General features: G+C 72.7%; 49 protein-coding genes (1 of these 49 running past the window's edge). 17 read left to right on the forward strand and 32 right to left on the reverse strand.

The window, feature by feature from the left end; translation table 11 throughout:
- Nucleotides 1–203: 203 nt before the first annotated feature.
- On the forward strand, nt 204–1,535 hold the full coding sequence (locus IE180_RS22695) for a UDP-glucose dehydrogenase family protein (protein ID WP_190158781.1): 1,332 nt from the start codon (nt 204–206) through the stop codon (nt 1,533–1,535).
- A 63-nt stretch (nt 1,536–1,598) separates the two neighbouring features.
- Here IE180_RS22695 and IE180_RS22700 read toward each other — a convergent pair whose 3' ends face one another.
- The 4 genes from IE180_RS22700 to IE180_RS22715 form a co-directional block, all read right to left on the reverse strand.
- Nucleotides 1,599–2,594: a membrane dipeptidase gene (locus IE180_RS22700; protein WP_190158782.1), complete on the reverse strand. Its 996-nt coding sequence runs from the start codon at nt 2,592–2,594 to the stop codon at nt 1,599–1,601.
- Between the two features lie 157 nt (nt 2,595–2,751).
- Complete coding sequence (locus IE180_RS22705; protein WP_190158783.1) at nt 2,752–3,948, reverse strand: dipeptidase; 1,197 nt, start codon at nt 3,946–3,948, stop codon at nt 2,752–2,754.
- Complete coding sequence (gene purE / locus IE180_RS22710; protein ID WP_190158784.1) at nt 3,945–4,442, reverse strand: 5-(carboxyamino)imidazole ribonucleotide mutase; 498 nt, start codon at nt 4,440–4,442, stop codon at nt 3,945–3,947. The genes IE180_RS22705 and purE overlap by 4 nt, the downstream gene beginning before the upstream one ends.
- 19 nt (nt 4,443–4,461) lie before the next feature.
- A complete protein-coding gene (locus IE180_RS22715) occupies nt 4,462–5,601 on the reverse strand; it encodes a 5-(carboxyamino)imidazole ribonucleotide synthase (RefSeq protein WP_190158785.1) in 1,140 nt (379 codons plus the stop codon).
- A gap of 198 nt (nt 5,602–5,799) precedes the next feature.
- On the opposite strand from IE180_RS22715, the gene IE180_RS22720 reads away from it, so the two are divergent.
- A complete protein-coding gene (locus tag IE180_RS22720; protein ID WP_190158786.1) occupies nt 5,800–6,315 on the forward strand; it encodes a GtrA family protein in 516 nt (171 codons plus the stop codon).
- Between the two features lie 20 nt (nt 6,316–6,335).
- On the opposite strand, the gene IE180_RS22725 is transcribed toward IE180_RS22720, so the two are convergent.
- Together IE180_RS22725 and IE180_RS22730 are read right to left on the reverse strand one after the other, a co-directional pair.
- Nucleotides 6,336–7,607 (reverse strand): sensor histidine kinase, encoded by a 1,272-nt coding sequence (locus IE180_RS22725; protein WP_190158787.1) that lies wholly within the window; start codon nt 7,605–7,607, stop codon nt 6,336–6,338.
- A gap of 184 nt (nt 7,608–7,791) precedes the next feature.
- Nucleotides 7,792–8,469: a response regulator transcription factor gene (locus tag IE180_RS22730; RefSeq protein ID WP_041129540.1), complete on the reverse strand. Its 678-nt coding sequence runs from the start codon at nt 8,467–8,469 to the stop codon at nt 7,792–7,794.
- A gap of 425 nt (nt 8,470–8,894) precedes the next feature.
- On the opposite strand from IE180_RS22730, the gene IE180_RS22735 reads away from it, so the two are divergent.
- Nucleotides 8,895–10,415 carry a peptide MFS transporter gene (locus IE180_RS22735; protein WP_190158788.1) on the forward strand — a complete coding sequence of 507 codons (1,521 nt, stop codon included), beginning with the start codon at nt 8,895–8,897 and terminating at the stop codon, nt 10,413–10,415.
- Between the two features lie 63 nt (nt 10,416–10,478).
- Here the strand turns inward: IE180_RS22735 and IE180_RS22740 are convergent, their stop codons facing one another.
- The 6 genes from IE180_RS22740 to IE180_RS22765 all read right to left on the reverse strand — a co-directional run bounded on the left by IE180_RS22740 (nt 10,479) and on the right by IE180_RS22765 (nt 15,551).
- Nucleotides 10,479–11,936, reverse strand: coding sequence for a hypothetical protein (locus IE180_RS22740; protein WP_190158789.1), 1,458 nt, complete (start codon nt 11,934–11,936; stop codon nt 10,479–10,481).
- A gap of 14 nt (nt 11,937–11,950) precedes the next feature.
- Nucleotides 11,951–13,009, reverse strand: coding sequence for a hypothetical protein (locus tag IE180_RS22745; RefSeq protein WP_190158790.1), 1,059 nt, complete (start codon nt 13,007–13,009; stop codon nt 11,951–11,953).
- Entirely contained in the window at nt 13,006–13,851 is an 846-nt protein-coding gene (locus IE180_RS22750) for a COG1470 family protein (RefSeq protein ID WP_190158791.1), read from the reverse strand. The genes IE180_RS22745 and IE180_RS22750 overlap by 4 nt, the downstream gene beginning before the upstream one ends.
- On the reverse strand, nt 13,851–14,555 hold the full coding sequence (locus IE180_RS22755) for a peptidase (protein WP_190158985.1): 705 nt from the start codon (nt 14,553–14,555) through the stop codon (nt 13,851–13,853). The genes IE180_RS22750 and IE180_RS22755 overlap by 1 nt, the downstream gene beginning before the upstream one ends.
- Nucleotides 14,556–14,674: 119 nt before the next feature.
- Entirely contained in the window at nt 14,675–15,094 is a 420-nt protein-coding gene (locus IE180_RS22760; protein WP_190158792.1) for an ATP-binding protein, read from the reverse strand.
- Between the two features lie 88 nt (nt 15,095–15,182).
- On the reverse strand, nt 15,183–15,551 hold the full coding sequence (locus IE180_RS22765) for an STAS domain-containing protein (RefSeq protein ID WP_190158793.1): 369 nt from the start codon (nt 15,549–15,551) through the stop codon (nt 15,183–15,185).
- Nucleotides 15,552–15,772: 221 nt separating this feature from the next.
- Between IE180_RS22765 and IE180_RS22770 the strand changes: the two genes are divergently transcribed.
- The gene (locus IE180_RS22770) at nt 15,773–16,660 is read left to right on the forward strand and encodes an RNA polymerase sigma factor SigF (protein WP_190158794.1); all 888 of its coding nucleotides are present in this window, start codon (nt 15,773–15,775) and stop codon (nt 16,658–16,660) included.
- A gap of 375 nt (nt 16,661–17,035) precedes the next feature.
- Complete coding sequence (locus tag IE180_RS22775; protein ID WP_190158795.1) at nt 17,036–17,392, forward strand: hypothetical protein; 357 nt, start codon at nt 17,036–17,038, stop codon at nt 17,390–17,392.
- A 238-nt stretch (nt 17,393–17,630) separates the two neighbouring features.
- Here IE180_RS22775 and hutI read toward each other — a convergent pair whose 3' ends face one another.
- The 4 genes from hutI to hutU form a co-directional block, all read right to left on the reverse strand.
- Nucleotides 17,631–18,800: an imidazolonepropionase gene (gene hutI, locus IE180_RS22780; protein ID WP_190158796.1), complete on the reverse strand. Its 1,170-nt coding sequence runs from the start codon at nt 18,798–18,800 to the stop codon at nt 17,631–17,633.
- A 97-nt stretch (nt 18,801–18,897) separates the two neighbouring features.
- Complete coding sequence (locus tag IE180_RS22785; RefSeq protein WP_190158797.1) at nt 18,898–20,238, reverse strand: formimidoylglutamate deiminase; 1,341 nt, start codon at nt 20,236–20,238, stop codon at nt 18,898–18,900.
- Nucleotides 20,229–21,425, reverse strand: coding sequence for an allantoate amidohydrolase (locus tag IE180_RS22790; RefSeq protein WP_190158986.1), 1,197 nt, complete (start codon nt 21,423–21,425; stop codon nt 20,229–20,231). Before IE180_RS22790 ends, IE180_RS22785 begins: the two co-directional genes overlap by 10 nt.
- 119 nt (nt 21,426–21,544) lie before the next feature.
- Nucleotides 21,545–23,209 (reverse strand): urocanate hydratase, encoded by a 1,665-nt coding sequence (gene hutU, locus IE180_RS22795; protein WP_190158798.1) that lies wholly within the window; start codon nt 23,207–23,209, stop codon nt 21,545–21,547.
- Nucleotides 23,210–23,305: 96 nt separating this feature from the next.
- On the opposite strand from hutU, the gene IE180_RS22800 reads away from it, so the two are divergent.
- The 5 genes from IE180_RS22800 (at nt 23,306) to IE180_RS22820 (ending at nt 26,877) form a co-directional block, all read left to right on the forward strand.
- Nucleotides 23,306–24,643, forward strand: coding sequence for a type III PLP-dependent enzyme domain-containing protein (locus IE180_RS22800; protein WP_190158799.1), 1,338 nt, complete (start codon nt 23,306–23,308; stop codon nt 24,641–24,643).
- A 227-nt stretch (nt 24,644–24,870) separates the two neighbouring features.
- The gene (locus IE180_RS22805; protein ID WP_190158800.1) at nt 24,871–25,263 is read left to right on the forward strand and encodes a hypothetical protein; all 393 of its coding nucleotides are present in this window, start codon (nt 24,871–24,873) and stop codon (nt 25,261–25,263) included.
- Complete coding sequence (locus IE180_RS22810) at nt 25,260–26,024, forward strand: transcriptional regulator (protein WP_190158801.1); 765 nt, start codon at nt 25,260–25,262, stop codon at nt 26,022–26,024. The genes IE180_RS22805 and IE180_RS22810 overlap by 4 nt, the downstream gene beginning before the upstream one ends.
- A gap of 41 nt (nt 26,025–26,065) precedes the next feature.
- A complete protein-coding gene (locus tag IE180_RS22815; RefSeq protein WP_229860768.1) occupies nt 26,066–26,458 on the forward strand; it encodes a roadblock/LC7 domain-containing protein in 393 nt (130 codons plus the stop codon).
- A 47-nt stretch (nt 26,459–26,505) separates the two neighbouring features.
- Nucleotides 26,506–26,877: a hypothetical protein gene (locus tag IE180_RS22820; RefSeq protein WP_190158803.1), complete on the forward strand. Its 372-nt coding sequence runs from the start codon at nt 26,506–26,508 to the stop codon at nt 26,875–26,877.
- 33 nt (nt 26,878–26,910) lie between these two features.
- Here the strand turns inward: IE180_RS22820 and IE180_RS22825 are convergent, their stop codons facing one another.
- The 4 genes from IE180_RS22825 to IE180_RS22840 all read right to left on the reverse strand — a co-directional run bounded on the left by IE180_RS22825 (nt 26,911) and on the right by IE180_RS22840 (nt 32,329).
- On the reverse strand, nt 26,911–27,744 hold the full coding sequence (locus IE180_RS22825; protein ID WP_190158804.1) for a MurR/RpiR family transcriptional regulator: 834 nt from the start codon (nt 27,742–27,744) through the stop codon (nt 26,911–26,913).
- A 214-nt stretch (nt 27,745–27,958) separates the two neighbouring features.
- Nucleotides 27,959–29,524 carry an APC family permease gene (locus IE180_RS22830; RefSeq protein WP_229860770.1) on the reverse strand — a complete coding sequence of 522 codons (1,566 nt, stop codon included), beginning with the start codon at nt 29,522–29,524 and terminating at the stop codon, nt 27,959–27,961.
- 125 nt (nt 29,525–29,649) lie between these two features.
- Nucleotides 29,650–30,996 (reverse strand): aminotransferase-like domain-containing protein, encoded by a 1,347-nt coding sequence (locus tag IE180_RS22835; RefSeq protein WP_190158806.1) that lies wholly within the window; start codon nt 30,994–30,996, stop codon nt 29,650–29,652.
- Between the two features lie 67 nt (nt 30,997–31,063).
- On the reverse strand, nt 31,064–32,329 hold the full coding sequence (locus IE180_RS22840; protein WP_190158807.1) for an ATP-grasp domain-containing protein: 1,266 nt from the start codon (nt 32,327–32,329) through the stop codon (nt 31,064–31,066).
- A gap of 532 nt (nt 32,330–32,861) precedes the next feature.
- Between IE180_RS22840 and IE180_RS22845 the strand changes: the two genes are divergently transcribed.
- Complete coding sequence (locus tag IE180_RS22845) at nt 32,862–33,704, forward strand: 2-hydroxyacid dehydrogenase (protein ID WP_229860772.1); 843 nt, start codon at nt 32,862–32,864, stop codon at nt 33,702–33,704.
- A gap of 48 nt (nt 33,705–33,752) precedes the next feature.
- Here IE180_RS22845 and IE180_RS22850 read toward each other — a convergent pair whose 3' ends face one another.
- From IE180_RS22850 to IE180_RS22890, 9 genes are all read right to left on the reverse strand, one after another.
- A complete protein-coding gene (locus tag IE180_RS22850; RefSeq protein WP_229860773.1) occupies nt 33,753–34,316 on the reverse strand; it encodes a hypothetical protein in 564 nt (187 codons plus the stop codon).
- Between the two features lie 135 nt (nt 34,317–34,451).
- Nucleotides 34,452–35,720, reverse strand: coding sequence for an MFS transporter (locus IE180_RS22855; RefSeq protein WP_268255486.1), 1,269 nt, complete (start codon nt 35,718–35,720; stop codon nt 34,452–34,454).
- 70 nt (nt 35,721–35,790) lie between these two features.
- The gene (cpt, locus tag IE180_RS22860; protein ID WP_190158810.1) at nt 35,791–36,324 is read right to left on the reverse strand and encodes a chloramphenicol phosphotransferase CPT; all 534 of its coding nucleotides are present in this window, start codon (nt 36,322–36,324) and stop codon (nt 35,791–35,793) included.
- A complete protein-coding gene (locus IE180_RS22865) occupies nt 36,321–37,172 on the reverse strand; it encodes a TauD/TfdA dioxygenase family protein (RefSeq protein ID WP_190158811.1) in 852 nt (283 codons plus the stop codon). The genes cpt and IE180_RS22865 overlap by 4 nt, the downstream gene beginning before the upstream one ends.
- Nucleotides 37,172–38,443 carry an ATP-grasp domain-containing protein gene (locus tag IE180_RS22870; protein WP_190158812.1) on the reverse strand — a complete coding sequence of 424 codons (1,272 nt, stop codon included), beginning with the start codon at nt 38,441–38,443 and terminating at the stop codon, nt 37,172–37,174. The genes IE180_RS22865 and IE180_RS22870 overlap by 1 nt, the downstream gene beginning before the upstream one ends.
- A complete protein-coding gene (locus IE180_RS22875; RefSeq protein ID WP_190158813.1) occupies nt 38,440–40,044 on the reverse strand; it encodes an MBL fold metallo-hydrolase in 1,605 nt (534 codons plus the stop codon). Before IE180_RS22875 ends, IE180_RS22870 begins: the two co-directional genes overlap by 4 nt.
- 1 nt (nt 40,045) lies before the next feature.
- Nucleotides 40,046–41,038, reverse strand: coding sequence for a class I SAM-dependent methyltransferase (locus IE180_RS22880; protein ID WP_190158814.1), 993 nt, complete (start codon nt 41,036–41,038; stop codon nt 40,046–40,048).
- Nucleotides 41,039–41,059: 21 nt separating this feature from the next.
- A complete protein-coding gene (locus IE180_RS22885) occupies nt 41,060–43,774 on the reverse strand; it encodes an AMP-binding protein (protein WP_190158815.1) in 2,715 nt (904 codons plus the stop codon).
- 143 nt (nt 43,775–43,917) lie between these two features.
- Nucleotides 43,918–47,028 carry a non-ribosomal peptide synthetase gene (locus IE180_RS22890; protein WP_190158816.1) on the reverse strand — a complete coding sequence of 1,037 codons (3,111 nt, stop codon included), beginning with the start codon at nt 47,026–47,028 and terminating at the stop codon, nt 43,918–43,920.
- Between the two features lie 1,028 nt (nt 47,029–48,056).
- Between IE180_RS22890 and IE180_RS22895 the strand changes: the two genes are divergently transcribed.
- From IE180_RS22895 to gntD, 4 genes are read left to right on the forward strand one after another with little or no spacing between them, the layout of a single operon-like run.
- Nucleotides 48,057–49,178 carry a Fe(II)-2OG oxygenase family protein gene (locus tag IE180_RS22895; protein ID WP_190158817.1) on the forward strand — a complete coding sequence of 374 codons (1,122 nt, stop codon included), beginning with the start codon at nt 48,057–48,059 and terminating at the stop codon, nt 49,176–49,178.
- The gene (locus IE180_RS22900) at nt 49,163–50,380 is read left to right on the forward strand and encodes an argininosuccinate synthase domain-containing protein (RefSeq protein ID WP_190158818.1); all 1,218 of its coding nucleotides are present in this window, start codon (nt 49,163–49,165) and stop codon (nt 50,378–50,380) included. The genes IE180_RS22895 and IE180_RS22900 overlap by 16 nt, the downstream gene beginning before the upstream one ends.
- Nucleotides 50,377–51,060, forward strand: coding sequence for a cyclase family protein (locus tag IE180_RS22905; RefSeq protein ID WP_190158819.1), 684 nt, complete (start codon nt 50,377–50,379; stop codon nt 51,058–51,060). The genes IE180_RS22900 and IE180_RS22905 overlap by 4 nt, the downstream gene beginning before the upstream one ends.
- A gap of 53 nt (nt 51,061–51,113) precedes the next feature.
- Nucleotides 51,114–52,139: a guanitoxin biosynthesis L-enduracididine beta-hydroxylase GntD gene (gene gntD / locus IE180_RS22910; RefSeq protein WP_190158820.1), complete on the forward strand. Its 1,026-nt coding sequence runs from the start codon at nt 51,114–51,116 to the stop codon at nt 52,137–52,139.
- A 65-nt stretch (nt 52,140–52,204) separates the two neighbouring features.
- Here gntD and IE180_RS22915 read toward each other — a convergent pair whose 3' ends face one another.
- The 3 genes from IE180_RS22915 to IE180_RS22925 form a co-directional block, all read right to left on the reverse strand.
- On the reverse strand, nt 52,205–52,849 hold the full coding sequence (locus IE180_RS22915; protein WP_190158821.1) for an HAD family hydrolase: 645 nt from the start codon (nt 52,847–52,849) through the stop codon (nt 52,205–52,207).
- A 49-nt stretch (nt 52,850–52,898) separates the two neighbouring features.
- Complete coding sequence (locus IE180_RS22920) at nt 52,899–53,846, reverse strand: aldo/keto reductase (protein WP_190158822.1); 948 nt, start codon at nt 53,844–53,846, stop codon at nt 52,899–52,901.
- 522 nt (nt 53,847–54,368) lie between these two features.
- A complete protein-coding gene (locus IE180_RS22925) occupies nt 54,369–55,757 on the reverse strand; it encodes a cystathionine beta-synthase (protein ID WP_190158823.1) in 1,389 nt (462 codons plus the stop codon).
- 118 nt (nt 55,758–55,875) lie between these two features.
- On the opposite strand from IE180_RS22925, the gene IE180_RS22930 reads away from it, so the two are divergent.
- Complete coding sequence (locus IE180_RS22930; protein ID WP_190158987.1) at nt 55,876–56,856, forward strand: SGNH/GDSL hydrolase family protein; 981 nt, start codon at nt 55,876–55,878, stop codon at nt 56,854–56,856.
- A 284-nt stretch (nt 56,857–57,140) separates the two neighbouring features.
- Nucleotides 57,141–57,671 carry the start of an acetyl-CoA C-acetyltransferase gene (locus tag IE180_RS22935; RefSeq protein WP_190158824.1) on the forward strand. 690 nt of this gene lie beyond the right edge of the window, so only the first 531 of its 1,221 coding nucleotides appear in the window; the start codon lies at nt 57,141–57,143; the stop codon falls past the right edge of the window.

Genomic DNA, 57,671 nt, shown 5'->3' on the forward strand with positions numbered 1-57,671 from the left:
AGGGCACGCACCGACTCCCGGAGCATGTCGTGCTCCTCCGAGGGCCGATAGAGGTCGAAATCAGTCGAACCCGCCACGCTCATTCACTCCCACGCTTGCTAACTACCGTTAAGTAACCCAAATGGTAGGGCGTGACCGGGCCCCGTACCAGGGCCCGACTATGCTCGGGCAGGCATTCCGCCCGACGTTCCCTGGAGTCCCGCATGGCCCTCAAGATCACCGTGATCGGCACCGGCTACCTCGGCGCCACCCACGCCGCGGCCATGGCGGAGCTGGGCTTCGAGGTGCTCGGCCTGGACGTCGTCCCCGAGAAGATCGAGACGCTGTCCGCCGGACGCGTCCCGATGTACGAGCCGGGCCTGGAGGATCTCCTCGCGAAGCACGTGGCCGGCATCGAGGGGTCGAGCGGCCGGCTGCGCTTCACCACCTCCTGGGAGGAGGTCGGCGCCTTCGGCGACGTGCACTTCGTCTGCGTGAACACCCCGCAGAAGCACGGCGAGTACGCCTGCGACATGAGCTACGTGGACGCCGCCTTCGCCTCCCTCGCCGGGGTCGTCCGCGCCGGGGCCCTGGTCGTCGGCAAGTCGACCGTGCCGGTCGGCTCGGCCGAACGCCTCGCCGCCCTGCTGCCCGAAGGCGTCGACCTCGCCTGGAACCCGGAGTTCCTGCGGGAGGGCTTCGCCGTCCAGGACACCCTGCGCCCGGACCGGATCGTGGTCGGCGTGCGCGGCTCCGGCGAGCGGGCCGAGAAGACGCTCCGCGAGGTGTACGCGGGCCCCGTCGGCGAGGGCACGCCGTTCGTGGTGACCGACTTCCCCACGGCCGAACTGGTGAAGACGGCCGCCAACTCCTTCCTCGCCACCAAGATCTCCTTCATCAACGCGATGGCCGAGGTCTGCGAGGCCGCCGGCGGCGACGTCGCCAAGCTCGCGGAGGCCATCGGCCACGACGACCGGATCGGCGCCAAGTTCCTGCGCGCCGGCATCGGCTTCGGCGGCGGCTGCCTCCCGAAGGACATCCGGGCCTTCATGGCCCGCGCGGGCGAGCTGGGCGCCGACCAGGCCCTGACCTTCCTCCGCGAGATCGACTCGATCAACATGCGGCGGCGCGGCCAGATGGTCGAGATGGCCCGCGAGGCCCTCGGCGGCACCACCTTCCTGGGCCGCCGGGTCGCCGTGCTCGGCGCCACCTTCAAGCCGGACTCGGACGACGTCCGCGACTCCCCCGCCCTGAACGTGGCCGGCCAGATACACCTCCAGGGCGGCCAGGTGACCGTCTACGACCCGAAGGGCATGGAGAACGCCCGCCGGGTCTTCCCCACCCTCGGCTACGCCTCCTCCGCCCTGGAGGCGGTGCGCGGGGCGGACGTGGTGCTGCACCTGACCGAGTGGCGCGAGTTCCGCGAGCTCGACCCGGCGGAGCTGGCCGGGGTCGCCGCGGCGCGGGTGCTCCTCGACGGCCGCAACGCCCTCGACGGCGAGCGGTGGCGGGCGGCCGGCTGGACGTACCGGGCGATGGGCCGCCCGACCGCCTGACGCACGGGAGAACGCGAGAGGGGCGCGCCGCCCGGCGGTGCGCCCCTCTCCCGTACGCACGGTTCAGGCCGCGGCCCGCCGGATCCGGTTCGTCCGGGACAGGAACTCCGTCTCCCGCAGCGCCCGGGTGGCGTTGGCGTGGGCGAGGCCGACCAGTTCCTGCGCGGTCCAGCCCCGGCGGAACAGCTCGGCGAAGAGCGGCACGTAGCCGACGGCCGGGGCGGTGGCGCGGGAGACGCCGACGCACTGCGGGCCCGCCGCCTCCCGTACCCGGTCGAGGGCGTCGGCGGCGGCCGCCGGGTCCTCGGTGACGGTGACCATGAGGACGGCGCCGTTCCCGCCGAGGAGCCGCAGGACGTCGTCCGGCAGGGCCTCCGGGGCCGCCCTGGTCAGCAGGGCGGGGGCGCGGGTGACCGCGAGGGCGCTGCGGACCGTGTCCGGGTCGGCGCCGGAGAGGTCCACGGCCAGTCCGATGCGGTTCATCTCCCGTACGGCGCCGCGGGCGAAGCGGTCGAAGCGGGTGAGGTTCACGGCCCGTACGCCCAGGGCGTGGTAGGCCCGCAGCGTGGCGGCCGAGCCGCCGAGGGCCGACCAGCCGACCGGACCGAGCAGGGCGGCGACGCGGCCGCAGTTGCGGGCGTCGGCCAGCTCGGAGGAGGTGTGCGCGAGGCGCAGGTCCTCGGGGCAGGTGGCGACGAGGGTGCGGACCGAGTCGATCCGCCGCAGGGTCCCGACGACGCCCTCGTCCTCCTCGACGTGCAGGGACCAGAGCTGGGCCCCGGCCTCCGGGGCGCGGACGGGCGGCAGGTCCTCGGGGTCGAGGGACTCGGGAAGCTCGGTGTGCCCCTCGGTGACGGGCTGGGCGGCCAGCAGGGCGCGGGCCCGGGCCGTCTCGTCGAGCGGCGGGGAAGCCGTCCCGTCGAGCGATGGGGAAGCCGTCCCGTCGAGCGGCGGGGAAGCCGTCCCGTCGAGCGGCGGGGACGGGTCCCGGGGCGTGGTCACGCCTGCGGCGGGAGGGACGGTGGAGAGGGTGGGATGGTCGTCTAGCAGTTCCGCCATGGTGCGACTCCGGACTCGGCGATGCGCTACCGCCCCGCCGAGCGCGGCGGGGCGGCACCGTCCACCGTGCCACCGGCCCCCTCGGGGGGCTCGGCGGGCTGGACCGTCCGGGTGAGGACCGCCGGGGCCCGCCGGGCCCCGGTCCGCCGGACGGGCCCTACGGAGCGTCGAGCGCGTCGATCGTCGCGTTCGACGGGGCCGTGCGGGCCTTCAGGTCGCGGGAGACCGCTTCCGCGTCCCTCAGGACGCGGACCGCGTTGGACCAGGTCAGCTTGGTCAGGTCCGGGCGGGACCAGCCGCGGTGCAGGAGCTCCGCGATCAGGTTCGGGTAGCCGGCGACGTCGTCGAGACCGGCCGGCGTGAAGGCCGTGCCGTCGTAGTCGCCGCCGATGCCGATGTGGTCGACGCCGGCGACCTCGCGCATGTGGTCGAGGTGGTCGGCGACCGTCGCGGCGGTGGCGATCGGGCGGGGGTTCGCCTCCTCGAAGGCGCGGTGCAGCCGCATCGCCTCGGGGGTGGTGTCGAGGTGGTCGAAGCCGTGCGCCCGGAGGTTGTCGTCGGCCCGGGCCGTCCACTCGACCGCCGCGGGGAGGATGAACTTGGGCACGAAGGTGGCCATCGCGACGCCGCCGTTCCCGGGCAGCCGCTCCAGGACGTCGTCCGGGACGTTCCGCGGGTGGTCGCAGACCGCGCGGGACGAGGAGTGCGAGAAGATCACCGGCGCCGCCGTGGCGTCGAGCGCGTCCCGCATCGTCGTCGCGGCGACGTGCGAGAGGTCGACCAGCATGCCGGAGCGGTTCATCTCGCGGACGACCTGCCGGCCGAAGGCGGAGAGTCCGCCGACGCCGGGCTCGTCGGTCGCCGAGTCCGCCCAGTCGGTGTTGTCGTTGTGCGTGAGCGTCATGTAGCGCACGCCGAGGGCGTGCAGCGCGCGCAGGGTGGCGAGGGAGTTGTTGATCGAGTGGCCGCCCTCGGCGCCCTTGAGGGAGGCGATGCGGCCCTGCTTCCGGGCCGCCTCCATGTCGTCCGCCGTGAGGGCGGGGGCGAGGTCGGCGGCGTACCGGTCGAGGAGCTGGTCGACGACGTCGATCTGCTCCAGGGTCGCGCTGACCGCGTCGTCCCCGGCCAGCCGGCAGGACACGTACACCGACCAGAACTGGGCGCCGACGCCGCCGGCCCGGAGCCGGGCGAGGTCGGTGTGGAGCGCGCCGGTCTGGTCCGCGCCGATGTCCATCCGGTCCAGGTCGTAGCGCACGTGCTCGCGCAGCGCCCACGGGAGGTCGTTGTGGCCGTCGACGACGGGGTGGCCCGCGAGCAGCTCGCGGGCCTCCTCCAGACGGTCGGCCGCGCTCACCTGGCGAAGCCGAAGGACTCCGCGCCCTCGACCTTGGCCCGCAGGCGCTTGCCCTTCTCGGTGGCCTGGTCGTTGAGCTCCCGCTGGAACTCGGTCATCCGGGCGAGCAGCCCGGGGTCGTGGGCGGCGAGCATCCGGGCCGCGAGCAGGCCCGCGTTGCGCGCGCCGGCGACGGAGACCGTGGCGACGGGGACGCCGGCCGGCATCTGCACGATGGAGAGCAGCGAGTCCATGCCGTCGAGGTACTTCAGCGGCACCGGCACGCCGATGACGGGCAGCGGGGTGACGGAGGCGAGCATGCCCGGGAGGTGGGCGGCGCCGCCGGCGCCCGCGATGATCGCCTTGAGGCCGCGGCCCGCGGCCTCCTCGCCGTACGCGATCATCTCGCGCGGCATCCGGTGCGCGGAGACGACGTCGACCTCGTACGGGATCTCGAACTCGTCCAGGGCCTGCGCCGCGGCCTCCATCACGGGCCAGTCGGAGTCGGATCCCATGACGATGCCAATGAGCGGATTACTCAACGATCGTTCCTCGCAGATAGCCGGCGGCGTGACGGGCGCGCTCCAGCACGTCGTCGAGGTCGTCGCCGTAGGTGTTGACGTGGCCCACCTTGCGACCGGGCTTCACGTCCTTGCCGTACATGTGGATCTTGAGCTGCGGGTCCCTGGCCATGCAGTGCAGGTACGCGGAGTACATGTCCGGGTAGTCGCCGCCCAGGACATTGCACATCACGGTCCACGGCGCGCGCGGACGCGGATCGCCGAGGGGCAGGTCGAGAACCGCCCGGACGTGGTTGGCGAACTGCGAGGTGACCGCCCCGTCCTGGGTCCAGTGGCCGGAGTTGTGCGGGCGCATCGCCAGTTCGTTGACGAGGATGCGGCCGTCCTTCGTCTGGAACAGCTCGACGGCGAGGTGGCCGACGACGCCCAGCTCCTTGGCGATCCGCAGGGCCAGCTCCTGCGCCTGCCCCGCGAGCTCCTCGTCGAGGCCGGGCGCGGGCGCGATGACCGTGTCGCAGACGCCGTCGACCTGGCGGGACTCGACGACGGGGTAGGCGACGGCCTGGCCGTGCGGGGAGCGGACGATGTTCGCCGCGAGCTCGCGGACGAAGTCGACCTTCTCCTCGGCGAGGACCGGGACCCCGGCGCGGAAGGGGTCGTGGGCGTCCTCGGGCGTGCGGACGAACCAGACGCCCTTGCCGTCGTAGCCGCCGCGCACGGTCTTCAGGATGATCGGGAAACCGCCGACCTCGGCCGCGAAGGCCGCGGCGTCGGCCGGGTCGGCCACGATGCGGTGCCGGGGGCTGGGCGCGCCGATCTCGTCGAGCCGCGCGCGCATCACCCCCTTGTCCTGCGCGTGCACGAGGGCCTCGCGGCCGGGGCGGATGACGACGCCGTCCGCCTCCAGGGCCGCCAGGTGCTCCGCGGGCACGTGCTCGTGATCGAAGGTGATCACGTCGCAGCCGCGCGCGAAGTCACGCAGCGTGTCCAGGTCGCGGTAGTCGCCCAGGACGACCTCGCTCACCACCTGGGCCGCGGAGTCCTGCGGGGTGTCGCTGAGGAGCTTGAACTTGATGCCGAGGGGGATACCCGCCTCGTGGGTCATACGGGCGAGCTGCCCGCCTCCGACCATGCCTACTACGGGGAACGTCACCCTCTTAGGGTATCCGCACCATCGGGGAACACTCGTCCGGCTGTGCTTTGGCACAAGCTCCGAGTGGGTAGGACATGCCCGGGAAACGGGTTGTCCACAGGTTTTCGAGCTACACGGGCGGGTGACAGGGGCCCTGGTTAGCATGGATGGGTTGACGTCGCCCGGACGTCATCCGGACGGACGGACACAGCGATCACCATGAGCGAACCCGGCGCACTGCGTACGCGACTCGAGGGGCTCGTCCGCGAGGTCGCCAAGTTCGGTGCCGTGGGGGCCGTCGGCGTCCTGGTCGACCTCGGCGTGTTCAACCTCGTCCGTCACTTCACGGAGCTGCCGGTCGTGCGGGCGAGCATCGTCGCCACCGTGGTGGCGATCGTGTTCAACTACCTCGGCTTCCGGTACTTCACCTACCGGGACCGGGACAAGAGCAGCCGCACCAAGGAACTGGTGCTCTTCCTCCTCTTCAGCCTGGTCGGCCTGGTGATCCAGAACGGCCTGCTGTACGCGGCGACGTACGGCTTCGGCTGGGACACCCCGCTGCAGAGCAACTTCTTCAAGTTCTTCGGCATCGGCGTCGCGACCCTGTTCCGCTTCTGGTCGTACCGCACGTGGGTGTTCCGCGCACTGCCGGCGAAGGAGGCCGTGCAGACCGCCGAATCGTTCCTGGAGAAGACCCCCCGGCAGGCGGTCCGCCGCCAGCCGGACCACGTCTGACCCGCCCTTCCGGCGAGGTCCTACCGCACGGGGCGCTCCTGCGGCTCCGTCGTGACGCTCCTGACCTCGCGGCTCAGGAAGAGAGCGAAGACCGGCGGCTGCTGCTGGAGCAGTTCGAGACGGCCGCCGTCCGCCTCCGCCAGGTCCCGGGCCACCGCGAGGCCGATCCCCGTCGAGCTGCGCCCGCTCACCGCCCGCTCGAAGATCCTCGCGCCGAGGTCGGCGGGGACGCCCGGGCCCTCGTCGGTGACCTCGATCACCGACTGGTTGCCGGTGACGCGGGTGCGCAGGGCGACCGTGCCGCCGCCGTGCATGAGCGAGTTCTCGATCAGGGCGGCGAGGACCTGGGCGACCGCGCCCGGGGTGCCGACCGCCCGCATGCCCTGCTTGCCGGAGTGCACGATGGCCCGCCCCGCGCTGCGGTAGGCCGGGCGCCACTCCTCGATCTGCTGCTTGATGACCTCGTCGAGGTCGAAGGCGACGGCGGAGCCGGTGCGGGGGTCCCGGGCGTTGGTGAGGAGCCGCTCGACGACGTCCGTGAGCCGCTCGACCTGGGTGAGCGCGATCGTCGCCTCCTCCCTGACCGTGCCGAGGTCGTCGGCCATGGAGACCTCCTCCAGGCGCATGGAGAGCGCGGTGAGGGGCGTACGGAGCTGGTGGGAGGCGTCGGCGGCGAGCCGGCGCTCGGCGGTGAGCATCCGGGCGATGCGCTCGGCGGAGGCGTCGAGGACGTCCGCGACCCGGTCCAGCTCGGGCACCCCGTACCGCTTGTGCCGGGGCCGCGGGTCGCCGGAGCCGAGCCGCTCGGCGGTCTCGGCGAGGTCCGTGAGCGGGGACGCCAGCTTGTCGGCCTGCCGTACGGCGAGGAGGACGGCGGCGACGACCGCGAGCAGGGCCACCGCGCCGATGATCAGCAGGGTGCGGCCGACCTCGGCGGTCACCGCGGAGCGGGACTCCTCGACGACCACGGTCTCGCCGCGCTCGCCGTGGGCGGTGCCCCGGATGACCTCGCCGTCGGGGCGGACGCCGATCTCGATGGTGTCGCGGCCGGGGATGCCGATCCGGGCGTACCGCTTGGCGCCGCCCTGCTCGGCGAGGATGTCCGGATTGACCGGCTCGCCGCCGATGAGCCGGCTGTCGACGATGGAGACGAGCCTCAGCGCCTCCGAGTCCACGCTCTCCTGGGCGCTGCTGGAGATCGTGCGGGTCTCGACGGCGACCAGGGAGACGCCGAAGACCGCGATGACGACGAGGACGACGGCGAGCGTGGAGTTGATCAGGCGGCGGCGCACGGGCCCTCCGGGGGGTGCTGGGGGAATGCGGCGCCCCTGCGGTGCGGGTCCGGGCGCGGGAGGCGTCCCCGCGGTGCGGGTCCGGGCGCGGAGGCGCAGGCCCGGCAGGGGGCGCCGTCCCGTGCGCCCGCCCGTTCCGCCCTGCGGAACGATGGCCCACACGGGCGGGGGCGGGGGCGGCGGGCTAGCTCTTCTCGAAGCGGAAGCCGACTCCTCGGACCGTGGCGATGTAGCGGGGGTTCGCCGCGTCGTCGCCGAGCTTCTTGCGCAGCCAGGAGATGTGCATGTCGAGGGTCTTGGTGGAGGACCACCAGGTGGTGTCCCAGACCTCGCGCATCAGCTGGTCGCGGGTGACGACCCGGCCGGCGTCCCGGACCAGGACGCGGAGGAGGTCGAACTCCTTCGCGGTGAGCTGGAGCTCCTCGTCGCCCATCCAGGCGCGGTGCGACTCGACGTCGATCCGGACGCCGTGGGTCGCGGGGGCGGCGGCGGGCTCGGTGGAGCCGCGCCGGAGCAGGGCCCGGACGCGGGCGAGGAGCTCGGCGAGCCGGAAGGGCTTGGTGACGTAGTCGTCGGCGCCCGCGTCGAGCCCGACGACGGTGTCGACCTCGTCCGCGCGGGCGGTGAGGACCAGGATCGGGACCGTGTGGCCCTCGGCGCGCAGCCGGCGGGCGACCTCCAGGCCGTCCATGCCGGGCAGGCCCAGGTCGAGCACGACCAGGTCGACCCCGCCCTGGAGGCCGGCGTCGAGGGCGGTGGGGCCGTCCTCGCGGACCTCGACCTCGTACCCCTCTCTCCGCAGGGCGCGGGCCAGCGGTTCCGAGATGGATGCGTCGTCCTCGGCGAGCAGTACACGGGTCATGGGGTGATGGTAGTCCGCACGGCGCCCGGGCCGGGGCGGGATCCACCGGGCCCGAACGACCCCTGGGGATCTTGTGGGCATCCTACGGATGACCTTCGAAAGATCGCGTACGGTTCCCTCGTCACCTGTGATCCATCTCTCAAGTCCTTCCATATCCGACCCTGTCGTGTCGTATGGTGGCGATACGTCAGTAGCGGTAATCGGGGACCTTTGGCCAGCTTCGCGGCCCAGGGTCCTCTTTCTGCGTAGGGTCGGCCCGGCCGAGCCTGGAGACGGTGAAGACCTGTGGGCCGGGTCCCGGAGCGCGCACACGCGCCTGCCGGGGCGTGGATCCCGGCGGAGTCCCTCGACCCCGCCGGTGCCGGCCTCCCCCACCGGGCGCATCACGCTCACAAGGCGTGCGTCCCGACAGAGCAAGGATCGACATGGCGTCCAGCCTGACGACGACTTCGACCGGAACCTCTGGTTCCGAGAAGACGTTCTTCGGCCACCCCCGTGGTCTGGCCACCCTCTTCATGACCGAGATGTGGGAGCGCTTCTCCTACTACGGCATGCGGGCCCTTCTCGTTCTGTACCTGGTCTCGGGCGGCGCGGACGCGGCGACCGGCAGCCAGGGTGGCGGCCTCGCCATGACGGCGGCCACGTCGACGGCCATCTACTCGGTGTACGTCTCGATGGTCTACCTGATGGCCATGCCCGGCGGCTGGTTCGGCGACCGCGTCTGGGGCGCCCGCAAGACCGTCACCATCGCCGGTTTCGTGATCATGGCCGGTCACGCCTCGCTGGCCCTCCCCGGTCAGGCGATGTTCTTCGTCGGCCTGGCGCTGGTCGCCGTCGGCTCCGGTCTGCTCAAGGCCAACATCTCCACGATGGTCGGCCACCTCTACGACGGCCCGGACGACCCGCGCCGCGACGGCGGCTTCACGCTCTTCTACGTCGGCATCAACCTCGGTGCCTTCGTGGCGCCGTTCGTGGTCGGCACCGTCGGCGAGAAGGTCAACTGGCACCTCGGCTTCGCGCTCGCCGCGCTGGGCATGGGCGTCGGCCTGGTCCAGTTCCTCTTCGGCACGAAGCACCTCAGCGCGAAGAGCACCATCGTCCCGAACCCGCTCTCCCCGGCCGAGCGCAAGGGCATCCTCGTCAAGGTCGCGCTCGTCGTCGTGCTCGCCGCCGCCTTCTACGGCGTCGTCGTCGCCCTCGGCATGTACACCCTGAACTGGGCGCTCGTCCCGATCACCCTCGCCGGTCTGATCATCCCGATCGCCGTCCTCGTCCGCATCAAGCGCGACAAGGACCTGGACCGCACCGAGCAGTCGAAGATGACCGGCTACATCTGGTTCTTCGTCGCCGCCGCCGTCTTCTGGATGATCTACGACCAGGGCGGCTCGACCCTGTCGCTGTTCGCGGACGACAAGACCGCCGACACCGTCTTCGGCTTCGGCTTCCCGGCCACCTGGTACCAGTCGCTGAACCCGCTGTTCGTCATGGCGCTGGCCCCGGTCTTCGCCTGGCTGTGGCTGTGGCTGGCCCGCAAGAACCAGGAGCCGAACACCATCGTGAAGTTCACGATGGGCCTGGTCCTGGTCGGCGCGTCCTTCTTCGTCTTCATCGTCCCGATGAACATGGCGGGCGACGGCACCAAGGTCTCCCCGATGTGGCTGGTCACGATCTACATGATCCAGACCATCGGTGAGCTGTGCCTCTCCCCCGTCGGCCTCTCCGTCACGACGAAGATGGCGCCGCAGAAGTACGCCTCCCAGATGATGGGCGTCTGGTTCCTCGCCGTCACCGCCGGTGACTGCGCCACGGGCCTGCTCTCGCTGGCCGGCGTCGACCTGAACGGCACCGGGATCATCGCGCTGGAGGCCGCGCTGGCCGTCCTCGCGGGCTTCGCGATCTACATGTACCGCAAGAAGGTCCAGAGCCTCATGGGCAGCGTCCACTGACGTCACCCGCCCGCACGGAGGGCCCGTCGCACCGCACCGGTGCGACGGGCCCTCCGTCGTTCCTCACCGCCTGAGGCGCGCCCAGGGGGTGAAGGTGAAGACCGCGCCGCCGACCAGGACGACCGTGCCCGCGACGAGGGCGAGGGCGCGCAGGGCCCCGTCGTCGTCCGCGCCGGTGTGGGCGAGGTTCCCGCCGTCGGAGCCGCCGGAGCCGGACCCGGAGGAGCCCGAGGCGGCGCTCGTGTCCGTCCCGCCGTCGGAGCCTCCGGAGGCGCCGCCGGCCTGCTTGCTGGTGTCCAGCGTCAGGGAGGCCTGTACGGCGCCCTTGACCTGGCAGGGGATGACGATCGGCGAACCGCCGAGCGAGACGCTGATGGTGAGCGCGCCGGGTCCGAGGGTGGACCTGCCCGTCGCCCCCGGGACGTAGGTGCCCTTCATGTCGGGCAGGTCGACCGGCTTGCCCGCTTCGAGGGGGGCCGCGTTGGCGGGGCCGGTGACCTTCACCGTTCCGCTGTCGGCACCGCCGAGCCTGACCTCCATGGACGGCTTGAGGGCGCCGGCGGGCAGGGCCGCCGGGCTGTCCATGACGCCCTTGGCGGTCTTGACCGTGAGGTCGTAGCCGTTGCCGCTCCTCCTGGCGTCGATCGTCACCTTGGAGGCGATCGAGGCGGGGCCGGGGGGCCGGCAGGAGAACTGGACCGCGACCTGCTTGCCGGGGAAGTCGGTCCGCCCGCCGGAGCCGCCGGAGCTTCCACCGGTGTCGCCTCCGGTGGCGGTGGTGCCACCCGCCGTCGCACTCGTACCGCCGGACGTGGTGGTCGAGCCGCCGGACGCCGTCGTACCGCCCGACGCGGTCGTCGTGCCGCCGGACGCCGTCGTACCGCCCGACGCGGTCGTCGTGCCGCCCGAGGTCGAGGAGCCGCCCGACGCCGTCGCACCACCGGACGCGGTGGAGCCGCCCGACGTCGTCGCACCGCCGCCGGAGGTCGAGGAGCCGTCCGTGACCTTGATCGTCGCGCCGACCGGCACCGTCTCCTTCGGGGAGCACTTGGTGTCCGTCGACAGGGGCTTGGAGACGTTGATCGTGTACTTGCCGGGCGTCAGCGTGATCTCGCCCGCCTTCTCCAGCTTCAGCCTTCCCTTCATGTCGGGCAGGACCATCGGGGAGTTCTTGGGGATCGGCGGGTTCTGCCGAGGTCCCTCCATCGTGACGGTCCCGCTCCCCGCGCCGCCGACGGTGAGGACGCCGGTCGGCTTCACCGTGTCCTTGTCGAGGTCGAGCACGTCGGGGTTCTTCGAGGCGGCCTGGACCGTCTTCCAGACGATCTCGACCTCGTCGCCGACCTCGGCCTCCGCCGGTGCGGTGATCAGCACCTTCGTCGTGCCCCGCACGGGCGGAAGGCCCGAGATCGACGGCGGGACGCACTCCGTCGCGTAACCCACCTCGGCGGCCCGGGCGGGGCCGGCGGCACCCAGGATCCCCGCGCCGCCGAGCATCAGCGCGACTCCGGCCGCGCTCATCCTCCGTTGCGTACTCACACCTGTCCCTTCGTCGTCGGGCTGCTGCTCTCTGGCGCTGACGGTGCGGAGTCAGGGCTGAACCACGGCAGGGCCGCGGTCGTCTCCCCGTCCCCCGGAGCGGGGGCGGAAGCGGGTGTACGGGCCGGGGCGCGACGGCGTCCGCGCGGCCCCGTCCGGGTCCTGGGGGCCGGGGCCCGGCCGGCCCCGGAAGCGGGCCGCGCGCGGTCGACCACGGCCATGCCGATCCGGAACAGCGCGGCGGGCACCACGACGGCGAGGAGCGCCCAGAAGAGGATCACGCCCCAGGGCCTGCCGACGCCCCACGGCTGCTCGACGAGGACCTTGCCCGCGTACCTCACGGAGACCTGGTAGTCACCGTGCGCGCCGGCCGTGAGCTCGACGGGGAGGCGGATCAGGGCCTTCTCGCCGGGGGCGATCGTGCCGCGCCACTGGCGTTCCTCGTACTGGGGGGCGAAGACGCCGTGGCTGGTGCCGACCTGGAAGACCGGGTCCTTGACGGGGGCCGGGCCGAGGTTGCCGACGGTGAAGACGACCTCACGGTGCGGGGGCGCCCCGAACCGGACGAGGAGCCCGCTGGAACCGTCGAGCCGGACGGCGGCGAGGACGGCGAGGCGGCCGTCGCCGGAGGCCTCGGGGAGCGGGGCCGTGGGGTGGCCGGCGACCGTGAACTCCTTGTCGACGGCGTCCTGTTGTCCGGTGACCCCGGCGACGTGCACCACGCAGGGACAGGGCTTGGGCGGTTCGGCGACGGGGAGCTTCGCGCTGAACGCGCCCCTGGCGTCGACGGTGGCGGCCCGGCCCTCGGCGTTGGCGCAGGAGTTGGTGCCGCCGATGACGCCCTTGCCGGGGGCGCCCTGGCCGCAGATCAGGAGCATGAGCAGCGCGCCGGGCTTCCAGCCGCTGCCGCTGACGGTGATCTCGCCGCCCTTGCCGCCCTCCGTCTCGGAGAGCTCGACCACCGGCCCCGGGGCCGCCGTCGCCGCGGGGGCGGCGGGCAGCAGGACGAGGGCGAGGGCGGCGAGGAGGGCGGCGGCCGTACGGATCGTCCTCATGGTGCCTCCGGCGCCGGCTGGGTACGGGTCTTTCCGCGCCGTCGTACCGCGTACCCGGCTCCGGCCGCCGCCGCCGCGACGAGCAGTCCGGCCGCTCCCGCCGGCGCGGGGCCCGGGACGAAGGCGGCTTCGGCGCGGGCGGTGGCGGGGGCGGCGCCCGGTGCGGTGGCCGTCAGCCGCACGGTGACGGAGTCGAGGGCGGGCGGGTCGGGCCAGGGTTCGGTCCGGGCGGCCCGCTCGCCGGGGCGCAGGGTGAGCGGCAGGGGGCGGTCCGGTCGGTCGAGGAGGGTGCCGAGGAGTCCCTCGGCGTGGACCGCGAGGCGCGGGGCGAGGACCGTGGTGCCGCGGTTGACCAGGGTGTAGCGGAGGTCGCCGGTGGCCTCGTCGACGTGGACGTCCTCGACGGTGAGGGCGGCGAGGCGCGGTCCGCTGACCCGTAGCCGCAGGTCGACGCGGACCTCCCGGCCGGCGGCCGAGGCCCGGACGGTGCCGCGGTGTTCGCCGGGCGGGGTGTCCGCGGTGACGGTCACGGCGAAGGGCACGTCGGCCCGGGTCCCGGCGGGCACGCGCACGGTCGGCGCGGCGAAGGACACCGGGGCGCCCTGGCCGCTGAGACGGACGGTGAGGGGCGCGGTGCCGGGGTTGGTGACCGACAGGGTGTCCTGGAGGACGCTGCCCGCCGGGCCCTCCAGGTAGGCGTACGGCCGTCCGGCGGCGGGCGCCGCCGTCCAGTCCCCGGCGCCGGGCGGCGCCGCCGCCACCGCGCCGAGGAGGGCGAGGGCGGCGGCGACGAGCCCCGAGGGGCGCGCCGGCCGGCGGCCGGCGCGGTCCGCCGTCCGCATCAGCGTGCCGTGCGCCGCGTGAGCCAGAGGACTCCGGCGGCGCCGGTCAGCAGGACGGTGCCGCCGAGGGTGCCGAGCGCCGGGGCGGAGTCCAGCGGGCCGGTCCTGGGCAGCTCGCCGCCGGAGCCCCCGGAGCCCCCGGAGCCGTCGGCGGGCGGCGGGGCGGCGTCACCGGGGTCTCCGCCGGAGACCCCGGTGACCTGGAGTTCCAGCGACGGCTTCGGGTTGTTCTTCGGCGTGCAGACGGCCGCGTCCATGCCGAGGGCGTGCACGGTGAGGGTGCCTGCCGTGAAGGTGACCCTGCCGTCCTTCTTCGGGGTGAACGTGCCGGTCAGCGTGCCGATCCTGATCGGGGTGTCGGGCGGGACGGCGGCCGTGTTGGGCGTTCCCGTGACCTTCACCGTGCCGCTCGCGTCCCCGCCGAGGACGAGCTCGGCGCGCGGGGTCATGACGCCCTTGGGGAGCTCGACCGGGCTGTCGGAGACCCCTTTGTCGAACGACATGGTGATCGTGTAGGCGCTGCCGCTCTTCACGGCCTTGACGTCGACGGGCGAGACGGCGTCCTTGGGGCCGATCTTCGTCTCGCAGGCGTAGTTCACGTCGACGACGGCCGCGCGGGCGGCCGGTGCTCCGGCCAGCACGGTCGCGCCCGCCACCGCGGCCGCCGCCGTGAGCGCGGCGGCCGTTCTCCTCCGGTTCGGCACCTTGGACACCCCGAGCACCCCTCACCGCAACGTAACTGACGGTCTTTCAGATCGGCCGTCAAGGTACGCCCGGGGCCCCGAGGAGGGAAGGCAGGGGAACGGGTGGACTTGTGAAAGTCCTAGACGGGTGCGGCCAGTTCGGCCCAGACCGTCTTGCCGGGGGCCCCCGGGGTGCGGTCGATGCCCCAGTCCAGGCAGAGCCGCTGCACGATGAACATGCCGTGCCCGCCCGGCCGCCCGGACCGGTGCGGGGTGCGCGGCGCGGGCTGCCCGGCGCCGCGGTCGGTGACTTCGAGGCGGAGCGCCCGGGGCAGCCGCAGGACGCGCAGCTGTTCGGGGCCCTCGGCGTGCAGACAGGCGTTGGTGACCAGCTCGGAGACGACCAGCAGGACGTCCTCGGCGGCGGCCCGGCGGTCGGCGGTGGCGGCCGGCAGCCAGCCCCATTCGTGGAGCGCCGTCCGCGTGAAGTCGCGCGCGAGCGGCACGGTGCCGCTGGTCTCGCCGAGGGCGAGCGTACGGACGTCGGAAGCTTGGTCCATCAACGCTTCACCTCACCTATCGACGGGACGGAGGAGTGGGAATGTACGGGCGCCACCGGGGGTGGCCGAGCGGTCGTGCGAGGGGCGTTCAGTCCGGGAGGGCCGTGGCGAGCGTCTCGTGGACGGTGAAGACGGCGTCCGCGCCCGTGATGTGGAACACACGGGCCACCGCGGGCGGCATCGCCACCAGATGGACGCCCCCGCCGGCGGCGTCCGCCCTCAGCCGGGCGCCGAGCAGGACGTTGAGCCCGGTCGAGTCGCAGAACTCCAGGCCCGAGCAGTCGACGACGAGCCGCGCGCTACCCTCGTCGAGGGCGTCGTCCAGGGGCGCGCGCAGCAGGTCGGCGGTGTGGTGGTCGAGCTCACCGACGGGCGTGAGGAGCGTGCTCCCCGCCACGTCCCGGACCTCGACCCGCAGTCGCGCGGGCGGCGCGCTGCCGATGTGCTGGCGGTCCATGGCCGTGCCTCTTTCGCTCTCGCGGATGCCGACTGATGTGCACCGAACCCTACAAGCGGCATGCCCTCCGATGCACATGAGGTACTTCTCATATCGGAACGAAACGGATTATTGCCACTTGCAACGATCCGGGTCGACCCGGTAGGGCTAGAAGGGAACGTCCGACCCGGCCGGCTTTGGAGGCGCCGCAAACCGCAGCGAGAAGCACCAGAAGGAGACCCATGTCACCCCGGCTCGACGCCCCGCGTACCCCCGACGCGCCGTCGGCAGCACTCCCCCAGCACCCTGCCGTCGAACTGCCCGACCACCTGCACGACACCCCGCTCGACCGGATCGCCCCGGCCGACTCCCGTGCCCTGTCGAAGCAGCTCTTCGCCCGGCTCTCCGAGCTGGAGGAGGGCACCCATGCACACGCGTACGTCCGCAACACCCTCGTCGAACTCAACCTCGCCCTCGTCAGGTTCGCCGCCGCCCGCTTCGGCACCCGCAGCGAGCCCATGGAGGACATCGTCCAGGTCGGCACCATCGGCCTCATCAAGGCGATCGACCGCTTCGAACTGACCCGTGGCGTCGAGTTCCCGACCTTCGCGATGCCGACGATCATCGGCGAGATCAAGCGCTTCTTCCGCGACACCTCGTGGTCCGTGCACGTACCCCGCAGGCTCCAGGAGCTCCGGCTCGACCTCGCCAGGGCCGGTGACGCGCTCGCCCAGCGCCTCGACCGCGCCCCGACCGTCGCGGAACTCGCCGAGGAGCTCGGCATCGAGCAGCAGGAGGTCATCGAGGGCATGGCCGCCAGCAACGCCTACACGGCGGCCTCGCTCGACGCGCAGCCCGACGAGGAGGACGGCGCCGGCGGCGAGGCCGCGCTCGCCGACCGGCTCGGCTACGAGGACCACGGCCTCACCGGCATCGAGTACATCGCCTCCCTCAAGCCGATGATCGCCTCGCTGTCCGACCGCGAGCGGCAGATCCTCTCCCTCCGCTTCGTCTCCGGCCTCACCCAGTCGGAGATCGGCGCGGAACTCGGCATCTCGCAGATGCACGTGTCCCGGCTGCTCTCCCGCACCCTCGGCCGGCTGCGGCGCGGGCTGACGCTGGAGGAGTGACCTCCACCGACGCCGCCGAGCCCCCGGGACGGCCGCGGAAGGGCCCGTCCACGGTCTGAGGACCCTGGACGGGCCCTTCCCGGCCGTCCCGGCACGAGAACCCCGCCCACCGGCCGGTCCGGGCCTCCCCGAGCACCTCGCGGCCGGCACCGGCGTCGAGCCTTCCGCGGGGGGGCCCGCCTTCCGCGCACGGGGCAGGCCGGCCCGCCGGCCGAGGTGCGGGAGGACAGTGGGGTGCGGGGCCCGCGGCGTGGCACCGGGCCCGGCCCCCGTGCGGACCGGACACGGCGGCCGGGCCGGCGGAATCCAGGTGCCCGCCCCACGGGGCGACCGCTACGGTTCAGGACCCCGACACCACGCAGAGAGCGAACCGCCATGACCGCCCGCCCCCGCCCGACGACGACCCTGTGGCGCCCCACCGGCCCCGTCGAGCTGGAGCTCGTACGCGGGTCGGACTGGCGGGCCTGGCCGCCGCGACTGCCGGAGCAGCCGATCTTCTACCCGGTCCTCGACGAGGAGTACGCGGTGAGGATCGCCCGCGACTGGAACGTGAAGCACGACGGCGCCGGCTACGTCACCCGCTTCGAGGTCGACACGGAGTTCCTCCGCAGGTACCCGGTCCAGCGGGCGGGCGGCCGGACGATTCTCGAACTGTGGGTTCCCGCAGAGGAGTTGGACGAGTTCAACGCGCACATCGTGGGCGTGATCGAGGTCGTCCACGAGTTCCACTGACGGCACCCGGTCGCCGAAGGCCAGGACGCCCGTCCGGATGCCGGGGCCGACGCCCCGGGCCCGCGCGGTGGCCGAGGGCCGCCGTCCGCAGGACGAGGACGGCGTCGAGGCCCGGCGCGAGGGTCGGGAGACCCACGACCAGGGCCGAAGGACCGGACGGCGGCGGTGGCCGTCATGGCACCCGGGGGCAGGCCGCCGCGCCACCGCCGCCCGCCCGGGTGCGGCTGTCCGGTCCCTCTCAGACCGTTCGCGCGCCCTTCCGCCAGACCTCCGCGACCAGCGGCACGCCCGGCCGGTAGGCCAGGTGGACGTGGGACGGGGCGTCGAGGACGACGAGGTCCGCGCGGGCGCCGACGCCCAGCCCGCCGACGTCGGTGCGGCGCAGGGCCGCCGCGCCGCCGGCGGTGGCCGACCAGACCGCCTCGTCCGGCGTCATCAGCATGTCCCGTACCGCGAGGGCGATGCAGAACGGCATCGAGGACGTGAAGGACGAGCCGGGGTTGCAGTCCGTGGACAGGGCGACCGTCACGCCCACGTCGAGGAGCCGGCGGGCGTCCGGCCACTCGGCGCGGGTGGAGAACTCGGCGCCGGGCAGCAGGGTCGCCACCGTGTCGCCCTGGGCGAGGGCGTCGATGTCGGCGTTCGTCAGGTGGGTGCAGTGGTCGGCGCTCGCCGCGTCCAGCTCGACCGCGAGCTGCACGCCGGGTCCGTACGAGAGCTGGTTGGCGTGGACGCGCGCCTGCAGCCCCTTCGCCATGCCGGCCTTGAGGATCGCGCGGGCCTGGTCTCCGTCGAAGGCGCCCTTCTCGCAGAAGACGTCCACCCAACGGGCGTACGGGGCGCAGGCGTCCAGCATCTCGCCGGTCACCAGCTTCACGTACCCGGCCGGGTCGTCGGCGTAGTCCGGCGACACGATGTGCGCGCCGAGGTAGGTGACCTCGTCGGTGTGCTCGGCGGCGATGCGCAGGGCGCGGACCTCGTCCTCGACGGTGAGGCCGTAGCCGGACTTGGTCTCGAAGGTGGTGGTGCCCTGGCGCAGGGCCTCCCCCATGTAGCGGGCCACGTTCGCGGAGAGCTCCGCGTCGGTGGCCGCGCGGGTCGCCGCCACGGTGGTGCGGATGCCGCCCGCCTTGTACGGCCGGCCGGACATCCGCGCGTTGAACTCGGCCGTGCGGTCGCCGGCGAAGACGAGGTGCGAGTGGGAGTCGACGAAGCCGGGGATGACGGCGCGGCCCTGCGCGTCGACGGCCTCGTCCGCCGCCGGGGCCTGCGCCGCCGGGCCCGCCCAGGCGACGCGCTCGTCCTCCAGGACCAGGGCCGCGTCCTTGATCAGGCCCAGGGGCCCCTCGCCGAGGGTGGGGTCGTTCGTGACCAGGCTGCCGATGTTGGTGATGAGCGTCGTCGTCATCTTGCTCTCCGTGAGGGCGAGTCGTTCGGGTGCGGGCCGGTGGTCGGGTTGTGCCCACCCGTTCCGCCCCGCGGAACGCCTGCCCACAACCCGGCTCTCAGCTTCTGAGTGCGGCGATCGCGGTCGCCAGGGCCTCGCCCACGTCCGGTACGGCGACGTGGGTGCCGCTCTCGACGATCGTCCGGCCGCCCACCACCACGTGGTGCACGTCCGCCGCCGTCGCCGCGAAGACCGCGGTCTCCGCCGCCAGGCGCGGGACCGGTCCCGCGGTGCGGACCGAGTCCAGGGCGATGGTGGTGAAGTCGGCCAGGGCGCCGGCCTCCAGGGTGCCCGCGTCGGCCCAGCCGAGGGCCGCGTGGCCGTCCGCCGTCGCCGCGCGCAGCAGCGCGGCGGCCGTCCAGTGGCCCCGGGTGCGGGTGCGCAGGCGCTCGTCCAGCTCCATCGCCCGTGCCTCTTCGAGGAGGTCGATGACGGCGTGGCTGTCGCTGCCGAGGGAGAGCGGCGAGCCGGCGCGCTGGAGGGCGACCGCCGGGCCGATGCCGTCGGCGAGGTCCCGCTCGGTGGTCGGGCACATGCAGGTGCCGGTGGACGTCGAGCCGATCAGGGCGATGTCCGCGTCCGTCATGTGGGTGTTGTGGACGCCCGTCGTCCGCGCGCCCAGGACGCCGTGCTCGGCCAGGAGCTGGGTCGGCGTCATGCCGTGGGCCGCGAGGCAGGCGTCGTTCTCCGCCGTCTGCTCCGAGAGGTGGACGTGGAGGGGCGCGTCGCGCTCCTGCGCCCACCGGGCGACGGTCGCCAGCTGGTCGGCCGGGACGGCCCGTACCGAGTGGATCGCCGCTCCGATCCGTACGCCCTCGCGCTCCTTCAACGCGCCCACCCGGTCCGCCCACTTCTCCGCCGTGCCGTCGGTGAAGCGGAGCTGGTGCCGCTCGGGGGCGGCGCCGAAGCCGGAGGAGAGGTACGCGGTGTCGAGGAGGGTGATGCGGATGCCCGCCTCGGCCGCGGCGGCGACGAGCGCCTCGCCCATCGCGTTGGGGTCGGCGTACGGGGTGCCGCCGGGCGCGTGGTGCAGGTAGTGGAACTCGCCGACGGAGGTGATGCCGGCGAGCGCCATCTCCGCGTACACCGCGCGGGCGAGCGCGAAGTAGCTGTCGGGGGTGAGGCGCTGGGCGACGGAGTACATGACCTCGCGCCAGGTCCAGAACGTGCCGGAGCCGACCTGGACGGTGCCGCGCAGGGCCCGGTGGAAGGCGTGGGAGTGGGCGTTGGCCAGGCCGGGGATCGTGAGGCCGCGCAGGACGACGGCGCCCGGGGGCGGGGCCTCCACCCCCGTGCGCACGGCTCCGACGCGGCCGTCCTCGGTCACCTCCAGGGCCACGCCCGGCTCGACGTTCGTGTCGAGCCAGGCGTGTTCCAGCCAGTACGTCGTCAGCGGCACGCCAGCTCCTCCAGTACGTCGGCGAGTGCGATGACCCCGGCCACGCAGTCGTCCTCGGCCGCGAACTCGGCCGGGGAGTGCGAGACGCCGGTGGGGTTCCGTACGAACAGCATGGCGGTCGGGATCGACTCGGACAGGATGCCCGCGTCGTGTCCCGCGCCCGTGCCGAGGACCGGCACCTTGCCCGAGGTGCCCAGGATCCGGGAGAGCTCGTCGCGCAGGGCGTGCGAGAAGTCGACGACCGGGGTGAACGACTCGCGCACGACGGCGAGGTCGACGCCGTGGCGGTCGGCGTACTCCCGGGCCGCGGACTCGACGCCCGCGACGACCTTGTCGAGGGAGCCCTGGTCGGCGGCGCGGGCGTCGAGCCAGCCGCGGACCATCGACGGGATGGCGTTGACGCCGTTCGGTTCGACCGCGATCTTTCCGAAGGTGGCGACGGCGCCGGCGAGTTCGGCCTCGCGGCGGGCGGCGAGGACGGTCTCGGCGTAGGTGAGCATCGGGTCGCGGCGGTCGACCAGGCGGGTCGTGCCCGCGTGGTTGGCCTCGCCGGCGAAGTCGTACCGCCAGCGGCCGTGCGGCCAGATGGAGGAGGCGATGCCGACGGCGTCCCCGGACAGGTCCAGGGCGCGGCCCTGCTCGACGTGGAGCTCGACGAAGGCGCCGACGCGGGCCAGCCGCTCGGGGTCGGGGCCGATCCTCGAGGGGTCGTACCCGGCCGCCTCCATCGCCTGCGGGAGGGTGATCCCGTCGGCGTCGCGGAGTTCGTACGCCTGCTCCTTCGTCAGCCGGCCGGCGGTGAGGCGGGAGCCGACGCAGGCGAGGCCGAAGCGGGCCCCTTCCTCGTCGCCGAAGTTGACGATGGCGAGGGGCCGCTTGAACGAGGCGCCGCGGGCGCGGAGTTCGTCGAGGGCGGCGAAGGCGGACACGACGCCGAGGGGGCCGTCGAAGGCGCCGCCGTCGGGGACGGAGTCCAGGTGGGAGCCGGTGACGACGGCGTCGCCGGCCGTCGGGTCGCCGAGCCAGGCCCACTGGTTGCCGTTGTGGTCGGTCTCGACGTCGAGTCGGCGGGCCTCGGCCTGCATGCGGAACCAGAGGCGGCAGTCGGCGTCGGCCCCGGTCCAGGCGTAGCGGCGGTAGCCGCCGGAGGCCGCGTTGCGGCCGATGGGGGCGAGGCTGCGCCACATCGCGTGGAACGACGGGGAGTCCGGCCGTCCCGCCGCGTCCTCGCGGGCGGCTCCGGCGCCCGCCGCCGAGGCGGCCCGGGCGGGGCCGCGGGGCGCCTCGGCGGCGTCGTGGGACGGGGTCACTCCGCGTCACCCTCGCGCATCGGGACGCGGACGCCCTTCTCGTCGGCGACGCGCTCGGCGATGTCGTAGCCGGCGTCGACGTGGCGGATGACGCCCATGCCGGGGTCGTTGGTGAGCACGCGGCGGATCTTCTCGCCCGCGAGCTTCGTGCCGTCCGCGACCGAGACCTGGCCGGCGTGGAGGGAGCGGCCCATGCCGACGCCGCCGCCGTGGTGGATGGAGACCCAGGACGCGCCGGAGGCGACGTTGACCATGGCGTTGAGCAGCGGCCAGTCGGCGATGGCGTCGGAGCCGTCGAGCATGGCCTCGGTCTCGCGGTACGGGGAGGCGACGGAGCCGCAGTCGAGGTGGTCGCGGCCGATCGCGAGGGGCGCGGCGAGGGTGCCGTCGGCGACCATGTCGTTGAACATGGAGCCCGCCTTGTCGCGCTCGCCCTGGCCGAGCCAGCAGATGCGGGCGGGCAGGCCCTGGAAGTGGACGCGCTCGCCGGCCATCTTGATCCAGCGGTGGAGGGACTCGTTCTCCGGGAAGAGGTCGAGGATCGCCTTGTCCGTCTTGTGGATGTCCGAGGCCTCGCCGGAGAGGGCGGCCCAGCGGAACGGGCCCTTGCCCTCGCAGAACAGCGGGCGGATGTAGGCGGGGACGAAGCCGGGGAAGGCGAAGGCGCGGTCGTAGCCGGCCAGCTGGGCCTCGCCGCGGATCGAGTTGCCGTAGTCGAAGACCTCGGCGCCGGCGTCCATGAAGCCGACCATGGCCTCGACGTGCCTGGCCATCGACTCGCGGGAGCGCTGGGTGAAGCCGGCCGGGTCCTTGGCGGCGGCGTCGGCCATGTCCTCGAAGGCGATGCCGACGGGGAGGTACGAGAGCGGGTCGTGGGCCGAGGTCTGGTCGGTCACGATGTCGATGGGGGCGCCCTCGGCGAGCAGCTGCGGGAGCAGCTCGGCGGCGTTGCCGAGGAGGCCGATGGAGAGCGGGCGGCGGGCGTCGCGGGCCTCGGTGGCGAGCTGGAGGGCGTGGGCCGGGTCGTCGGCCTTGACGTCCAGGTAGCGGTGCTCGATGCGGCGCTCGATGGCGCGCGGGTCGCAGTCGATGCAGATCGCGACGCCGTCGTTCATGGTGACGGCGAGGGGCTGGGCGCCGCCCATGCCGCCGAGGCCGGCGGTGAGGGTGATCGTCCCGGCGAGGGTGCCGCCGAACTTCTTGGCGGCGACGGCCGCGAAGGTCTCGTAGGTGCCCTGGAGGATGCCCTGGGTGCCGATGTAGATCCAGGAGCCGGCGGTCATCTGGCCGTACATGGTGAGGCCGAGCTGCTCCAGGCGGCGGAACTCCTCCCAGTTGGCCCAGTCGCCGACCAGGTTGGAGTTGGCGAGGAGGACGCGGGGGGCCCACTCGTGGGTCTGCATGACGCCGACGGGGCGGCCGGACTGGACGAGCATCGTCTCGTCCTGCTTGAGGGTGCGCAGGGTGCGGACCATGGCGTCGAAGGAGCGCCAGTCGCGGGCGGCCTTGCCGGTGCCGCCGTAGACGACGAGCTTGTCGGGGTGCTCGGCGACCTCGGGGTCGAGGTTGTTCTGGAGCATCCGGAGGGCGGCTTCCTGCTGCCATCCCAGGGCGCTCAGTTCCGTACCGCGGGCTGCTCGTACGGGGCGGGGTCCTGACATGGGGGGTGCCTCCTCGGAATGTCGTTCAGATATTCACATCTTGTCTCGCTGAATAGTTGTAGTCAACAGGGCGTACCGGCCAGTCGATGCACGAGGATGAGCCGCATGGCCTCCTCCCGTCGTGATCTCGCCGTCCGAGCCTCCGTCGACCAAGGACTCCTCTCCCCCGCGCAGCCGGTCGTCGCCCTCCTCGACACCGCCGGCATCCGCGCCTCCGCCACCGCCCTGACCAGCGCTTTCGCCGCCGTCACCGACGCACCCGTGCTGCACGCCTTCGCCGTGAAGGCCGCCCCGCTCGTCCCCGTCCTGCGCCTGCTCCACGAGGCGGGGCTCGGCGTCGAGGTCGCGAGCCCCGGCGAGCTGGCCCTCGCCCGCGCGGCCGGCGTCCCGCCCGCCCGGACCGTGCTCGACTCCCCCGCCAAGACCCCGGCCGAGCTCCGCCAGGCCCTCGCGCTCGGGATCGCCGTCAACGCCGACAACCTCCAGGAGCTGGCCAGGCTCGACGCGCTCGTCGCCTCCGCCCCCACCGCCTCACCGCTCGGCCTCCGGGTGAACCCGCAGGTCGGAGCCGGTTCCATCGACGCCCTCTCGACCGCGACCGCCACCTCCAAGTTCGGCGTGGCGCTCCGCGACGAGGGCGCCCGCGAGACCGTCGTCCGGGCCTTCCTGGACCGGCCCTGGCTGACCCGGCTGCACACCCACACCGGCTCCCAGGGCGTCCCGCTCGCCCTCATGGCCCAGGGGGTCGGGGAGGCGTACGCGCTCGCCGAGGAGATCAACCGGACGGCCGGGCGGCAGCAGGTCGACACCCTCGACATCGGCGGCGGGCTGCCGGTCAACTTCGCCTCCGACGAGGAGACGCCGACGTACGCGGAGTACGCCCGGCTGCTCGCCGACACCGTCCCCGGGCTCCTCGACGGCCGCTACCGGCTCGTCACCGAGTTCGGACGCTCCCTGCTCGCCAAGCACGGCACGGTCCTCGCCCGGGTGGAGTACACGAAGACCTCCGGCGGACGCCCGATCGCCGTCACCCACGCGGGCGTGCAGCTGGCCGCCCGCACGGTCTACGCCCCCGGCTCCTGGCCGCTGCGCGTCCTCGCGTACGACTCCGGGGGGCGGCCCCGCACCGGGGACGTCACCGTCCAGGACGTGGCGGGCCCCGCCTGCTTCGCCGGGGACCTGCTCGCCACGGGCCGCGCGCTGCCGCTGCTGCACCCGGGCGACGTCGTGGCGGTCCCGGACACCGGCGCGTACTACTTCGCCCACCACTACGCGTACAACAGCCTGCCCCGGCCCGGGATCCACGGCTTCACGGTCGACGGCGACGGGGCGGTGACGTTCACGACCGTGCGCAGGGCCCAGACGCTCGACGAGATCGTCGCCGAGGCGGGCGGGGAGCGGGCGGACGCGCTGGTCCGGCAGCCCGTCGGGTAGGGCCTGCCTTTCGGGTCGGGCCGGCCTCGCGGACCCCGTGGACGCCGCCGGTTCGCGCGGCCCGGCCCGGGGAGCCGCGCGAGGAACCGGACTCCTACGGTCCAATTCGAGTCAGACATCAGCATGTTCCTATGGAAAATGCCAGAACCCCTTCCCATGGCCGAAACGTTCAGTAGCGTCACCGTCACTGCCGCACGTATCCACGCCGCATCGGGAGGGAAATCCGCGTGCCCGGAATCGACGAGTGCCTCCTGGAGGCCATGGCCCTGCCGGGGGCCCTGGGCGCCTCCCTGGTCGACTGGACCAGCGGGCTCGCCCTCGGCACGGCGGGCGACTCGCCGGTCGGCGACCACGAGACGACGGCCGCCGAGACCGCCGAACTCGCCCGATCGGCCGCCGAGTTCGACTCCTTCACGACAGCGGCCGACGGGCCCGGGGCGGGCCCGCCCGTCGAGGACCTCATCATCACCACCCGCGCCGGCTACCACGTCCTCCGCTTCGTCGAGACCTCCTTCGACAGCAGCGTCTTCCTCCACCTCTGGCTCGACCGCGACTCCGGCAACCTCGCCCTCGCCCGGCTCCGGCTCCGCGACCTCGCCGAGAGACTGGTCCTGGGATGAGCAGGGCGGCCGTCTCCCCGATGCTGGTCCGGCTCGCCGCCGAGAAGGCCACCGGCGCCCTGCTGCGCGACCACGGCACGCTCTACCTCGTCGACGGCCGGGTCGTGCACGCCGAATCGCCCGCCGCCCCCGGCGTCGACGTCCTCCTCACCACCGGCGGCCGACTGCCCCGCGAGGGCTGGGACGAGGCCGTCGACCGGGCCGGGGCGCACCGCGCGGTCGGCCGCTTCCTCGTCGACAGCGGCCGGCTGCACGACGGCGAACTGGAGATCTGCCACCTCGGCGCCGTCTTCGACGCGGCCTTCTTCGCCCTCTCCCCCACCAGCGGGCCGACCCGCTTCCGGTACGGGGTCGGGCACTGGTTCGGGACGGTGCGGCCGGTCTCCGCCGAGGCCGTCGAGCGCGAGACCGTCCGCCGCCGCGAACTCCTCGACGCCGTCTGGCCGTACGCCGCCGTGGACACCGCCCCGGTCGTGCCGCGCCCGGCCTCCCCGGGCCAGACCGTGGGGGCGCGGCAGCGGGTCCTGCTCGCCGCCGCCGACGGGGAGCGGACCCCGGCGGAGCTGGCCCGGCTGCTCGGCCGGCCCGCCTTCCACACGCTGCTCGACGTGCGCCGCCTGGCCGCGGCCGGGCTCGTCGAGACCCCGCTCGCCCCCGAACCCGCACCGCCACCACAGGCGTTCTTACCCGCCCTGCCGGTGGCCGATCCCGACATCGCCCTGCTGCGCCGGCTCCGTGACGCCCTGGAGGCACACCTGTGATGAGGCGTGCCCTGCGCATGCGCGCCGAGAGGAGACAGCTCATGACCGCAGAAGCCGAGGTCCTCGGCGAGCTCAGACGACTGCGGGCCCGGCTGCCCCAGCTCACCGGAGCCCTGGCGGCCAGCGCCGACGGCCTCGTCCTCGCCCACGACACGGTGGACGGCGAGGCGGAGACCGTGGCCGCGCTGACCGCGGCGGCGCTCGGCGTCGGACAGCGGCTGACCGACACCACCGGGCAGGGCCGCTTCCGCGAGCTGCTCGTGCGCGGCGAGAACGGCTACGTGGCGACGTACGCGGCGGGCGCCTCGGCCGTCCTGACGCTGCTCGCCGAGCCCCGGATCAACGTGGGGCGGCTCCACCTGGAGGCCCGCAGGTCCAGCGCCCGGATAGGGGAGCTGGTCGACGGCGCGCTGGAACGCAAAGACCTGAACTGACACCCGCAGAGTCCCGAACAGCACCGAGAAGGAAGAAGTACGACACCATGGCGAACACCGAGACCTCCCTCAAGGAAGCCGTCACGATCGAAGGCGCGATCGGCGCGGCCCTCGTCGACTACACCAGCGGCATGGCGCTCGGCACGATCGGCGGCGGCAAGGAGCTGGACCTGAACATGGCCGCGGCGGGCAACACCGACGTCGTCCGGGCCAAGGTCCGGACGATGGAGATGCTGGGACTGCAGGAGGACATCGAGGACATCCTGATCACCCTCGGCAGCCAGTACCACCTGATCCGGCTGCTCAAGGGGCGGGGCGCCAACGGCCTCTTCCTCTACCTGGCGCTCGACAAGAACCGCGCGAACCTGGCGATGGCCCGCCACCAGCTGAAGAAGATCGAGGCCGACCTGGAGGTCTGATCCGGAGGTCCGGTCCGGAGCGGCGCGCGGGGCCTACTCGACGAACAGGCCCCGGGCCGCCGCCTTCGTGTCGAACTCCTCCAGGCGCGCCTGCGCGTCGGGGAGTTCGTCCGCCATGGCCTCCAGGAGGACCCGGCCGAGCAGCATCGGCGCGCAGGCGGTGTCGAAGGCGAGGCCGGTGCCGACGGCGGCGGGGATCAGCAGGTCGCTGTGGGCGGCGACGGGAGCGAACGCCGACTCGGCGACGGTCACGACCGTCAGTCCGGCCTTCCGCGCGTACTCCAGGGCCTCGACGACCTCCCGGGGGTGCCGGGGCAGCGCGAAGCAGAGCAGGGCCGTGGCCCCCGCCCGCACGGCCGCGTCGACGCGGTCCGTGAGCATCGAGCCGCCCTCGTCGAGGAGGCGGACGTCCGGGTGCACCTTGGCGGCGAAGTAGGCGAAGCCCCGCGCCTGCGAGGAGGCGGCCCGCAGTCCGAGCACGGGGAGCGGGCGGGAGCCGGCGAGGAGCCGGCCGGCCCGCTCGACGGGGGCGGGGTCGGCGAGGAGTCCGGCGAGGTGCTGGAGGTTCTCGATCTCGGCGAGGACGGCCTGCTGGTACTCGTTGAGGCCCGAGGTCTCCTCGGCGGCCGCGGGCATGCTCTCCCGCAGGTGCTTGCGGAGCGCCGGGTAGCCGTCGAAGCCGAGGGCGACGGCGAAGCGGGTGACGGAGGGCTGGCTGACGCCGGCGAGTTCGGCGAGCTCGACGCTGGACAGGAACGGCACGTCACCGGCTCGCCGCACCATGCAGTGCGCGATCCGCCGCTGCGTCGGTGTCAGCCGGTGCCCCTCGAAGAGCGCCTGCAGCCGACCGGCCGGGCTGTCGCTCATGCCGCCCCCTTTCATCTATTCACCCGTGAAGTTCCTGCATAAGGATATGCATAGACGGGGTGGACGGCCACAGGTCGCGACCGGGAGGCCGTGCTCGACGCCGATGACCCGCGGGCGGGCGGGTCATCGGCTCCGGCGAGCGCCGCGACGGCCGTGCCGTCGCGCTCCCGGCCCCCGTGGACCGGGGGATCGTCGTCGCGCGGCCGGTGTGCCGTCAGCGGCGCAGGTACGCCGCGCCCGAGCGGACGCCCCACCGGTAGGTGGCCAGGGCGCACAGGGCCACCGCGACCGTGTCCCAGGGCGCCGGGATCACGTTCGCGCCGCCGAAGCTGCCGAGGCCCGACATGACCAGCAGCCACGCGAGGTAGCCGAGGAGCCAGGCACCGGTCCGCAGTTCGGTGCGCAGGTCGAGGTCGCGGCGGCGCAGGACGACGAACAGGAGCACGGCGGCCATCAGCTCGGGCAGCGCCATCCGGAGGTTCTCCCAGGCGGACCAGTGCACGAGCTCCGAGGCGACCACGAAGCCGGCCGGCGCGATCCAGCCGAGGCCGCGGACCCAGCCCGCCAGGCGCTCGGGGGCGGCCTCCCGGAAGGCGCCCGCCGCCACGGAGCACAGCGCGTAGGTCAGCAGGGCCAGCGCGCCGACGACCGTGATGAGGTCGCGCCACCCGCTGGACGGCAGCAGGATGACGACGCTCAGGACGAAGTTGAGGGCCATGGCGTTCCGCGGGACGCCCGCGCGCTCCGACACGACGGAGAACCGCCGCGGCAGCGCCTCGTTCTTGGCCACCGCGTACGTCTCCCGGCTGCCGGCGGCCACCGTCACGTACGTCGAGCCGCCGGGCGAGAACACGGCGTCGGCGTAGATGACCGCGGCCAGCCAGCTGAGGTTGAGCAGCAGTGCGAGTTCGCCGAAGGGCGAGGCGAAGTTCAGCCCGCGCCAGCCCCCGCCGAGGCTCTCGGTCGGGACGGCGAAGATGAAGGTCAGCTGGAGCACGACGTGCAGGAGGACCGAGAGGCCGATGGCGGTGAGCACCGCGCGGGGTATGTCCCGCCGGGGGTTCTTCGCCTCGGCGGACAGCTCGATCGGGGAGGCGAAGCCGTCGATGGCGTAGACGATGCCCGCGCTCGCGATCGCGGTCAGCGAGGCCGACCATCCGTAGGGGGCGAACCCGCCGCCCGCGGAGACGTTGCCGGGGTGGAAGCTCGACAGCAGCAGCGCCACGATCGTGAGCACCGGGACGAGCACCTTGACCGTGGTGACCAGCAGGTTCAACCGGGCGAAGAGCCTGACCCCGAACCAGTTCAGGACGACGAGGAGCAGCAGCAGCGCCACGCCGGCGAACCGGCCCCGGAGGGTCAGCGCCCCGTCCTCGTACACGCCCGGCAGGTAGCGGTTCGCGTACTGCACGATGGCGGAGGCCTGGGCGGCCATCGTGCTGGCGACCGCGAGGAGCATGGTCCAGCCGATGAGGGTGCCCGCGAGCGGTCCGTTCGCGAGGAGCGGCCACCGCACCATGCCGCCGGCCTCCGGCGTGCCGGCGCCCAGCTCGATGAGGACGAGGGCGATCAGGGTCAGGGCGGCGCCGCCGATCACCCAGGAGATCACGGCCGCGGGGCCCGCCGCCTGGGCACCGTAGAAGGAGCCGAAGAGCCAGCCCGAGCCGATGATGCCGCCGAAGGCCACACCGGTCAGGCTCCAGTAGCCGAGCTCGCGCCGGAGGTTGCCGTCCTGCCCCTGCTGCGGCCGGGTCTCGGGACCCGTTGCGGTGGCCGTCACGCCGCGCCTCCGTGGTTCGTTCCGCCTGCGGCGGGCACGACGGATCTGCGCGTTGTCCATTCCATGTGGTCTTCCCCAGTGTGCGGCGGGCGGTGAAGGGCGTTCGGACGGTCGTGCGCGTCGGGTCAGACGCGGTCGGCGACGAGTGCGGCCAGCCGGCCGATCCCCACGTCGATCCGCTCGGCCGACAGGGCGCTGAAGGACAGCCGGATCTGGTGCGATCCGCCGTCCCCCGCGTAGAAGTGGTACATGGGCGTCCAGAGCACTCCGAACCTTTCGGCGGAGCGCGCGAGCAGGGCGTCGTCCGCGCGGAAGGGCAGGGTGACGACGACGAACATGCCGCCCGCCGGGACGTTCCACGAGACCCCGGATCCGCGCAGCGGACCGTCGTCGCCGAAGTGCTTCTCGAGTCCGGTGAGCACGGCGCGCAGGTTGTCGCGGTAGACCTGGGTCTCGCGCACGGTGGCGCGCTCCACGCTGCAGTCGTGCTTCAGCAGGAAGCCGCCCACGACGGCCTGGGCGACCGTGGAGGTGTTGAGCGTGAGCATGCTCTTGAGCTTCGCGAGCTCGTCGGCGAACAGTCCGCCGCCGGCCATCGGCTGGTCGGCCACCACGTACCCCACCCGCGCCCCGGCGAACGCGGTCTTCGCGAACGATCCGAGGTAGATCACGCGGTGCCCGGTGTCCATGCTCTTCAGGGTGGGCAGCCGGCCCTCGCCCCCGTGGAACATCGAGTACGGGTTGTCCTCCAGGAGCAGGAGGTCCTCCCGTTCCGCCAGCTCCAGGAGCTCGCGGCGGTCGGCCTCCGAGACGCTGACGCCGCCGGGGTTGGCGAAGTCGGGGACCACGTAGCAGGCACGCGGGCGCAGCCCGTCGGCCCGGGCGCGGCGGATCTGCTCCGCCAGGTCGTCGAGGTCGATGCCGCCCGGCCCTTCCGCGACCGGCCTCACCGGCACGCCGACGAGCCGGGTCGCGCCGAGGAAGCCGACGTACGAGGGGTACGCGGCGAGGACCACGTCACGGTCGTCGCGGCACAGCGCCCGGAGCACCAGGACCATCGCCTCCTGGCAGCCGGTGGTCACGAGCACCGACTCGGGGTCGACGGCCATCCCCTCGTCGACGGCGAGGTGACGGGCAATCAGGTGATGGATGAACCCCTTGGTGCGGCCGTACTGGAAGAAGGTCCGGCGCACGGCCTCCGGGCCCAGCCCGAGCTCGTCCACCAGGTGCCGCTCGAAGGCGCTCAGGTAGTCGCCGAGGGCGGCGACCTCGTAGAAGCCCTCGTACGGGCGTCCCGCGGCGAAGGAGACGGCGTCCGGATGGCGGCCGGCGATGTCGTTGAGCAGGGTCATCGCCGTCAGGCACGGGTCGCTCACCGAGGCGTGGAGCTCGGAGGGATCCAGCCGGACGCCACCGAGCACCGTCGCCCGCGGTGCCGGAGCGTCGGCGGGACGCTCGGAAACACTGGTCATCTGGGGTCCTGTTCTCGTCGCCGGATCCGGCGGATCGGTCGCTCTGCTGCGGGTCGGACCACCGGGGTCAGTCGGTCAGGGCGTCGGCGCGGAGCTCCACCAGGCGCTCGGGTTCCCGGAGGTCCTCCTGGACCTGGGCCATGTCGTCCCCCACGGCGACGACATGGCCGTAGCGGGTGAGGAACGCGGCGGGCGGCAGGTCGAGTTCGTCCCCGGGCTCGGCGGTGATGCCGGTCTCGTGGATCGTCGGTCCGAACCGGTCCTCGTGGACGACGACCGCCACGGTGCGGCAGTGCCCCTCGGGCAGCAGGAACCTGACGGCCGCGGCCTTGTGGTGGACCGGAGTGAGGTCGGTCCTGCGGCCGGCCGCGGCGTGCGCCGCCGCGACCGTGGGGTCGACGCCCGTGGCCAGCAGGCCGAGGTAGGGGATGAGGTCTCCGCCGAGCCGGGCGTTGACCTCCACCAGGCGCGGGCCGGCGGGGGTCAGCTTGAACTCGGAGTGGGTGGCGCCGTGGACGAAGCCGAGGGCGCGGTGGATGTCGCGGAGCTGGCCGAGCAGTTCCTCGTCCGCGAAGAGCGGGTCGCGCGCGTCGACGTCGTGGCCCGTCTCCTCGAAGTACGGTTCGAGGCCGAGCCGCTTGCGGGCGATGACGGTCGGGGTGACCTCGCCGTCGTGGATGACGGCGTCGACGCTGATCTCCGGACCGGTCAGGAACTCCTCGACCAGCACGTTCGCCGGGTAGCGCGGCAGGTTCATGAAGTCGGCGCCGTCGGCGGCGGCGAAGGCGGCGGCGACGTCCGCGGGGCCGTCCGCGCGGACGACGCCGAAACTGGCGGCCATGGCACGCGCCTTGACGATGACCGGGTAGCCGATCTTCTCCGCCGCGGCGAGGGCCTCCTCGGCGCTGGTGACGGTGTGGGAGGCGGGCTGGGGGACGCCGGCGGCGGCGAGGGCGGCACGGGTGGCCGCCTTGTCGCGGCAGCTGACGATGGTCTCGGGCGGGCTGCCCGGCAGACCGAGGTCCTGCGCGAGCCGCGCGCAGAACACGACCTGCGTCTCGTCGTAGGTGAAGACGCCCACGACCGGCAGGGACGCGGTGACGGCCAGAGCCGCCTCGCGCACGGAGTCCGCGTTCCGGGTGTCGACGCGGGTGGCGCCCAGGCAGTACCGCAGCTGCCACGTCGCCTCGGAGGAGTCCAGGAGCCACAGCCGGTAGTGCTTCGAGACCGCGGCCAGGATGTACTCGCGGTAGGGGCGGTACCCGCTGCCGACGAGCAGCAGGACCGGCGCCTCCGCGTCGGTGTCCGGGGTGTGAACGGCCGGGTCGGTCATGACGGTTCCTTCGGTCTGTACGGAGACGGGCTGTGCGCGCGGAGACGAGCCGCGCGCGGGCCCGCCGTGCGGCCGGACGCCCCTGCGGCGCATGCCGGACGCTGCGGTGAACGAGGGGTCCGGTCGGCTTCGGGAGGAAAATCCGCGCCGTTCGCGGATTCATCCGCTGGGCCGGAGGATCGGAGGGCGAATAACGCAACCGGACAAGATTTCCACCGGGCTTGATTCTTACTGTCGCCCTGAACCCGTGTCAACGGTTCACCGGGCCGCCGGAATTCCCGGGCATCATTATCGCCCCGCCGTCCGAAACCGCCGGATCTGCACGGACATTCACGGATGCGGCACTATTCCACGACGTGGTCCCACGCGTAGCGGGGGCGCTAATGTACGCCCCATGGATCTTCTTGCGCAGAACAATCCGGAGAACTCCCGGAATACCTCATTCCCCTTTGCGGAAAAGATCACCGTATGGCTGCCGACTCCGGAATCCGAGGCCCTCATGGGCGGGCTCCCGGAGGGATTCCGGGCCGATGTGTGGACCGGGGGGGCCGAACTCCCGGCATCGGCGGACACCGTGGAGGTGATCGTCCCGCCCTACGGCGTCGGCGCCGCCCTCCTGTCCCGGCTCGCCGAGCTGCCCCGGCTGCGGCTCGTGCAGCTGGAGTCCGCCGGCGTGGAGTGGATCAGGCCGTACGTGCCGGAAGGCGTCGTCCTGTGCAACGCCAAGGGCGCGTACGACCGGGCGGTCGTCGAGTGGGTCACCGGTGTCGTCCTCTCCCATCTGCTGCGGCTGCCCCGTTTCGAACAGGCCCGCCGCGAGGAGCGCTGGGACTACACGCACACCGACACCCTCGAGGGCAAGCGCGTGCTGCTCGTCGGGTACGGGTCCCTCGGCACGGCCCTGGCTCCGGTCCTGACCGGATTCGGCGCCGAGGTCACGGCCGTGGCCCGCCGGGCGCGCGAGGGCGTGCACGGCGTGGACGAGCTGCCCGGGCTGCTGCCCGGGGCGGACATCGTGGTCCTCCTGCTGCCGTTGACCGAGGCCACCACCGGCCTGGTGGACGCCGCGTTCCTGGGCCGGATGCGGGACGGCACCCTGCTGGTGAACGCCGGCCGCGGCCGCCTCGTCGACACCGACGCGCTGGTCGCCGAGCTGTGCAGCGGCCGGCTGTCCGCGGCGCTCGACGTGACCGCCCCGGAGCCGCTGCCGGCCGGACATCCCCTGTGGTCCGCCCCCGGGCTCATCCTGACGCCGCACACCGCCGGGTCGAACACCTCGCCCCCGGCGAGGGCCATGGCCCTCGCCAAGGCCCAGCTGGCGCGCTACGCCGCCGGCGAGCCGCTCGTCAACGTGATCGGAGAGGCGGGCTACTGACCGGCCGCGGGTGCCGGCCCCCCGGGCGGGGACCGGCACCCGCGCGGCTCACAGCCAGCCGGAGCGGACCAGCGCCTGGAGCTGCCCCTCGACGGGGGCGGGCGGCTCGCCCTCCGGCCGGTTCCCGAGCTCGCCCGCACGGACCCGGTCGAGGAGCCTGCGGGTCGCGTCCACGATCTCGGGCGCCGCCCTGCGGAGCTCCGCGGCATCGGCCGGACCGGCCGTGTCGGCGGGGAAGCCGGCCGTCTTCAGCAGACCGTCGAGGTCGGCGAGCCGGTCCCCCAGCCAGCCCATCGGGTCCGCGGACAGCTCGCGGACGAAGACCCGGTCGCCCGGGTCCCAGCCCGTGAACACCGGGTGGTGGTGGGTCCGGTCGAAGCTCCCGGGCCTGCCGTCGACCGACTCCAGGAAGTCGGCGCGCCACACCGGCCGGTCCACGGCGATCGGGTAGGCGGCGTAGACGGAGTCCACGAGCGTGCCCTGCTCGACCAGTCTCAGCTCCAGGCGGACCCCGTGCTCGGGGCTCTCCTGTCCCTTGATCGGCTCGGGGTCGACGAAGTACAGGTCCCCCACCACGATGCCGACCTTGTCGAAGGCGAACATGTAGAGCATTCGGATTCCTCTCGCAGCGTGCGGTTGAGACGGTGGCGCGGCACGACGGCCGCACCGCGCTTCGGGCCCGCGCGGCCCGGCCCGCCGGTGCCCGCCCGGCGGACCGGGGCCCGGGCCGCGTCCGGAAGGTCCTGCCTAGGCCGTCTTCTCCGGTTCGGTTCCCCGGGACGCCCGGACGCTCCGTACGCCCGCCCAGAGCAGGACCGCCAGGACCGAGGTGACCAGGGCCGGGGCGAACCTCAGCGCCTGCTCCGGCAGCGTCACGGACCAGCCGAGCAGCACCGAGGACAGGGCGGCGCCGCCCAGGATGAAGGCCCGCATCACCGCGTTGACCCGGCCGGACAGCTCCTCGGGTATCGCACGGAAGCGGTACTCGTTCGTGGTGACGTTCATGCCCCCCTCGCCGGCCATGAGGCCGCAGAAGCCGAGGACCACCACGGCCTCCCAGGGGGCCAGGAGCGCGGCGGAGGCGACGGCGCACACCAGGAACCAGAGCCGGATGCGCCGCTCCGCCGGGGCGTCCTGCCAGAGCCTGCCGCCCAGCCAGGACCCGAGGGCGCTGCCTGCGGCCCCGGTGGCGAGGACCGCGCCCGCCCAGCCGCTGGACCAGCCCCAGGTGCCGGCGGCGAGGACCAGGATGACGGTCGGCACGGCGCCCGCGCCGAGGTTGTAGACCGAGAGCACCAGGGTGAGCCGCGGCACGCCCCGGATCTTCCGGAAGCTGCGGAAGCCCTCGACCTGCATGCGCAGGAACCCGCGCTCGACGACCGGCTTCTCACCGCGCGGCAGGACGGCCGCGACCACCGCGGTGACCAGGAAGGTCGCGGCGTCGATCCACAGCGCCCCGTACCCGCCGACCCCGGCGAGCACGAGGCCGGCGACGGCGGGCCCGGCCGTGCGGGCCAGTTCCGTGGCGGCGCCGAACCTGCTGTACGCCTCGGTGAGCCGGTCCTGTGGCGCGAGCATGGGCAGCAGGCTGAAGTCGCTGGTCAGGTTGGAGGTCACGGTGCCGCAGCCGGCGACCAGCAGGACCACGAGGACGAGTTCGACCTGGTCCGCCATGAGCAGGAACGGGGTCAGGGCGACGAGCACGCCCTGCACCAGTTCGGAGACCATGAAGACCATGCGGCGTTCGTAGCCGTCGATCAGGGTGCCCAGCAGGGGCGACGCGACGAACGGCAGGTACTGCACGCCGAGGCTGAGCGCGGCCATCAGGGGGGACCCCGTGCTGGCCAGGATGGTCCACGGCATCGCCAGGTGCAGGAAGGTGTTGCCCATTTCGGAGACCGACGCCGCGGAAGTCAGCAGCCAGAATTTGCTCCACGTCTCCTGCGCGGGCGGCCGCCCCGGCGGGCGCGACACGGCCGGGGCCGCGCCTGACCCGTCAGTTTCCGCACTGTCCATGCTCTGTCTCCTCGTTCCGTCCGTTGCAGCGGTGAGCACGCCCGCGTGCGCGGGCGTGCTCACCGGGGGGTCAACTCACGTGGGCGGCGATGGCCCGGGCACAGTCCAGGGACTCGGTGCGGCTGGTGTCGACCTCGACGTCGTAGACGACGCCCTTGTGGACGATCTCCGCCTGCGAGACGGCCATGCCGATGACCCGGTCGCCGCGGGCGATCTCGCGGCCGGCCGCGATCTCGGGGTCGCAGTGCACGCCGACCCAGAGCACCTCGAGGCCCTCCAGGTGGGCGCGCAGGCGGTCCTGGGAGGCCGCCCCGCTGAGGAAGACGTCGTCGATGATGACCCGGGCCCCGGCGCGCGCCATGGCCGCGACGCCCTTCGTCCAGGCCTCCTCCATCTCGCGGAAGCCGTCGCCGAGGACGACCTCGCCCTGCTGCCCGAACTCGACGCCGGAGCCGGACTCGATCAGGGACGGCGGCAGCCGGTCGATCAGGTCGTCGACGCCGAGGTTGATCCACGGGTGGGGGAGGATCGCCTTCAGGCAGCGGGTGATCCCGGTCTTGCCGGAGCTGGATCCGCCGTTCAGGACGATGACTTGAGTACTCACTTGATCGGCTCGCCTTCGAGAGTGATGCGTTCCATTTTGCGGGCGTGCGGCCAGTAGTCGGAGACGGCGTAATGCTGGCTGGCCAGGTTGTCCCAGATCGCCACGTCGCCTTCCTCCCACCGGAAACGGCACTGGAATTCCGGACGCCACGCCAAGAGGTGCACCATATCCAGAATCCGCTTGCTCTCCGCCTCGTCGAGTCCTTCGATGCGGACGCCCGAAACCTTGTTGGAGAAGAGGGACTTCTCTCCGGTGAAGGGGTGCGTGAGGACCAGCGGGTGGGACTGCGCGGGGTACTTCTCCCGCATGCGGCTCAGCGCCTCGTCGTTTCCGTCGAAAGCGGGGAAGTAGATCTGCATCCAGTCGTGGACGACGCGCAGGCCCTCCAGCTCCTCCTTGACCTCGTCGCTGAGCGAGGCGTACGCCGCCGCCATGTTGGCCCAGCAGGTGTCGCCGCCGCGCGGCGGGATCTGCACGGCGCGGAGGATCGAGCCGAAGGTCGGGACCTCGCGCCAGTTGAGGTCGCTGTGCCAGGCGTTGAGGTTCCCGGTGTGCTTCTCGTCGTGGTAGATGCCGGTGATCTCCGGGTACTCGTGGTACGGCTGGAACGGCGAGATGCCGTGCACCACGGGCTCGTCCTCGGAGATGAACGGGTGCACCTCGGTCCTGCCGAGCCGCTTCGCGACCTGCATGAAGGTGTGCCGGTCGAGGTGCTGGCTCTTGAAGAACACCACCTTGTGCTGCAGCAGCAGCTCGGTGACGAAGTCGCGGAGCCCCGGGTCCGCCGGGTCGAGACGGTAGTCGTCGACCACCACTCCGATGTGCGTGCCGAGCTTCGTGCGGGCCACTAGTCCCCTGCCTTCGTTTCGAGTGTGTACGTGTTGATGATCCGCGTCATGTCCCGCTCCACCGCGAGCGCGGATTCCCCGCTGACCAGGAACCCTCCGGAGGTGGCCCAGATCATTCCCCCGGCGTCGAGGACGTCGCCCACCGACGGGGTCCTGACGCCCACGACGGAACCGGGAAGTTCGTCAAGTCCGCCGATGGCGACGACCCGGACGGCCCCGCTGACGGCCGGCATGTACAACCAGCCGGAGGCCCCCACCTCCCGGTGGTCCAGCATGGTCGCGGGCGTGGCCAGTTCGGACGGCCGGCCCAGGCAGGCCAGGACCGCCTCGCGGGCCAGGTCGACGCCGTAGACCTCGCGCTGGTGCCAGCTGATGCCGGCCCCGCCGAAGCGGTTTCCGATCTCCAGGAAGACCAGCTCGTCGTCGGGCGTGTGGAACAGCTCCAGGTGGAACGTGCTGTCCGTGAGCCCGAGGGCCGACAGCACGGTCTCCGTGAACGCCCGCATCCTGGAGACGAGTTCGGGCCGGTCGGGAGTCACCGCCGCCAGGGGGGCGGTGCCGTGCTGGAAGTCGAAGCAGGTGTCGAGGTAGCGGGAGGCGCAGAACCAGCGCGTCTCCCCGTCCCGGACGACACCGTCGATGTGGTGGATGGAGCCGTCCACGAACTCCTCGGCCTCGTACCCCTCCTCGATGCCGCCGGCCTCGGCCAGCGCGAGGAGTTCCGCGGCGCCGTCCAGGATGCGCACGCCGATGCTCGCGCCCTGGCTCCGCGGTTTGAGCACGATCCGGCCGGGGATCCCCGCGGCGAACTCGGCGAGTTCGGCGCGACCGGTGTCCGGGCCCACGGCGAGGAACCTCGGTGTCCGGATGCCGGTGCCCGCCAGGGCCTCCTTCATCGGCACCTTGTCACGGCACAGGAGCGCGGTCTTCGCGTTCGTGCCCGGCACCCCGAAGTGCTCGCGCAGCCGGGCCGCGGGCAGGGTGGTGTGCTCGTAGAGGCCGACGATCGCCGCGGGCGGGCCGAACTCGGCGGCCAGTTCCCCGACGAGCTCGCGCATGCGGTCCACGGCCCGGTCGTACGTGTCCAGGTCGTCCGAGTCGGGCAGGTCGAGGACCGCGATGCGGGCGAACCTCGACGCCAGGTCGGCGGGCAGCCGTGCGGCGCTCGCCCTGGGCATCACGGCGGTCACGTGGTCGGCGTCGAAGTCCACGGTGTGCGCCTCGGAGGCGTGGAACCCGATGTGGACGACGTGCTGCTTGTCGGTGTTCACGGGCGCACCGCCACGGTCTCGTGCAGGAACAGCCGCTTCGCGACGCCGCCCCGCTCCTCGACGTACGCGACCAGCTTGTCGCTGTCGATCATCGCCGGGTGCGTCTCGTCGTACTCGACGCACATCACCGCGCCGAGCCAGGGTTCCTGGCCCATCGCGTACACGTAGACGGAATCGGCGCCGAGCGCGTCGACGATGGCCGCCGCCTGCTCGAAGTTGCTGCCCTTGAGGCGCCGGCCCGCGTCGATCCGGCGCTCCAGCTTCTCCGGGAAGAGCGGACCGTAGAGCCAGCTGACCGCCGCGCCCACGCTCTCCATCCCGATGAACACCGTGTGCACCTGGCCCAGCGCGGCCGTCACCTGCGGGTACAGCTCCGGCGAGACGTTGGTGGAGTCCGCGGCGAACAACACCCGGGTGCCGTCCAGGTCCAGCATCCAGCCGCACTTGGTGCGGATCCGGATGTCGCCGTGCTCCCCGAGGAACGGCACCGCGGTGATGGTGCCGCCGGGGGTGTCGAGCGCGTCCAGGTCGTCGAGCTCGACGACGTCCCGGAAGCCGAGCCGCGTCAGCACCCGCTTGAGGTCGGGGTCGACGAGGCTGGAGTTCGCGGACTTGGCGATGACGACGCGTCCGACCCGGTGGCGGATCTTGATCAGCGTCTCCAGGAGCATGTGGTCCTGGTGGTTGTGCGTGATCATCACGTAGTCGATGCGCTCGGGCAGGTCGTCGAAGGTGAACCTGCCGTCGCTCTCGGTCGGGTAGCCGCTGTAGCTGATCACGGGGTCGACCAGGAACGTGGTGCCCCGGTGGCGGACGAACACACAGGCGTGGCCCACGTACTCGATGACGTCCTCGCCGGGGTCCGCCGGTCCCGGGGCCTCCGTGGGCTCCGGGTCCTCCGCGAAGAAGCGCCGGAAGGCGGCGGCGCGCTCCCCGTCGAGGCCGAGGTCGGCGGTCACCCGGTCCAGCTCCTGCGCGGTGAGTCCGCCGCGGAAGACCGTGTCGAGGAGTTCCGATCCCAGCGGCACCGTGACCAGCACCTGGTCGGGCGTGTGGGCGAGGACCGGGGTGGTCAGGGCGAACTGGCGCGCGTCCTGGTGGACCTCGGAGAACCTGACCTGCTGGAGGCCGGGGTCGTAGTACGGGGACTCGTAGAGGAAGGGCTCGATGAACCGGTAGTCCGGCGTGCGGTTGTCCCGGTTGTAGAACAGCTCCACACGGCCGGCCAGCGGCTCGGGCAGCTGCCGGTACACCTGGTCGAGGGACGCGCCGGTCTGGGCCGGCAGGATCTCCCGCTCCAGCTCGTCGATGGCGTCGGCGAGCTCGAGCAGCGGGGCGTACCGTTCGCGCGCGGTGTCGTACCACTCCCGGATCCGGTCGTACGAGCCGTCCTGCTCGTACACGAACGGGCCGCCGAGGAAGCGGGCGTTCCGCAGCGCCGTGCGGTGGGTCTCCGGGTCGGCGAGGTAGGACTCGACGATGTTCCGGTAGTGGTTCTTGAGGTACTTCGCCAGCGTCTGCGGAGGGATCAGGTACGACCAGGCGTACCACCCGGCGACGGCCGGCTCCGCGATGACGTTCTTCTTGAGGGACAGGGTCACGTCAGGCTCCGTGTTCGCACACGTAGTACTGGAAGAGGAAGTCGTCCTGGCGCGCGACGGCCTGCCGGACGCGCAGCCCGGCGCTCTCCAGGTCCACGGTGTCGAGCAGGACGGGGCTGTGGCCGAGCAGGACCATGACGCCGCCCGGGCGCAGCGTCTCGACGAGTCCCGGCAGGATGGACCGGGCCTGGGCGGTGGAGACGACCTCGGAGTTGAGGAACCGGCTGAACAGGATGTCGACGCTGCCGGGCTCGACGGCGGGGGTCGCCGCGTCGCCGCAGACCACCTTCTCCAGGCGGGAGGCGGCGAAGTCGGTCATCTGCCTGCTCAGGTCCTGGCCCACCGTGCGGATCCGGGCCGGGTCCGCGGCGGCGAACTCGGACAGGAACTGGCCCGTCGAGCAGGCCGGGTCGTACGCGAGGACATCGCCCTCGGCGGCGTCGAGCCACGGGCCGAACCGCTCCCGGGTGTAGCGCCGGATGTGGTCCTCGCCGAGGCCGAGGAAGGCGGCGCGCTCCTCGGTGACCAGCCAGCCGTCGGGCGGGCTGGTCTTCTCCCGGCCCGGATCGCGCTGCTTGGCGAAGGGGTGGACGATCTCGGTCATCGGGGTGATCGCCTCGAAGGCGGCACGGCGGCCGGCCTCGTCCAACGGTTCGAACACGATCCGGGCGTCGGCGTCGGAGGTGCGTACGGACGTCACCGTACCGACCACGTTGTACCAGTACACGCGGCTGCAGAAGACGCCCGGCATGCCCCGGTCGAGCACGTAGTCGGAGATGGTCTTGCAGCCGGCGTACCAGCGGTCGTCGGTCCGGAAGAGGAACAGCCGCTCGGGGCAGTCGGTCAGCCGCTCGCGCAACTCGTGGCCGCCGGGTCGCCGCCAGCGGGTGAAATCGCCCCGCCGGAGCTCCTCGCGCATGCTGATCTCGCCGTCGACGAACGCCGTGTCGAGGGGAGCACCCGGGTCCCAGCGCTGCTCGGGGGCCGTGGTCACGGCAACATCGGAATTCATGCGTCAGATCTCCAAGGTCTTGGTGAGTTCCCGGATGATCGGCCGGCACGTGGCGTGCACCGGTCCGGTCCAGCCCGGCTCGTCGAGCCAGAGCCGGAGTGCGGCCAGCACGCGGGTGTCCGCGGTGCCCGCCTCTGTCACGGTCGTGAGCCACTCCTGCGGTTCGACCAGGCGCACGTCTCCGAGCTCCGCGCGCAGTTCGTCGATGTCGTAGGTGCGCTGCAGCAGGACGGAGCGCCGCTCCGACGCCCGTCCGGCGGCCGCGGCCAGCAGCGAGTCGGCGACGTCGGCGACGTGGCAGACCGGCACCAGACCGGTCAGCCGCGGCATGACGCCCTGCTCCTTGGAGATCCGCAGCAGGTTCGCGAAGACGTCGTCGTCGAGGAAGGCCGCGTCGCCCGCCGTGTGGCCGTACACCAGTCCGGTGCGGACGAGGTCGACCCGGCAGCCGTCGCCGTCCAGCGCCTCGACGTAGCTCTCGGCCACGAACTTCGACTGGGAGTACGGGTCGCCGACGGCTTCGAGGGCTTCCTCGGTCAGCGGCACGAACTCCTGGCCCACGGAGGCGGCGGAGACGAACACGAAGCGGTGCGCGCCGCGCGCGGCCGCCGCCCGGACCAGGGCCCGGGTCGTGGCGATGCTGTCCTTGACCTGGCGTTCCAGCGGCAGCACGTGGTTCACGTGGTATCCGCAGTGCACGACGGCGCCCCAGCCGCCGGTGTCGCCCGCGGGCGCCTCCAGTTCGGCGTAGGTCAGGAACCGCACGTCCGCGAAGTCGGCCGGCCGCCGTCCGAAGCGCGCGCAGTGGCGCTCGACGATCCGCCGGGGGTTGCTGGTGGTGACGACGGTCAGGGGACGGCCGGTGCCGAGCAGTCTGTCGAGGACGTGCCCGCCGATGAATCCGCCGGCTCCGGTGACGGTCACGGCCCGCGGGTCGCCGGCCGCTTCCCGCCGCAGGGCCGCGAGCGTGGCGGGCAGTTCGGCCAGTTCGGCCGAGACCGCGCGGAGGACGGAGGGCACGGGGGAGGCCGCGGCCCGCGGGCTCTCGCCCACGGCGGCGACGAACCCCTCGACCGTGAAGTCGTAGTTGAGCAGGTCGAAGGCCTTGCGGACCTCCTCCTCCCCGTAGATCTGGGCGAGCTTGACCTGGAGCTGCACCAGTCCGAAGGAGTCGCCGCCCGCGTCGAAGAAGGACAGGTCGGGGGCGATCGGCGTGCCGAGGACCTCCTCGACCAGGGCGCTCACGACGTCCTGGCCGGCTTCCTCGCCGGCGCCGGGGCGGCCCCCGGTGCCCCCGCTCCCGACGAGGGCGCGCAGGGCGTCCTTGTCGGCCTTGCCGGTGTGCGTGACCGGGATGTCGGAGACCTCCAGGAGGACGTCGGGCACTTCCCACTTCGGGAGCACTTCGCGCAGCCAGGCCTTGAGTTCCGGCTCCGGCCGGCCCGTCGTGGTGTGGGCGAGGACCAGGGAGCCGTCGTGCGTCAGGACCGCGACGCGCGATCCGAGCAGCGTGGAGAGCCGGCCTTCCAGGTCGGTGAGGGCGATCCGGTGGCCGAGGCGCTTGATCTGGTCGTCGATGCGGCCGAGGTAGAAGACCTCGCCGTCGCGGAGTTCGACCTCGTCGCCGGTGTGGTAGGCGCTGCTGCCGTCGACCGTGGTGAACGGCCCGCCCTCCCGCTCCACGCCTTCGTAGCCCAGGGCGACCCCCTCGCCGACGATGACGAGTTCGCCGCGCCCCGAGGTGGCGTACGTGTTCGCCGCCGGGTCGTGGACGCGCGCCTCGTACCCGTCGATGGGGCGGCCGACGGAAGTGGTGAACCGGCTCGGCTCGGCCACGGAGAAGCACACGGTGCCCTCGGTGGGACCGTAGGCGTTGAGCACCCGGCTGAACCGGGCCGCCGTCCGGAACTCCACCTCGGTCATGGCCTCGCCCGCGAAGACGACCGTGCCGATCGTCTTGCGCGCCTCGTCGTTCAGCCGTGCGTACACCGACGGCGGCACGGTGATCACGTCGCAGCCGTGCTCGGTCAGGTGGGTGCCCACCGTGTTCACCCAGGAGCCGCCGTCCCAGGCGGGGACGACCAGGGTGCCGCCGGCGTACAGGGTCACGAGCACCTCGGCGACGGAGGCGTCGAAGGCGAGCGAGGAGAACTGGAGCACGCGGTCGCCCGGCTCGATGCCGAACAGGCGGGCCTGCGCCCGGCAGAGGGCCTCGATGCCCCGGTGGCCGACGTTCACCAGCTTGGGCAGCCCGCTCGACCCCGAGGTGAAGACCGAGTACGCCGTCTCCCGCACCGGCCAGGAGGCCGGGCTCCCGGCGCCGGCCGCCGGGGAGGCCGCGGCGGCCAGTTCGGCCGCGACGACCACCGGCCGGCCGGTGTCCTTTTCGCACGGGGTCTCGGAGGAACACCAGAGCACCAGGTCGGGCCCGGCCACGCGCAGGGCCTCACGCATGCGTTCCGGGGGGAGTCCGGGATTGAGCGGGGTGTACACCAGTCCGGCGCGCATCACGGCCAGCGTCCAGACGAGCGCCTCCGCGGTGTGCTCGCCGACCAGCGCGACGCGTACGGCCTCTGGGCAGAGGCTGCGCAGCTGCGCGGCGCGGTCCCGGGTGACCCGGTCCAGGTCGGCGTACGACCAGGTCCGCGCACCCGACTCCAGGGCCGGCTTGTCGCCGCGCGCGCCGAGGCGGTGAGCGAGGAGCGTGGAAAGATCCACCGGACTTCCCTTCAGGTTGGCTTGTCGGTTGGGAGGGACCCGCCGCACGGGCGGACAGGTGGGGGCGGGGCTTCCGGCACGCCGGCGCCGGTCGTCGGTGCCGGGCGGGCCGGCCGGCGCGTCGGTACGGGCCGGCCGGTGCCTCAGGGCCGTGCGGCGCCCGCCCGGACGGCCGTCAGGTCGCGCAGGATCTCGACGTACTCGGCCAGCATCCGCTCAGCGGTCGCCAGGTCCATGACATCGGCGCTGTACGGCAGGACCACCACCAGCTCGTCCCCGACCTCGTTGATCTCCACCGTCAGGTCGGCCTTGGCCGTGCCGTTGTCCACGAGCCACGGCACCACGCGGGTCCCGGCGAGGGCGGCGCGGGGGCGCAGCGGCCCCTGGTAGGCCAGGACCACCTGGACGAGGGGCTGGCCCGACGCGCCGGGCCGGGCGCCCACCGCCCGCACGACGTCGTTGAACGCGACGTACTGGTGCTCCAGACCCTCCTGGATCCGCTCGTCCACGGTGCCGAGCAGCGGGAGCGGGTCGGAGGAACCGTCGAGGGTCACGCGCATCACCACGGTGTTGGTGAAGAAGCCGATGACGTCCTCGGCCTCCTGGCTCGGGCGGCCCGAGAAGGGAGAGCCGATGAGGACGTCCCGCTGCCCGGTGCGCCGCGACACCAGGACGGCGAGCGCCAGGAGGCACACCGCGTACGGGGTGGTGCCCGCCTCCTTGGCCAACCGCTCCACGGCCGTGCGCAGTTCGGCTCCCGTCCCGCGGTTCACCCGGCCGCCGAGGTGGCTGAACGAGGCGGGCCGGGCCGCCGCGGTCGGGAGGTTCGTCTCGGTGGGGGCGCCGTCGAGCACGGAACGCCAGTGGTCGAGGCCCGCCACGAGCGCGGGGTGCCCGGCCGTGGCGCGCTGCCACAGGGCGTGGTCGCTGGGACGGAGGGCGTTCTCGGGCCGGGGGGCCGGTTCCCGTCCGGCCCGGCGCGCCGCGTAGCACTCCGCCAGGTCGAGGTCGAGCACGTCCTGCGAGAGGCCGTCGGCGACCGTGTGGTGGGTGACGAGGACGAGGACCCGCTCCTCGGCCGCCACGCCGAGCAGGACCGCCCGGAGCAGCGGTGCCCGCTCCAGATCGAAGGGGACGGCGCCGAGTTCCGCGACGCGCCGGGCGGAGGCCGCGAGGGGGTCGGCCGCCCCGGCCAGGTCCTCCTCGGCCAGCTCCACCGTGACGCGCGGGGCGACGTCGACGCGGAGGTCGGCACCGTCCAGGTGCAGGCTGCTGCGGAAGGCCTCGTGCCGGTCCGCCAGGTCCTGCACGGCGCGCCGCAGGGCGGGCAGGTCCACGGGCCCGGTGATGTGGAGCGCGGACGTCTCGTTGTAGGCGACGGACGCGGCCCGCTTCATCCGGGCCTGGGTCCACAGCCGCCGCTGGTGCAGGGAGGCGGGGTGCGACGCGCCGGCGGCGGTGCGGGTGAGCGGGGGCAGGGCACTGCGCCCGGTGTCGCCGTCGGCCAGGAGGCGGGCGAGCTCCGCCAGGGTGGCGGTGCCGAGGAGTTCCCGGACGGTCAGCGGGACGCCGAAGTGCTCGCGGATCCGGTTCTGCACCCTGATGGCCTGGAGCGAGGTGCCTCCGAGGGCGCGGAAGCCGTCGTCGGTGCCGACCCCCTCCACCCCCAGGACGTCCTCCCAGATGCGGGCCAGGTCGGCCTCCGGCCCGGGGCGCGGGGCCGATCGGGCGGTGCGGGAGCCCGCCCCCCGGGAGCGGTGCGCCCGCAGCGCGGCCAGGTCCACCTTGCCGTGCTGGTTGAGCGGGAGGCGCTCCAGGGGCACGAGGAACGACGGGACCATGACGGGCGGCAGCTCTTCGGCCAGCCGGTCGGCCAGCTCCTTCTCGACTCCGGGGGTGCCGACGACGAAGCCGACGAGCCTGGCGTCCGGACCCTCCCCCTGGACGACGACCGCGCAGGAGTGCACGCCCGGGTGGGCGGCCATCACCGCTTCGATCTCGCCGCGTTCGACGCGCTGGCCGCGGACGTTGAGCTGTCCGTCCACGCGGCCCATGAAGTCGAGGTTGCCGTCGGGCAGGTACCGCACCCGGTCGCCGGTGCGGTAGAGGCGGGAACCGGGCCGGCCGCTGAAGGGGTCCGGCGGGAACTGCCGCTCCGTGAGCTCGGGGAGACCCCAGTAGCCGCGGGCCAGTCCCCGGCCGCCGACGTAGAGTTCACCGGGCTCGCCGTCGGCCACGGGGTTCATCCGCTCGTCGAGGACGTGCAGTTCGCGGCCGGGCAGGGCCTTGCCGATCGGCGGCGCGTCGCCGGGCGGGCGTTCGTCCGAGGCGCTGGCCGCGACGGTCACCTCGGTGGGGCCGTAGAGGTTGATCAGGCGTCGGCCGCTCCCCCAGCGCTCGGCCGTCTGGGGCTGGCATCGCTCTCCGATGTAGGCGAGCGTGTGCAGGGCGGGCAGGGGCGGTTCCTCGGTCAGCTCGGCGAGCAGCGCGGGGGGCAGCATCGCCCCGGTGACGCGGGCGTCCCTGAGGAACTCCACCAGACCGGGACCGGCCGTCTCGGTGCCGGCGGGCGGGATGACCACGGTGCCGCCGGCGGCGAGCACCGCGTAGATGTCGAGCACCTGGGTCTCCCAGGTCAGCGGGTAGAACTGGAGGAACCGGGTGCCGGGCCCCAGGCCCAGGTAGGGCCTGATCATCTCCATGAAGTAGGTCATGGAGTCGTGGGCGTGCATGACGCCCTTGGGGCGGCCGGTGGTTCCGGACGTGTACGTGATGAAGGCGAGTCCGTCGGGATCGCCCACGGGCGGCACCGCGTCCGTCTCCGCCGTCACCGGGGCCGCGTCCGGCCCGTGCGCCGCCGGTGCGCCGGCCAGTTCCTCGGCGACGAGGAGCGGGATGCCGGTCGCGGGCACCGCGTCCCGCATGGTCCGGCTCGCCACCGCCAGGCGCGGGGCGATGTCCTCGATGATCCAGCGCAACCGGGCCTCCGGGTGCGCGGGGTCCAGGGCGACGTAGCTGCCGCCCGCCTTGAGGATGCCCAGCAGCGTCACCACCATGGCGGCGGAGCGCTCCAGGGACACGGCGACGAAGACGCCCGGCGCGACGCCCTGTGCGCGCAGCCTCCGGGCCGCGGCGTCGGACCGGCGCTCCAGTTCGCGGAAGTCGAGGCGTTCGTCGCCGTACTCGACGGCCGGAAGGTCGGGGTTCGACCGAGCGCGCGCGGCTATCAGGCCTTGAATGGTGGACCGGCTCATTTACAGAAATCCACGGTGCGTTTCCCCTGCCCAATGCAATTCGCCCGCCGCGAGGCGTGTGACCTCGGGCGCAACGGAAGGAACGGCGAACGGATACGAATTTCGCCCATTCCAGTGGAACCCGCCGGATCGGAAACATGGAGACGATCCGACGAACGTGTGGAACTCTCCGGATTCGGGCATATGGATGCCCATCGGCGGAGGTCGGGATGAAGAGTCACGGGGGTGCGGAGAACTGCACACACCCGACGCGGAGAACGGGACGGCCCACCCCGAAACGGCCGTCGAACCCGGGCGGGTCGCCTCACGACGTCGCTAAAGAGCGACCGGCCGGGAGGGGGGCCTCAAAGAGGTCTGTCGCCCTGCCGGAAGCTTCCGGAAAATGTCCGAAAGTTCCCTCTGATCAGAAAGGAATGACTTTGGAAATTCTGTGCGGCAGCTGAGAACCCGCCACACTCACCCGGCTCTGACCTCACCGTTTGTCCCCCGTCCACGTCGTGTTCGGCACGCCTCGTGAGCTGCGAGTTGCACTGTAGTTTGGGCTCGAAGGGCAGGCAAGTGCCAATCTCTCGAACGCGACTTGACGAAGATGCTTGCGCCCTTCGGACCTTTCTGTTTCGATGGCGGACGCATGAGGCGAAGGCCTTGACACGGGGGTGTCTTCAATGGGCGACACAGCCGGGCCGGGCCCGGGTACGCCATTCCGTACCGCAGCGCCGTACCCCTTCGGCCCATCGGCACCGCAGCAGTCCGCCGACCGGGCCGAAAAAAACGCGAAGTAAGTCAGGTCGCAGCCCCGGTCCGGCACTCCGGACCCGGCCGGACCCTCTGGAACAGTCGCCGCATCGACCACCGGAACCGCACGGCTCCGGCCCGTCCTGATGCGCTTCTCGGCCATGCCCGGCGAACGGAATAACAGAATCCGCTACGCCGGGGACGGCCCTGTGCGACAGCGCGCACGGGTTCGACCGTGCGGGTTTCGGACGGCCGGACCTCGGAATCAGTCTTGACATCAAGGGAGGGGCCTGGTGATTCAGGTACGTGAACCAACACAGCCACCGGCCGCCGCCGGCGGCGATCCCGCCTGTGGCACGATCACGCCGCTCGACGACGTGACGATCACGCTCACCCACGCCGAACGCGAGGCGGCCGGGGACGTGTTCGCCGCGTCGGCCCGTGCCCTGAAGGACCGGCCGCTGGACGACGAGGAGCTGCTGACGGAGGCCGGGTTCGCGGGACTCCGGCTGCCGAGACGGGTCCTGGAGGCACTCGGCCGGTTCCGCCGGCACGGGAACGACGCCGGCGCGCTCCTGCTCCGGAACATGCCGGTCGACCTCGCGCCCCCCGCGACCCCGGCCGACGGGTTCCTGCCCCACTGGAACGACCTGCCGGTGGCCACCTTCGCGCAGCTCGCCGTGGCGTCGACCGTGGGCGACGTCATCGCCTACGCGGACGAGAAGCTCGGCAGGATCGTCCAGGACGTCACCCCCGTCGAGGGGGCCGAGAGGCGCCAGGAGAACTCCGGGACGGTCTACCTCGAACTCCACACCGAGGACGGGTTCCACCCGTCCAAGCCGGACTTCATCACGCTCCTGTGCATACGCCCCGACCACGAGCGCACCGCCCGAACCGTCGTCGGCGCGGCGGCCCGGGCGTTGCCGCTGCTGTCCCGGCGGACCGCCGCCGTCCTGCGGGAGCCGCGCTTCCGCCTCAGGGTGAGCAGTTCGTTCGGGGACGGTTCCGGCGACCTGCTCACCGGTCCGCTGCCGGTGCTCTCCGGCACGGCCGCCGTCCCGGACCTCCTCGCCGACTTCCACGCCATGGACGCGCTCGACGAGGAGGCGGGAGCCGCCCTGGAGGAGCTCAGGTCCGCGTTCCTCGCGACCCTGCGGGGCGGCGTCCTCGAAGTGGGCGACCTGCTCGTCGTCGACAACCGCACCGCCATCCACGGCCGTTCGCAGTTCGCCGCCCGCTTCGACGGGACCGACCGCTGGCTGCGGCGGTGCTTCGCCGTCACGGACATCCGCTCCTCACGGGCGGCCCGTCCCGCCGGCTCGCGCGTGTGCCGCCCCCTGCGGGACATCGGCCTCTTCTCCCCCGGCCCGCTCATCACCCCACGAATCGAGGACCCGGCGTGCACCGGTTCATGACGAGCCTGGAAGAACTCGCCGAGCAGCCGCCGCGGCACATGCTGCTGCTGTACTCCGGCGGCGTCGACGGGACCTATCTGCTCCAGCGGCTCCACTCCCTGGGGACCAGGGTGACGGCGCTGCACCTCCGCATCGGCGACCGCGAGTCCTCGGCCACCGCGGCCGAGCAGGCCCGGATGTTCGGCGCGAGCTTCGTCGACGTGGACGTGACGGACGGGTTCTTCGACGAGTTCGCTCCCGCCGCCGTCCACGCGGACGCCCTGTACCAGGACCAGTTCCCGGTCGGCTCGACGCTCACCCGGCCGCTCATGGCCCGGACCGCCGTGCAGGTGGCGCGGGAGCACGGCTGTGACGTGATCGGCCACACGGCGACGTACATGCAGAACAGTTCGATCCGGCTCAGCGGTTCGATCGCCGCCCTCGCGCCGGAGATCGGCGTGGCCGCGCCGTTCCTCGGCTCCGACCTGCCGCGCGAGGCCAAGCTGGCCTCGCTCCAGGAGGCCGGCCTCTCCTTCCCGGAGGGCATCCACAGCGTGGACGCCAACCCCTGGGCGCGGGTCATCGAGTGCGGGTCCCTGGAGAGCCCGGAGAACCGCCTGGACGAGAGCGTCTTCCGGTGGACCCGGGACGTCGCCGACACCCCCGCCGACCCGGCCGAGGTGCTCCTCACGTTCCGGGAGGGCCTGCCCGTCGCCCTCGACGACGCGCCGATCGCCTTCGGCGACCTCGTGGAGCGCCTCAACGTGCTGGCCGGCGAGCACGGGGTGGGCCGCTCCTCCGGCCTGGAGGACACCCCGTTCGGGGTGAAGAACCACGAGATCCGCGAGGCTCCCGCCGCCACCGTGATCATCAAGGCGCACCAGGTCCTGGCCAACGCCGTCTTCACGGCCCAGGAGCACGCGGTGCGCGGGTCGATCGCCCGGGAGTGGACCACGACCGTGGTCCAGGGCGGCTGGTTCAGCCACCTCGGCGAGAGCCTGGCCAGGTGCCTGGCCGATCTGGACCGCCCGCTGGAGGGTTCCGTGCGGCTGCGGCTGCACCGGGGCGCGCTCACCGTGCTCAGCGTGAACTCGGAGAACGGCCTCTACTACACACGCTTCGGCAAGACGTTCCACGCGTCGATGTCCGAGTACTCCTACACACCTTGGCTGTCGCTGGCCACTCTGCCCAGCCGACTGCGACGATTCGGAGCTCCGCGATGACCAGCAACAAGAGGGACCTCGTCGACCTTTCGCACGTGGTGCGCGAAGGCATGACCACCTACCCCGGGCTGCCCGGCCCGGTGATCGAGGACCACATGTCGCGCGTGGACTCCCGCGACCGCTACTCCCCCGGGACCGAGTTCCAGATCGGCCGCATCACCCTCGTGGCGAACACGGGAACGTACGCCGACGTCCCCTTCCACCGCTTCGACGGCGGCGCCGACCTCTCGGAGGTGCCGCTGTCCCGGTTCGTCGACCTGGAGGGCGTGGCGGTCGGCGTCCCCGCCGGCTCTCCGAGCGGCATCGGTCCCGAGGTGTTCGAGGGCCTCGAGGTGACCGACCGGGCCGTCCTCGTCCACACGGGCTGGGACCGGCACTGGGCCACCCCGTCGTACGGGGACCCGGAGCACCCCTTCCTCACCGAGGCGGCCGTCGAGTGGCTGGTGGCCCGGCGCCCCGCCCTGGTGGGCATCGACTCGGTCAACATCGACGACATGGCCGACCTGGCACGGCCCGCGCACACCGGGCTCCTCGCCGCCGGCATCCCGGTGGTCGAGCACATGACCGGTCTGGAGCAGGTCGTGGGACGGGAGTTCCGCTTCCACGCCGCACCGATCCCCGTCGCGGGCATGGGCACCTTCCCCGTGCGGGCCTACGCCCTCGTCGACGGGGAAGGGTGACCGGCACCACCGCCGGCGCAGAGGACCACACTGCTTCTACGAAGGTCGTGGACATGGAGAAGTACCACCTGGACGCCCAGGCCAACGCGGACGTCGACGAGCTGGTGCGGGAGTTGACCCGTGACCTGTCGAGCGTGCACGAGGCGGCGTTCCACAGAAAGGCCGCGGTGCTCGCGCACGAGCTGCCGCGGGATCTCCGGGAGGCGCTCGTCGGGTTCCGCCTGACCGAGCCGTCCGGGGGGTTCCTGCTGTCCGGCATCCGGATCGGCGAGGAGATCGGCCCCACCCCCGGCGACTGGCACCAGCCCGCGGGGGCGGTCTCGCCGGCCCTGCGGGAGGAGGCCGTCTTCGTCCTGTGCGCGCAGCTCCTCGGCGACCCGTTCGGGTACGCGACCCTGCAGAACGGGCTGGTGATGCACAACATCGTGCCCATCCAGGGGCACGAGAAGGAACAGATCTCCTCCGGCTCGGAGGAGACCCTCGAGTGGCACACCGAGGAGGCGTTCCACCCCCACCGGGCGGACTACACGGCGCTGATGTGCCTGCGCAATCCGTACGGTGCGCCGACCACGTACGCCGAGATCTCCGACCTCGACATCACGGAGGCGGACCGCGCGACGCTCCGGCAGCCGCTCTACGCCACCCGGCCGAGCGGCTCGCACTCCGCGGAGCGGAACGCGTACACCACCCACCTGCCGGAGAGCCTGCACGCCCTGGCGAAGGAGAGCTTCGACCGGATCGAGGAGCTGCACCGCAACCCGCCGGCCGTGAGCATCCTGTTCGGCGACGACGCCGATCCGTATCTGTGCGTCGACCCCGACTGCATGACCCCGCTGACCGAGGAGGCGGCCGGGGCGCTGGAGCGGCTGTGCGCCGAGATCAACCGGAAGCTCCAGGACGTCACCCTCACCCCCGGTGACATCCTCTTCCTCGACAACAACAGCGCGATCCACGGACGCCGGCCGTTCAAGGCGCGCTTCGACGGTGCGGACCGCTGGCTGAAGCGGATGAACATCACGCGCGACCTGCGACGTTCGCGGGCCCGTCGGCTCTCGGCCGACGACCGGGTCGTCCGTTAGGGATCGTCTCGACCGGTCGACGGACCCGTGCGGCCTGCGGCCCTCCGGCCGCAGGCCGCACGCGTTCATCGGGCGGCGTGCAGCAGGGGGAAGACCTCGGCGACCGAGCTCACGACCTGTCCGGGGATCAGCCCTCCGTCCTGGAGGGGCCGGCCGCCGGACACCCAGATCGTCGACATGCCCACGGCGGCGCCGCCCGCGATGTCGTGCTCCAGGGAGTCGCCGATCATCCAGGCTCCGTCGAGTCCGGTGCCCGCGCGGTCGGCGACCAGCCGGAAGATCTCCGGATCCGGCTTGCGCATCGGCTCGTCGTCGGCGAAACACACCACGTCGAACAGGTCTCCCAGGCCGTCCCGCATCTTCGGCTGCTGGTCCACCTCCGTACCGTTCGTCAGGAGGGCCGTCCGCCATCCCCGCGCACGCAGTTCCCTGAGGCTGTCCAGAACTCCGTCGAATGTGCGGGAAAGGCGAGGCACGCGGTCCAGGAATATGCTTCGGAGTTCATCCGGGGATTCGGTGAATCCGAATTGGTCGATGATGGCCTGAAAACTCTCCTGCGGGGAGACCGGACGTTGTTGTTCCGCCCGGAGGAACTCCAGCCCCGCCGCCCCGAGATTCCGCTGCTCGGTCAATTCGATGAACCACCGGTCCACTGCTCCGGAGCTGTCCACCAGTGTGTCGTCGAGATCGAAGATGGCGAATCTGTTCACGTGGGACCCATCGTGTCGTGTACGGAGGGGGCGGAGCGTCGGCGCCTCGCTACTCGCGGGCGCCCACGGGTGCCGGCAGCGCGTCCAGCTCGGCGAGGTCCTCCGCCGACAGGACGAGCTCGGCCGCCGCGGCGTTCTGCTCCAGGTAGTGCGGAGTCTTGGTGCCCGGGATCGGGATGACGTGCTCGCCCTGCGCGAGCAGCCAGGCGAGGGCGACCTGGGCGGGGGTGGCGCCACGGCGCTCGCCCACCAGGCGGACCCGGTCCACCAGCGCGGCGTTGGCGGCCATCGCCTCCTCGGTGAACCGGGGCATGTCGGCCCGGAAGTCGCCCTCGGCGAGATCCACGGGGGTGGTGTAGCGCCCGCCCAGCAGCCCGCTGCCGAGCGGCGAGTGACACAGGAACGCGATGCCGTGCTCGCGGCAGAACGGCACGACGTCTCCCTGGAAGTCCCGTGTGAACAGGGAGAACTCCGACTGCACGGCGGCGACCGGGTGCACGGCACGGGCCCGGCGGACCTCGTCGGCGGACGCCTCGGAGATGCCGAGGGCGCGCACCTTGCCCTCGGCCGCGAGCTTCGCGAGCTCGCCCCAGCTCTCCTCCACCGGGACCCTCGGGTCGACGCGGTGCAGGAAGTAGACGTCGAGGTGGTCGGTGCGCAGGCGCCGCAGACTGGCCTCGAGGGCGGACCTGAGGTACTCCGGGCGCCCGTCGAGGGTGAAGTCCGTCCCGTCGAACCGGACGCCGCCCTTGCTCGACAGCACGGCCTCGTGGCGCCGGCCGAGCAGGGCGCGCCCGACGAGTTCCTCGTTGGTGAACGGCCCGTACACGTCCGCCGTGTCGATCAGGTTGACGCCCAGGTCGAGCGCACGGCGCACGACGGCCACGGATGTCTCGTCGTCGCGGCGTTGCGGGTCGTAGGCGAAGGACATCCCCATCGTGCCCAGTCCTATCCGGCCGACGACCGGACCTCCGGAACCGAGTGCGGTTGTGCGCACGGAACATTCCTTTCGAGCAGGGGATGGGGATATGGCCCTGCTCTACCCTCACGGTCGGTGTCAACGCCCCGTCGCAGCACCATCGGCCGGGTCAGCATAGAATCCGCCGACATGGCGCGACAACCCCTTCAGGAAAAGGCGGTCGCCATGGCGAGGAGAACTCCGCAGTTCCTTGCGGACATTTCCGTCGGCGCGAACCGGCGCCATTCCGGCACAAGCCGAATTCCGCGTGCGCGGCGGTTCTCCGGCGGCACGCCGGCGCGAGGGGGCCGGCGCCGGCCGCGGCCGGAGCGGTGGGCGCGGGGACCGCCGCACCCCCGTCACCGGGGGGCGGGACGACGGCGGTCCCCGCGGGGACGCGGGCCCGGGTCAGGGCCGGTCCGCGTCCGCGGCGTCTGGCAGAAACCCGGGAGCCGCTCCGGAAGTCCGTGACGCCGACGGACACCAATGTGCCGGACGCGTGTTAAGCCGGTGCTGCGGGCACGTGTCGCCCTCGTACCGGTTGCGCGAACTGCTCCCCCGCTACTTCGTGCCGCCGTTGGCCAGGAAGGCCAGCAGGTCCTGACGGCTCACCACGCCCGTCGGCTTGCCCTCGACCAGCACGATCGCCGCGTCGGCGGACTCGCCGAGGACGGACATCAGGTCGGCGACCGGCTCGCCCGAGCCGACCTGCGGAAGCGGCGCGCTCATGTGCCGCTCCAGCGGGTCCTCCAGGGAGGCCTTCTTGGTGAAGAGGTGGTCGAGGAGCTCGCGCTCGACGACCGAGCCGACGACCTCGGCCGCCATGACGTCGGGGTGGCCGGCGCCGGGCTTCACGATGGGCATCTGGGAGACGCCGTACTCGCGCAGCACCTCGATGGCCTGGCCGACGGTCTCGTCCGGGTGCATGTGGACGAGCGAGGGCAGGCCGCCCTCCTTGTGGCGCAGGACGTCGGCGACGGTGGCGGTGGAGGTGTCCTCCAGGAAGCCGTGGCCGGCCATCCACTCGTCGCTGAAGATCTTCGACATGTAGCCGCGGCCCGAGTCCGGCAGCAGCACGACGACGACGTCGTCGGGACCGAGCTCCTTGGCGACCTCCAGGGCCGCGACGACGGCCATGCCGCAGGAGCCGCCGACGAGGAGGCCCTCCTCCTTGGCGAGGCGGCGGGTCATCTGGAAGGAGTCCTTGTCGGACACCGCGACGATCCGGTCCGTGACGTTCCGGTCGTACGCGGTCGGCCAGAAGTCCTCGCCGACGCCCTCGACCAGGTACGGACGGCCGGAACCGCCCGAGTAGACCGAGCCCTCCGGGTCCGCGCCGATGACCTTCACCTTCCCGCCGCTGACCTCCTTGAGGTAGTTGCCGGTGCCGGAGATCGTGCCGCCGGTGCCGACGCCCGCGACGAAGTGGGTGATCTTCCCGTCCGTCTGCTCCCAGAGCTCGGGACCGGTGGTCTCGTAGTGCGAGCGCGGGTTGTTGGGGTTCGAGTACTGGTCGGGCTTCCAGGCGCCCGGCGTCTCACGGACGAGGCGGTCCGAGACGTTGTAGTACGAGTCGGGGTGCTCGGGGTCGACGGCCGTGGGGCAGACCACGACCTCGGCGCCGTAGGCCCGCAGCACGTTGATCTTGTCGAGCGACACCTTGTCGGGGCAGACGAAGATGCACTTGTAGCCCTTCTGCTGGGCCACGATCGCCAGGCCGACGCCGGTGTTGCCGGACGTGGGCTCGACGATGGTGCCGCCGGGCTTGAGCTCACCGCTCTGCTCCGCCGCCTCGATCATGCGCAGGGCGATCCGGTCCTTGACCGAGCCTCCGGGGTTGAAGTACTCGACCTTGGCCAGAACGGTCGCCTGAATGCCCGCTGTGACGTTGTTGAGCTTCACCAGCGGGGTGTTGCCGACGAGGCTGATCATCGAGTCGTGGAATTGCACCGTAATCTCCGGGGTCTCCGTAATGGTGTGGCCAGCGTATGCGTAGTCGGAGCGGGTTACGGGGCAGTTAGACCCTGAACGGCTTGAAGGAGGTGACGGCCCCATGTCGAGGGCGAGGGTGGCGCGGCGGATCGCGGCGGGTGCGGCGTACGGCGGCGGGAGCATCGGACTGCTCGGTGTGGCGGCGGTGGGGGTCCTCCTGGCCGAGGCGCAGCTGGCCAAGCGCACGGTCTACGGCGCCCCGGCGCCGCTGCCGCCGGTGGCGGACGGCCTCTACGGCCGCGCCTTCGGCACGGAGGACCCGCTGCGGCTGGCCCTTCTGGGTGATTCCACGGCGGCGGGCCAGGGCGTCCGCCGCTCGGGGCAGACACCGGGCGCGCTCCTCGCCTCCGGCCTCGCGGCGGTCGCGGAGCGCCCGGTGGTGCTGCGGAACGTGGCGCTCTCCGGCGCCCGCTCCGACGACCTGGAGCGCCAGGTGTCGCTGCTGCTCGCGCAGCCGCTCGGGCCGCCGGACGTGTGCGTGATCATGATCGGCGCGAACGACGTCACGCACCGCCTGCCGCCCACGGAGTCCGTGCGGCTGCTCGCCTCGGCCGTGCGCCGGCTGCGGACGGCGGGGGCGGAGGTGGTGGTCGGGACCTGCCCGGACCTGGGCACGATCGAGCCCGTCTACCAGCCGCTGCGCTGGCTGGCGCGGCGGGCGTCGCGGCAGCTGGCGGCGGCGCAGACGATCGTGGTCGTGGAGCAGGGCGGGCGGACGGTGTCGCTGGGCGACCTCCTGGGGCCCGAGTTCGCGGCGAACCCGCGCGAGATGTTCGGGATCGACAGCTTCCACCCCTCCGCGGAGGGGTACGCGACGGCGGCGATGGCCGTCCTGCCGACGCTCTGCGCCGCACTGGGCGTCTGGCCGGAACCGGACCGGCTGGAGCCGGAGCGGCGGGAGAACATGCTGCCGGTGGCGAGGGCGGCGGCGGAGGCGGCGCGGGAGGCGGGGACGGAGGTCACGGGCGCCCGCGCTCCGTGGGCGCTGCTGAAGCACCGCCGCCGTCGCCGCCTCCCGGTCGCCCCGGAGCCTTCCCCGGAGGACGCCCAGACGTGACCCGCGCGCCGGGACGTCGCCCCCGCCGTGGCCGGCCCCGTCGTGGCCGCCCCCGTCGTGGCCGGCCCCGCCGTTGCCGCCCCCGCGCCCGCCGTCATGGGAGTCGTTCCGCCGGGGCGGGACGATTGCCCACACGGCGGGTGGGGCAGTGGTCCGGGTGGGGATTCGACTGAGCGTTCGCTTAGAAAAGAGGTCCGCGTCACACCGTCCAAGCGGTGACCCGTGCGGTACGTACAGGTAACTTCCCTTTCAGTCCGCCCACTCCGCACCCTCATGGAGCCGTGATGCCCGAAGCCGTGATCGTCTCGACCGCCCGCTCGCCCATCGGCCGGGCCTTCAAGGGCTCCCTCAAGGACCTGCGGCCGGACGACCTCACCGCGACCATCGTCCAGGCCGCCCTGGCGAAGGTGCCGGAGCTGGACCCCCGCGACATCGACGACCTGATGCTCGGCTGCGGCCTCCCCGGCGGCGAGCAGGGCAACAACCTGGGCCGGATCGTCGCCGTGCAGATGGGCATGGACCACCTGCCGGGCTGCACGATCACCCGTTACTGCTCCTCCTCGCTGCAGACCTCCCGCATGGCGCTGCACGCGATCAAGGCGGGCGAGGGCGACGTCTTCATCTCGGCCGGCGTCGAGATGGTGTCCCGCTTCGTGAAGGGCAACTCGGACTCGCTGCCGGACACGCACAACCCGCTCTTCGCCGAGGCGGAGGCCCGCACGAAGGCCGTCGCGGAGTCCGAGGGCTCCACCTGGCACGACCCGCGCGAGGACGGCCTCGTCCCGGACGCGTACATCGCGATGGGCCAGACCGCG

The organism is Streptomyces litmocidini (genome assembly GCF_014649755.1).
Classification (GTDB): Bacteria; Actinomycetota; Actinomycetes; order Streptomycetales; family Streptomycetaceae; genus Streptomyces; species Streptomyces litmocidini.

What these genes read in the sequence shown, in the direction of transcription:
- gntD (WP_190158820.1), top strand. Translation starts at nt 51,114, where the DNA reads ATGGAGAAGTACCACCTGGACGCCCAGGCCAACGCGGACGTCGACGAG.
- IE180_RS22800 (WP_190158799.1), top strand. Translation starts at nt 23,306, where the DNA reads ATGAGCCGCATGGCCTCCTCCCGTCGTGATCTCGCCGTCCGAGCCTCC.
- IE180_RS22825 (WP_190158804.1), bottom strand. Translation starts at nt 27,744, where the DNA reads ATGAGCGACAGCCCGGCCGGTCGGCTGCAGGCGCTCTTCGAGGGGCAC.
- IE180_RS22835 (WP_190158806.1), bottom strand. Translation starts at nt 30,996, where the DNA reads ATGACCAGTGTTTCCGAGCGTCCCGCCGACGCTCCGGCACCGCGGGCG.
- IE180_RS22695 (WP_190158781.1), top strand. Translation starts at nt 204, where the DNA reads ATGGCCCTCAAGATCACCGTGATCGGCACCGGCTACCTCGGCGCCACC.
- IE180_RS22775 (WP_190158795.1), top strand. Translation starts at nt 17,036, where the DNA reads ATGACCGCCCGCCCCCGCCCGACGACGACCCTGTGGCGCCCCACCGGC.
- IE180_RS22720 (WP_190158786.1), top strand. Translation starts at nt 5,800, where the DNA reads ATGAGCGAACCCGGCGCACTGCGTACGCGACTCGAGGGGCTCGTCCGC.
- IE180_RS22700 (WP_190158782.1), bottom strand. Translation starts at nt 2,594, where the DNA reads ATGGCGGAACTGCTAGACGACCATCCCACCCTCTCCACCGTCCCTCCC.
- IE180_RS22740 (WP_190158789.1), bottom strand. Translation starts at nt 11,936, where the DNA reads ATGAGCGCGGCCGGAGTCGCGCTGATGCTCGGCGGCGCGGGGATCCTG.
- IE180_RS22810 (WP_190158801.1), top strand. Translation starts at nt 25,260, where the DNA reads ATGAGCAGGGCGGCCGTCTCCCCGATGCTGGTCCGGCTCGCCGCCGAG.
- IE180_RS22790 (WP_190158986.1), bottom strand. Translation starts at nt 21,425, where the DNA reads ATGTGGCGCAGCCTCGCCCCCATCGGCCGCAACGCGGCCTCCGGCGGC.
- IE180_RS22750 (WP_190158791.1), bottom strand. Translation starts at nt 13,851, where the DNA reads ATGCGGACGGCGGACCGCGCCGGCCGCCGGCCGGCGCGCCCCTCGGGG.
- IE180_RS22730 (WP_041129540.1), bottom strand. Translation starts at nt 8,469, where the DNA reads ATGACCCGTGTACTGCTCGCCGAGGACGACGCATCCATCTCGGAACCG.
- hutU (WP_190158798.1), bottom strand. Translation starts at nt 23,209, where the DNA reads ATGTCAGGACCCCGCCCCGTACGAGCAGCCCGCGGTACGGAACTGAGC.
- IE180_RS22815 (WP_229860768.1), top strand. Translation starts at nt 26,066, where the DNA reads ATGACCGCAGAAGCCGAGGTCCTCGGCGAGCTCAGACGACTGCGGGCC.
- IE180_RS22770 (WP_190158794.1), top strand. Translation starts at nt 15,773, where the DNA reads ATGTCACCCCGGCTCGACGCCCCGCGTACCCCCGACGCGCCGTCGGCA.
- IE180_RS22745 (WP_190158790.1), bottom strand. Translation starts at nt 13,009, where the DNA reads ATGAGGACGATCCGTACGGCCGCCGCCCTCCTCGCCGCCCTCGCCCTC.
- IE180_RS22735 (WP_190158788.1), top strand. Translation starts at nt 8,895, where the DNA reads ATGGCGTCCAGCCTGACGACGACTTCGACCGGAACCTCTGGTTCCGAG.
- IE180_RS22765 (WP_190158793.1), bottom strand. Translation starts at nt 15,551, where the DNA reads ATGGACCGCCAGCACATCGGCAGCGCGCCGCCCGCGCGACTGCGGGTC.
- IE180_RS22855 (WP_268255486.1), bottom strand. Translation starts at nt 35,720, where the DNA reads ATGGACAGTGCGGAAACTGACGGGTCAGGCGCGGCCCCGGCCGTGTCG.
- IE180_RS22850 (WP_229860773.1), bottom strand. Translation starts at nt 34,316, where the DNA reads ATGCTCTACATGTTCGCCTTCGACAAGGTCGGCATCGTGGTGGGGGAC.
- IE180_RS22840 (WP_190158807.1), bottom strand. Translation starts at nt 32,329, where the DNA reads ATGACCGACCCGGCCGTTCACACCCCGGACACCGACGCGGAGGCGCCG.
- IE180_RS22905 (WP_190158819.1), top strand. Translation starts at nt 50,377, where the DNA reads ATGACCAGCAACAAGAGGGACCTCGTCGACCTTTCGCACGTGGTGCGC.
- hutI (WP_190158796.1), bottom strand. Translation starts at nt 18,800, where the DNA reads ATGACGACGACGCTCATCACCAACATCGGCAGCCTGGTCACGAACGAC.
- IE180_RS22760 (WP_190158792.1), bottom strand. Translation starts at nt 15,094, where the DNA reads ATGGACCAAGCTTCCGACGTCCGTACGCTCGCCCTCGGCGAGACCAGC.
- purE (WP_190158784.1), bottom strand. Translation starts at nt 4,442, where the DNA reads ATGGGATCCGACTCCGACTGGCCCGTGATGGAGGCCGCGGCGCAGGCC.
- IE180_RS22820 (WP_190158803.1), top strand. Translation starts at nt 26,506, where the DNA reads ATGGCGAACACCGAGACCTCCCTCAAGGAAGCCGTCACGATCGAAGGC.
- IE180_RS22890 (WP_190158816.1), bottom strand. Translation starts at nt 47,028, where the DNA reads ATGAGCCGGTCCACCATTCAAGGCCTGATAGCCGCGCGCGCTCGGTCG.